Source organism: Pseudomonas sp. SWRI50, from assembly GCF_014269095.1.
Taxonomy (GTDB): domain Bacteria; phylum Pseudomonadota; class Gammaproteobacteria; order Pseudomonadales; family Pseudomonadaceae; genus Aquipseudomonas; species Aquipseudomonas kermanshahensis.
On the sequence record NZ_JABWRW010000028.1, the window covers coordinates 1 to 56566 of the forward strand.

Sequence of the window (56566 nt, forward strand, 5' to 3'; positions counted from 1 at the left end):
CGAAAAAGGCACGTACATCATCCCCATCGACCCGCGCGAGAGCGACTACGAAAACACCCTCAACTACGCCTACGACGACCACCACATGCGTGGCCTGCGCGTGCAGCGGTTGATCGGCGGCGAGTCGATTTCCACCAGCCCGCAGCCGCGCACCGTGCGCACGATTTCGCGCTTCCGGGTGCTGGGCGACGACGGCGTCAACGTCACCGTGCGCTGCGCGCAGAACGTGCGCGAGTTCCGCAAAGAGAGCCTCAAGCACTACAGCGCCGACCTGACCTACACCCTGGTACGGGCGCAAGGCAGCTTCAAGATCCACCGCAAGGTGATCAGCCTGATCAACAGTGACGATACCCTCGCCGGTATCGGCTACATCCTGTGAGGAACCGACCATGAACCAAGTCGCATTGGTAACCGGCGCCGGCCAGGGCTTGGGCCAGCGCTTCTGCGCGCAACTGCTTGCCGCAGGCTTTGACGTGGTGGTCTCGGACCGTGACCTGGCGCTCGCTCAGGCCAGCGCCGAACAACTGCAGCAAGCCCGGCAAGGGCAGGGCGGCCGTACCCTCGCGGTCAAGCTCGATGTCGCCAGCAAGGCCGATTTCGAGCAGGCGCTGGCCCAGGTGCTGGAGCACTTTGGCGCCCTGCACGTGGTGATCAACAACGCTGCGGTGACCAAGACCACGCCGCTGATGCAGATCAGCCCGGAAGAATTCGACGCCGTGGTTGGCCTGAACCTGCGCAGCGTGTTCCTCGGTTGCCAGGTGTTCGGCGCGTACCTGGCCGAGGCCGGTTACGGGCGGATCATCAACATGGCCTCGCTGGCCGGGCAGAACGGCGGCACCGCGACCGGCGCGCACTACGCGGCGAGCAAGGGCGCGATCGTCACCCTGACCAAGATCTTCGCCAAGGAGTTCGCTGCCCGTGGCGTCACGGTCAACGCCATCGCCCCCGGCCCGATCGATTCGCCGGCGGTGCATGCCGCGGTGCCTGCCGAGCGCCTGCCAGGGCTACTGGCGAACATCCCGGTGCAGCGCCTGGGGGACGCCGGTTTTCTGGGCGACCTGATCGTGCAACTGGCGCGGCCCGAAGCCTACTTCACCACCGGGGCGACCTGGGACGTGAACGGCGGCCTGTTCATGCGTTGATTTTTTTTGCGGGGCGCTGCGCGCCTCCTGTCGTTACACGGGACACCGGCCATGAATGAACAATTGTTGAACGTAGTCGTGCGCAAGCGCGAGATCCAAGGGGCCGACGTGGTCGTCCTCGACCTGGGGCGCGCTGATGGCGGGGCGTTGCCGGCCTTCGAGGCGGGCGCGCATGTCGATATCCACGTCGCGCCCGGCGTGGTGCGCCAGTATTCGCTGTGCAGTGACCCGGCCGATGCTTCGGTGTATCGCCTGGGCGTGCTGAAAGACCCAGCTTCACGCGGCGGCTCGCTGGGCGTGCACGAGACCTTGCTGGAAGGGCGCGAGCTGCAGATCAGTGCGCCGCGCAACCTGTTCCCGCTGGCGCCGCAGGCCAGCCGTTCGATCCTGCTGGGCGGTGGTATCGGCATCACGCCGATGATCGCCATGGCCCATGCCCTGCACCAGCAGGGCGCGGATTTTGAACTGCATTATTGCGGGCGCTCGCGCAGCCGCAGTGCGTTTCTCGAGGCGCTGGCGGCGGCGCCGTTCGCCGCGCGGGTGGTCACTCACTTCGATGATGAAGACCCGGCACAGCGCCTGAACCTAGAGGCGGTGCTGGGCGCTGCCAGCCAGGGCACCCACCTGTACACCTGCGGCCCGTCCGGCTTCATGGACTGGGTGATCGAAGGCGCGCGTCGGCAGGGTTATGCCGAAGACCACATCCACAAGGAGTACTTCCAGGTCGAGGTCGACGCCAGTGGCCAAGGTTTCGAAGTGGTGGCGGCGCGCAGCAACAAGACCGTGCAGGTGGCCGAGGGGCAGACCATCCTCGAAGCGCTTGCCCAGGTTGGCATCAAGATCGACATTTCTTGCGAGCAGGGCGTCTGCGGGACCTGCATGTGCGAAGTGCTCGAAGGCGAGCCGGACCACCGCGATGTGTACCTGACCGATGAAGAAAAAGCCGCGAACGACCAGATCCTGGTGTGCTGCTCGCGGGCCAAGTCCAACAAGCTGGTGCTGGATATCTGAGGAGCATGACCATGGTAGATGTAAGCCAGTTTCGCAATGCAATGGCGCTGCTCGGTGGCGCCGTATCGGTCATCACCACCGATGGCCCCGCAGGCCGTTTCGGTTTTACCGCGTCGGCGGTGTGCAGCGTGACCGACGCGCCGCCCACGTTGTTGGTGTGCATGAACCGCGCCTCGTATTCGAATGAGCAATTCAAGGCCAACGGTGCGCTGTGCGTGAACGTGCTGGCCGGTACCCATCAGGAGCTGTCGGGGGCGTTTGCCAACCGCAACCTGAGCACGGAAGAGCGCTTTGCGACCACGCACTGGACCGTGCTGGAGAGCGGCGCGCCGGTGATGCAGGAGGCGCTGGTCAACTTCGACTGCCGCATTGCCCAGGTGCATGAGGTGGGTTCGCACAGCATTTTCTACTGCGAGATCCAGGACATCCGCCATGGTGGGGCGGACGATGGGCTGGTGTATTTCAACCGCGCCTATCACCGGGTATGCGAGGCCTCGAAGGCGTGCTGAGCAGCTTGCGCTGACCCTGTGTAGGAGCAGCCTTGTGCTGCGAAGAGGCCGGTGAAAGCACCCGCGATGTGTGCTCCCGAAGGCGTGCCGAACAGCTTGCGCGGACCTGTGTAGGAGCAGCCTTGTGCTGCGAAGAGGCCAGTGAAAGTACCGGCGATGTGTGCCGTTTGCGCCGGCCTCTTCGCAGCACAAGGCTGCTCCTACAGGGGGGGGGATTGGGCGTTAAGTTAAAGTGTTTCGAGGTTATGGAACACCACTTCCAGCATCCGGTTCAGGCGCTGCACCTGTGCTTCGGTCAGCCCCTTGAAACTGCGCTGGAATAGTTCGCGCGTCACGTCCTGCATGCGCTCGATGTTCTGCAGGCCGACTTCGGTGATCCGCACCTGGGTCACGCGCCCATCCTCCGGGCTTGGTGCGGTATCGACCAGGCCGTCGTCCTTCATGCGGTAGACGATCTTGGTGATGGTCGACAGCTTGGCGATGGCGTGGGTGGAGATCTCGGAAATGCTCGATTCACCGTTCTCGTTGAGGATCCACAGCACGCGCCAGCGCGGCACGTCGAGGTCGATCTTCTTGAGCAGACGTTCCATGTTCTGGGTGTAGCGGCCATGCACGCGCGCCAGCCAGTAGAAGGGGAAATCTTCCTTGCGAAATTCATCGCTGGCTGGGTCGTGGTGGCTGTGGCCTGTGTTTTTCGAGTTGCTCATCGATTCACTACTTGTGCGGAAATAGTCGCGACATCATAGACGTTTCCGCGCATTTGGCTACCGTAAAGCGGGCGCATAATACTGGAATGTTCAGTTGACATTTCAAGTAATCGGCACGCATTTTATCGGCTGGGCCAAGGCCCGGCATCCATTCTTGAAGAGGGCTGCACAACAATGACAATCATAGTAGAAACCCTTGATCTGGGCGGCACCGGCCCCCGGGTCGTGGTCAAGGACACCATCGATGTCGCCGGTACTGCGACCCGCGCCAGCAGCCAGGCGTTAGAGGATGCGCCGTTGGCCGAGCGGCATGCCGACGTGGTCAGCCAGTTGTTGGCGGCCGGTGCCCGGCTGACCGGCAAGGTTAGCCTGCACGAACTGGCGTTCGGCACGACCGGCATCAACCGCTATACCGGCACGGCCGCCAACCCGCGCTTTCCGGGGCGCATACCCGGTGGCTCGTCCAGCGGCTCGGCAGCTGCGGTGGCCGCGGGCCTGGCGGATTTCAGCCTGGGCACCGACACCGGTGGCTCGGTGCGTGTCCCGGCCTGTTGCTGTGGCGTGTTCGGCCTCAAACCAACGTTTGGCCGGGTAAGCCGTAAAGGCGTGATGCCGGCCCGCACCAGCCTCGACTGCGTGGGCCCGTTCGCCGCGAGCCTGCCGATGCTGGTACGCGCCATGAGCATGATCGACCCCAGTTTCGTCCCCGCCCAGGTACCGGCCAGGGCGCGCATCGGCGTATTGCGGGTGACCGCCGAGGCCGCCATCCACAAGGTGGTGCACGGGGCCCTGAGCGCCAGTGGCTTGCCGTTGGGCAATGTCGAACTCAAACACTTTGGCGCCGCCTATGACGCCGGCATGGTCGTGATCAACCGCGAGACGTTCGAAGGCTGTGGTCACCTTCTGCAAACCGGCAAGGTCGGCAGCGATATCGCCGGGCGCCTGGCGGCAGCGGGGCAGACCACTGACACGGCGCTGGCCGAGGCAGAGGAGGTGCGTCGACGCTTTACTGAAGAAGTCGACCAGGCCCTGGCCAACTTCGATGTCCTGGCCCTGCCGACCATGCCGGACTTCCCACTGCGCCTGGAGGACGCCGCCGATACCCGCGCGGTGCTGGGCATGACCTCGCTGGTGCGGCCGTTCAACCTGTCGGGGCACCCGGCGTTGAGCATTCCGCTAGGCAGCGAGGCCGGTTTGCCGGTTGGCCTGCAACTGGTGGCGGCCAAAGGCGCCGACGAGAAATTGCTGGCAGTGGCCGAGCGCGTGCTGCTGAACCTTTACGCCGGCAACGATCATTGAGGCCACGATTGCGATGACCGATATCCTCGAACTCCAGGCCCGCCTGCGCAGCTTTGAACACCAGCAGGCCATCCGCGTCTGCATCAACCGCTACATGGCATTGTGCGACCAACTGGACGCGCAATCCCCGCTCGATGAATTGGCGCAGCTGTTTTGCCGTGACGCGGTGTGGGAGGGCAAGGGCGCCAAGTACGCCGAGAGCTTTGGCGGCTACCGCGGGCGCGAAGCGATCCGGGCGATGTTCGCCACCTACATGAAGACCCCGGCGCATTTCGCCTTGAATGTGCACTTTCTGACCAGTGAGGTTATCGAGGTGGCCGGTGAGGAAGGGCTGGGGCGCTGGGTGATGTTGCAGACCAGTACCTTTGCCGACGGCGCCTCACACCTCAATGCTGCCCGGCTGACCGTGCGCTTTGCGCTGGAAGAGGGCCAGTGGCGCATGGCGCATTTCCAGACCGAGAACCTGTTCAGCCGACCAGTGACGGCGTGGAACAGCGACGCGCCGTTGCCGGTGCCAGAGCGGTAGTCACGGATGCTGGGGCTGCAAAGCAGCCCCAGTGCCTGCAGCTCAGAAGGTACTGACGAACACCACCTGGCCATACAGGTTGTCGTGGTGGTTGCCCAACTGCGTCCCCCCTTGCTCCACGCTGCGATCCGGCTGATACAACCCCACCAGCGGCACGATCATCAGGTTATCATTGAGGGTCCACTCGGCATAGATATCCAGCTCGCGTCCGTCCACATTGCCCAGGCTGCGATCGATGGTGTCGAAATGGAACCCCATCACGCCAAGGTTCAACGTCGGCGTCGGGCTGACCGTCAGGCCGACCTTCTGCACCCGCGCATTGCTGTTGAATGGCCCGGCATAGTTACCGGCCACTTCACCCTGGAACCAGGTACCCAACCCGCGCCCGAGGCCATAGAACAGCGTGTCGTACTGCTCGGAAAAGCGGCTGTAGCGGTAGCTCAGGTTCGGTTGCCAGGGCAGGTCGGCGAAGGTCCAGCCGGCTTCCAGGTACCAGGCGTCCTCGGTGGCGGTATGGGGTTTGTCCTGTTTGGCGTATTCCCCGGACAAAAACAGGTTTTCTACCCCGGCATTGCCCTGGCCACGCAGGCTGTAAGTCTTCATGCCATCGCGTTCCAGTTGCAGCGGGGAGGCGTACTGCTCGTCGACATGGGTAGTGCCGATATAGGTCAGGCCGACGGTGCCAGCGTCCGCCACGTGCTCAAGGGTGGCCACGTGCAGTTCGGTGTTGGCCTGGGCGCGGTTGTCTGACTGCAGCCACATCAGGTCGCCGCGCCAACCACTGTTGCCGCCCAGGCGCAGCACGGCGGTCTTGTCGAAGCTCTTGCGCGCGGCAAGGTAGTACGCACCGCCCCGGTTGAACTGACCATCGGCAAGGCCATGGCCGACGTTCAGCGAGTCACCCTGAAGCAGAAACCCATCGCCCACGGCGACCATCTGTTTGCCGAACGACAGGTCGATACCGTCCTCGCCCAGGATCGGCACCAGGTTGCCGGACTTCCAGCCCACGTAGGCATCCTCGATCTTGCTGGTGCGTTCGCTGCCATCGCTGAAGCCGGCAGCATCACCGTCGCCCCAGGTCGCTGAGCTGAGCATGGCGAAGGCGCCGTACAGCGAACCGACGCTGCCCAGGGCCTGGTCGGCGCTCAAGCCATACTTGATATAGCCTTCCCGCCACGAGGTGGAGCCGGGTTGGCCGCGGGCGATGGCGTAGCTGCGTTCGCTGTGGAATGCCCCGAACACGGCTTCCACATTGGCGTTCAGATGGCGTTCGGCATCGCTGTACAGCTCGTGCGCGGACGCACTCAGCGAAGCCCCGGCCAGGAGTGCGGCCAAGGTTAGGCGGAACGGGCGGTGGTGCATGGTCTGGCTTCCTTTGTCATGGTTTTGGCAGAAGTTCCGAAGACGTGCCAATGATCATGAAGCAAGCCCAGCCCTGGGCTTTTGCCCTGGCTGCCAGTTGACTTTGGCGGTGTGCCAAGCTGATGGGGCGGGCGTTAAAAACGCAGAAGGCCCCATTGCGGGGCCTTCGTGGGCAAACGTGGTTACTTGAGGCCGGCGAGGAAACACGTCACCGACTGGCGTTCGCCCGCGTCCGGCAACCCTGCATAAGGCATGTAGGTGCCGGGTACTGCCGCCTGTGGCTGGGCAATGAAGGCGCCGATGCTTTGCGCCGTCCAGGCCGCCTGGCGGGTTTTCATGGCCTGAGAGTAATTGGCCCCTGGCACGGTACCGGGGGTACGGCCCACCACGTCGTGCAGGTTGGGGCCCATCATCACTGGGCCATCCTTTTGCGCCGAATGGCACGCCGCGCAGTCGCGCGCAAACACCTGTTCGCCCTGTTGGCGCTGCGGGGCTGCGCAGTCTTCGGCCAGGGCCAGCGGGCTGGCCAGCGCGGCGAGCAGGAAGGGCATTACGAACTTGCTGGATACGACGGTCGACATCACGCACGGTTCCTGGGTAGGGCAGCGCGGGGCTGCTTCTTGTTGGTGTTCTGCTTGATTGTGTGCGAGTACAGGCGGGCGGGTTTTGTTGTGCCTGCCAGGGTGTTTGCTGGGCTTGTCAGTTGGCGTGACGCTTGCGGTACTCGCCTGGGGTCATGCCAAACCGGCCTTTGAATGCGGTGCTGAAATAACTCGAATCGGAAAAACCCCAGGCATACCCCAGCGACGACACCTTCTGATCCATCGACGGATTGCGCAGGCTTTCGGCGCAGAAGTCGAGGCGACGGTTGCGGATGTACTGGGCTATGACCAGGTCGTGCTTGGCGAAGATGCGGTACAGGCTGCGCATGGAGATGCCCACTTCGCGGGCAATGAACTCAGGTGTCAGGCTTTCGCAGGTGATGCGCTGGTCAATCAGTGCCAGGGCCTTGCGGAACATGCGCTCGTGGCTGCCGGGCACCGAGTCCTGGGTGATGGCGGGGCGCAGCAAGGCGATCAGCGCCTCCAGTACCGCCTGGCTTTCGTTGTTGGCCATGTGCTGGGTGCGGCCGGCTTCGAGCATCATCTGGCGGGCCATGCTGGCCAACGGGGTTTGCGCTTCGATGCGTTTGGCGCAGGCCACGCTGACGCCGCGGGTGCCGCTTTCGACCTGAGTGCGCGGCAAAATCAGCGACAACTGGCGCGAGCGCTGGTGGAAGTGCATGTCCAGCGGGGCACTGGCGTCGATCAGTGTGAGGTCGCCGGGCCGCAGTTCGATGCGTGCATCCTGGTGCTCGATATGCGAGGTGCCGGCCATCTGCAAGACGGCATAGTAGTTGTCGGCACCGCTGGCGCGTATTTCCCGCGGGCCGCGGAACAGGTTGACGTGGGTCATGTCGACGATGCTCATGGAAATCTGGCCTACCTGGCACTTTTCGAGCTGGCCGACGAAGCCTGCGTCGAGCTTGCGGGCGTTGAAGTGGCCGCAGGCATCGTTGACTTGGCTGAGCCAGGCCTGGAAGTGATCGTCGGTAACACGGGTTGCTGGTGTCATGGGGGCCTCGCACGGTAGGACGTGGAACGGTTCGCTTGAGCGAACTCTTGGAGGGGTGCCTTAAAGCATTATAATTCACTTGAATTTTCAAGCAAAAATCGGGCCTGAGAGGGGGTGGTGTAGCAGGGGGTATTTGCTAGTGCATTGTTTTAATTGGGATGAATTTTTTTTGTGATGAGGGTGTTGGCAGTGGTAGTGGTGTGATTAGTGCGCTGGAATGCGCTGGGATGTAGCCAATTGATACAGGTTTGTTTCCAGATGTTGCACTTTGGCAGGGTGGGTGAGGGCGACGAGGTGCCTGCCTCAGGTTGTGAAGGTGGGGCGTAGATCGAGCGCCGCCCGCGCGGCGCTTCGCGGGGCAAGCCCGCTCCCACATCTGTTTCGGGCCAGTGCAGCCTGTGATATTTGCGCGCGACCGCCTTGTTGGTCCACCTCGATATTGAGGTGGGCGCTAAGGGGCCGCGCGCCCATGGAACAGGAATGACTGGCCCGAAACAGATGTGGGAGCGGGCTTGCCCCGCGAAGCGCCGCGCGGGCGGCGCTCGATCTCACAGGCGCCGAAAATCCTGCGACGAACACCCCCAACCCCCCCCAAAAAAACCACCCGACAACCAAAAAAAAGCCCGCTGACAGGGCGGGCTGAAGGCACAACGCTTGCGTGATTCAGTGGCCAAGCCCATCGCTGATGGGAATGCCCTTGGCCTGCATCGCTTCGATCAACCCGGCGCGCACATGCGGCAGGTTGAGCATGCTGTTCTGACGTACCCGATGCACTTCCTCGCCGCTGTACGGCGGCCATTGCTCGGGTGAGCTGTTGCCGGCCATCCCATCCCGCGCCAGCAGCCAATTAAGCAAATCGGCAATCTGCTGATCATTAAGCGCCGACTGGGAAATCCCCGGCACCCGCACCAGAAACTCGCGCCCGCCCGGTACCCGCAGGAAGTTGCCGACAAACCCCTGCATGCGCGGCGTGTCGTTGGCCGCCGAGCCTTCGCCGTTGTCGCGGTGGCAGCCGGCGCATTGCAACTGATAATTCACCGGCACCGAGTAACCGGCCTGGGCAATCGGCACCGGTGGCACCTCGTTGCCCGACGCCGGGCGCTGGTTGGGGTTGGGCAGGGTCCTGGCCTGGGCGACAGGCGCCAGCAGGCACAGGATCAACACCGCGGTCAGGGCCTTCACGGCGCTAGACCGCCACACCGCGGATGATGGTAACGGTGCAGTTGTAGATCTTCGACTCAGCCCCGAGGCACCAGTTGATGTCGTTGTTGTTGAACGGGCGATACAAGGGTTGTTCATCGTCGTTGCGCGAGCAGGCGCACTGGCCGCACGCGTGCTTACCGCAGCAGTCGTTGTACGAGATGATGTAGTTCTTGCCATCGGCCGGGTTGCGGCAGGTGCCGATCCAGGTCACCAGCGAGGCATCGGTGCCGGGCGGGCAGGAGGTAATCGAACCGCCGCAGCACGAGCACAGGAAGCCGTCGATCGAGCAGTTGCGCCAATAGTCACAGCTGGTCGGGTCACCTGGGTCGCCCATTTTCGGCTGCTCGGCGGCCAGCGCCTTGGCGGTGCGGTCGATCGGCAACAGCACCGGCAGGGCCGCGCCGGCGACGATCAGCGAGCCCAGGCGCGCCAGCACCTTGCGCCGTGAGGTGGTGTCGGCGACATGACGGCTGGAGCGTTCAAACAGTTTGTCGAGAAAACTCATGGTGTGCTCCGCGATCAGTGTTGCGCGCTGTGTGGGTGGGCATGGTCATGGTCGTGAGCATGGCCGTGCGCGTGGTTGCCGTGCAGGTACTGCTGCAGGCTCGCGCTGCCCAGGTGCACGGTCTCGAACAGGCTGTCGAGGTGCTCGCGGGAGTTGACCAGGCCCTTGGCGCGCAGGGTGCCGGCCTGGTCGATCAACACGGCGTACGGCAGCTTCCCAATCTGGTAGGTCATGCCGATCTCGGGGCCGACCACATAGGTGGCTTGCTGCAAGTCGTTGGCGTCGATCAGGGCCTGCTGTTCGGCAAAATCACCGTCGCTGACATAGATCACGTCCAGCTCGCCGCTGTTGTCCTTGGCAATCGACTTGACCGCCGGCAGCAGCGATTTGCACACCGGGCAGCCGGGCGCGAGGAAGAACAGAAGTTGCGAGCGTTCGCTGCGGTAGCCGATGTTTACCGGGCGGCCATGACGGTCGGCGGCGGTGACCTGTGGGGCGGGGTCGTTGACCGTCACGCCTTTGTCTACCATCAGCGCACCGGCAGGCGCGATGCGGCCATGCAGCACGCCGATCTGGCGCACCAGGGCCATGACCGTGAACGCCACCGCGATCAGCAGCAGCCAGAGCAAAATGTTCGATGCGATAAGCAGTTGCATGGGTTATCTCCCAGTCAATTTGGCAAGACGCGGCTGGTTGGCCAGCAGGCCATCCACCGCCACATGAATCAGCAGCGCCACGGCACTGGCCGCAATCACCACGAAAATATCCAGGGCACCGAGTGCACGCTCGGCCATGGGCAGCGCCGCCAGGCCGGCCAACAGGGCGATCACCAGGTTGCGCAGCAACAGCACTGGGCGCAGTGGCTGGGCAGCGCCGGGGCCTGAACAGCCGCAATCGATGTCGCGGCGGCCACGCCACAGGTTGATGCCGATGGCGCTGGCATACAGCGCCATCAACAGCACCACCGCCAACGCCGCGCTGGCTCGCCCACCGGGTAGCAGCAAGGCCAGCGCCAGAGCCAGTTCGGCCAGTGCAAGGCTTGCCGTGGCTACCGGTGCCAGGGGTGCTGGCAGCAGTTGGTAGTCGCGCACGATGGCGCTGAACGCGCGCAGGTCACGTAGCTTGTGGCTGGCGGCACTGGCCAGCAGCGTCGCCAAAGCGGTACTGCTGGCAATCACGAGAACAGGGTCGAGCATGGTCGGGTCTCCTGTTTACCAAGGGGCCAAGGTGAGCACGGGCGTGTCGGCGATCTGGTCCATGGCACCGCTGTGCTTGCCGGTGGCCAGGTCGAAGAACTGCACGCCGCCTTCCAGGTCAGTGGCCACCAGAATGGGCGCCTTGTCATGGCTGGCCTGCAGGCTCCAGACCGGCTTGGGCGAGTCGAGCGTGCCGAGCTTCTTGCCCGTCTTCAGGTCGAACGCCCAGATGGTGGTGCTCGGGTCTTCCCATTTGCCATCGGTGTGCTGGTCATGCATCAGCGCATACAGCCGGTTCAGGCCTGGCGCCAAGGCCAGGGCTTGCCAGCCACCCGGCGCCCAGCCTTGCTTGCGTTCCTCGTCGCTGACCAGCGACCAGGTGGGCTGCGGCTTGGCCTTGCCCCCTTCGAAACTCACCGGGTACACCTCGCCATGGGTGGTGGTGAAATAGTAGGTGTCGCCGTTGGCGATGGCGCGCTCGTTGAGGCGGACCTTGTTCGGGTCGAAGAACGGCGTCTGGGTGCGCGAGACTTCCTTGCCGTCATCATCCAGTGTCACCACCAGCAGTTGGCCGTCACCGCACAGTGACGCGAAGCTGCGCTTGCCGACTGGGTAGTTGAGTACGCAGCCGCTGATGGCGACTTCGCTGGCGACCGCGTGCGTCTGAGTATTGACCACGGTCACCGATGTCGACGGCGTCAGGTTGAAGACATATGCCAGCTTGCTGTCGGCGCTGACGCCCATCGCGTACTTCTCGGTGAGCGTGGAGGCGCGCTTGGCGGGCAGTACCACTTCCCATTGCGGGCGCAGGGTCTGGGTGTCCCACGCCACCAGTACGTCGGTGCGTTCGCCGTAGGTGCCACGCGAGTAGAACAGGTTGGCCGAGTACAGGGTGCGGTTGTCTGGGCTCAGCGCCGTTGGGGCGACGAAGGCGTTGGTGGTCATGCCGAGCATGCGCTTGGCCTTGGGGTCGACCACCACCACCTTGCCGGCGATGGGGTTCTTGAAGTCCACATCGAGGATGTAGACACGGTGAGGGTCCGGCGGGAACGGCAGTTTGGTCTGGCCGATCTCTTCGGCGGGCAGGTCGGCCCGCACCGCGCTTGTGCTCGCGGCCAGGGCCAAGGCCAGGGCTGCCGAGATGCTAAGCCTGTCTACGCGACGCATTGGCTATCTCCGATGTTGTTATGGGTTATGCAGATATCGCAGTGATCGCAGTGTGCCGCCTGGGCCGGCGTGGTGATTTGGCCAGCGTGACATTCTCTTGAGGCTCCCTGACAAAACGCCGGTCGGGGCTGGCAGGCGGGTAGGCGGGGGCCTGAAGATCGGCCCGCACACACTTTTGCGCTGCCTTCCAGGAGTCATGTCATGAGCGATATCCAACTGTTACCTGCCGTGGTCGAGTTCCTCGCCAGGCCCCATGGCCATTTCATCGAGGGCCAATACCAGGCGGGTGAGGCGGGGCCGTCAGTCGATATCCACGACCCCTCCAGCGGCACGGTCATCAGCCGGGTTGCCGAGGCCAGCGAGGTGGAAGTAGCACGTGCGGTGCACAGCGCCCGGCAGGCCTTCAAGGGCAGTTGGGCTGAGGTTTCCCCCTATCAGAAAGGCGTGGTGCTCAACCGCTTGGCTGACCTGATCGAGGCCAATGCCGAAGAGCTGGCACAGCTCGAGACCCTGTGTTCCGGCAAGTCGATCAACCTCTCGCGGGGGTTGGAGATCGCTCAAAGTGTAGTCTTCCTGCGTTATTTCGCGGGTTGGGCGACCAAGATCACTGGGCAGACCATGACCCCGTCGCTGCCTTCATTCGGTGGCGAGCGCTACACCGCCTTTACCCTGCGTGAGCCGGTGGGCGTGGTCGCGGGGATCGTGCCGTGGAATTTCTCGGTGATGATCGGTATCTGGAAGATCGCCTCTGCCTTGGTCACCGGTTGCACCATCGTGATCAAACCCAGCGAATTCACGCCGCTGACGCTGCTGCGCATCGCCGAACTGGCGGTCGAGGCAGGGGTGCCGGCGGGGGCGTTCAACGTGGTTAATGGGCGCGGGCAGGCGGGCCAGCTGTTGATCGAGCACCCGCTCGTGGCCAAGGTCGCGTTCACAGGCTCGGTGCCGACCGGTATCGCCGTCGGCAAGGCTGCGATGGCGGCCAACCTGACCCGCGCCACGCTGGAGCTGGGGGGCAAGAACCCGGCAGCCTTGCTGGCCGATGTGGACGTGGACGGCGCCGTGGCAGGCATCCTGCAGACGGCCTTCGTGCACCAGGGGCAAGTGTGCGCATCGCCGGAGCGGGTGTATGTGCACCGCAGCAAGGTTCAGGAATTTACCCGCAAGCTGGGTGAAGCGCTGGGGCAGTTGAAGATTGGTTCGGCGCTGGACCCCGACGCCCAGTTCGGCCCTTTGGCCAATGCTGCGCACCTGCAGAAGATTCTCGGCTTCTTCGAGCGTGCCCGGGCCAGCAACACGGTGGTCTGTGGGGCGAAGGCGCTTGATCGGCCGGGCTACTTCGTCGAGCCTACGGTGGTGCTGGCCAATGACCCCAGTGACCCGTTGCTGCACGAGGAAACTTTCGGCCCGATCGTCTGTGTGCTGCCGTTCGACGATGAAGAGCAGTTGCTGGCGTTGATGAACGATAGCCCCTATGGCCTGACCGCCAGCCTGTGGACCAACGACCTGTCCAAGGCGCTGCGGCTGATCCCGCAGATCGAAGCGGGCACGGTGTGGGTCAACATGCACACCTTCCTCGACCCGGCGGTGCCGTTTGGTGGGTCGAAGGCATCCGGGGTAGGGCGTGAGTTTGGCAGTGCGTTCATCGAGGATTACACCGAACTGAAATCGGTGATGATCAGGTACTGATGAAGGGTGAGGGGCCAGGCACGTCCCCGCCTTCAGCCCTTCGTACGGCAAAGGACAGTGCAGCAAAATTCTGTGAACCACTTCACAAAATACGAGTGACCGGCATAATGCCATCACTTCTGTACAAGACCCGGTTGCGCAGCGCCGGGGTTCCTTTTCGTGGCCGTCGAAGGTTCAGGTTAATTTCATGTCGCTAGTCGCAAGCCCCGACATCATGTATCGGCTGTTGATCCAGAGCGTGGTGGACTATGCCATCTACCTGCTCACCCCCGAAGGCATTGTTGCCAACTGGAACCCCGGCGCCCAGCGGGCCAAGGGGTACCTTGCCGACGAGATCGTCGGCCAGCATTACTCGTTGTTCTACAGCGAAGCCGAACGGGCTGCCGGGCTGCCCGCGCACAACCTTGAACAGGCGCGTTGCACGGGGCGCTTCGAAGAGGTGGGTGTGCGGCTGCGCAAGGATGGCTCGGCCTTCCATGCGCATGTGGTGATCGACGCGGTGCATGACGATGACGGCCGCCTGGTGGGGTTCGCCAAGGTCACCCGCGACATCTCCGAACGCCACCAGCAGGAGCTGGAGCTGCTCAAAGCCAAGGAACTGGCCGAACAGTACAGCCAAGAGATGGCCAAGCTGTCGCAGTTTCTCGACTCGGTCATTGCCAACATCCCGGCCAGTGTCATGGTTCAGGACCTGGAGAGCCAGCGCATCCTGCTGGCCAACCAGCAGGCCGAACGCCTTTTTGGTGTGCCGGGTTCAAGCATGATCGGGCAACTGCCTGCCCAAAGCCTGGCGCCGGCTGCAGCCGATTACCTGGAGCAACAGCTCGCTCGCGGGGCACGCAGCACCAAGGGCTATGCCGCCGAAACCCGGGTCGACACCCAGTGCGGGCCACGCACCCTGCGCAGCCGTACGCTGCTCAGCCAGCACCGCGAGGGCCAGGCCGACTATGTGCTGTTCGTGGCCGAAGATGCCACTGAAGAGTTGGCGGCCCACGCGCAGATCCACCATATGGCGCACCACGATGCCCTCACCGGGCTGCCCAACCGCACGCTGTTCCATGAGCGTTTGCGCCAAGCCTTGGTACGCGGTGATGAGAACGCCAAGCTGACCGCTGCCCTGTGCCTGGACCTGGACAACTTCAAGAACATCAACGATTCGTTAGGTCACGCGTTCGGCGACAAGCTGCTGCGTGAGCTGGGCAAGCGCTTGCGCCGCGAACTGCGCGAGCACGACACGTTGGCCCGCCTGGGCGGTGACGAGTTTGCCATCGTGCTCACGGGGCTGGATGGCCGTGATGCCGCGTGCAATACCGCGCAGCGCCTGATCAATGCCATTTGCCCGCCGTTTCAGATCGAGGGGCATCAGTTCACGGTGGGTGTGAGTATCGGCGTGGCGATCGCCCCCGACGACAATGACCAGGCCGAGCAACTGCTGGGCTATGCCGACATGGCGTTGTACGAAGCCAAGCGCAATGGACGCAACCGGTACGAGTGCTTCAATGTCGAGCTGGATGTCGCCGCCCGCCAACGCCGCCTGGTGGAAACCGACCTGCGTACGGCGCTGCACCTTGGTCAACTGCAGTTGCACTACCAGCCGGTGGTCGATCAGCAGACCAGCAGTGTGACGGGGTATGAGGCGTTGTTGCGCTGGGAGCACCCGACCCGCGGCATGGTCATGCCCATGGACTTCATCCCCATCGCCGAAGAGACCGGGCTGATTCACGAGCTCGGCATCCGCGCGCTGAACCTGGCGTGCCAGGAAGCGGCCAGCTGGGACAGCGAACAGACAGTGTCGGTCAACCTGTCCCCGGTGCAGTTCAAGAATGCCAACCTGGTCCATACCGTGGCTTTGGCCCTGTCTGATTCGGGCTTGCCGGCGCGGCGCCTGGAGCTGGAGATCACCGAGTCGGTGTTGCTGGGTAACAGTGAAGAGAACGTGCGCACCTTGCGGGCGCTGAAAGACCTGGGTGTGTCGATTTCGCTGGACGACTTCGGTACCGGGTATTCGTCGCTGGGGTACTTGCGTTCGTTCCCGTTCGACCGGATCAAGATCGACAAGTCGTTCGTGCATGACATGTGCGACAGCCGCGAAGCCATGTCGATCATCCGCGCCATTACCGACCTGTCCAACAGCCTGATGATCAAGACCACGGCCGAGGGTGTGGAGTCAGAAGAGCAGATGCGGCGCCTGGCGGCAGAGGGGTGCTCGCACTTCCAGGGCTACCTGTATGGGCGGCCTGTGCCGGCGAGTGAGCGGTTGAAGCAGGTGGCGTTGCTGTGGGGCTAGGTGCGCGGGGGCCGCTGCGCGCCCCATCGCCGGCAAGCCGGCTCCCACAGGTACAGCGTTGATCGCGAGGTGCGCGCAATTTGTGGGAGCCGGCTTGCCGGCGATGGGGCGCACAGCGGCCCCGGTCATGCTCAGCTATTCCAGTCAGGCGCAAAGTCGGGGCTGACCACGCGCTGATCCTTCGGCAAACCCGCAATCAACGCCCGGTCTTCATCATCCAGCCGCACGTCCAGCGCCGCCAAATTCGCCATCTGGTTCTCGCGGCTGCTGGCCTTGGGGATCACCGCGACGCCGTCCTGGTCAAGCAACCACTTCAGTGCCACCTGGCTCGGCAGGACGCCATGCTTGCGGGCGATCGCCTGGATCACCTCTTGTTGCGCCGCCTGCCCGCGTGCCAGCGGGGTGTAGGCCGTGAGCAGCAAGTCGTGGCGGCGCGCATAGTCGAGCAACGGCTGCTGGTCGAGCAGCACGTGGTACTCCACCTGAATGGCCGACAACGGCGCGCCCAGCGTCTCGACCACTTGGCGCAGCAGGCCAAGCGGGAAGTTGGCGACACCAATGCTGCGCGCCTTGCCTTCGTCACGCAGGGCTACCAGGGTCTCGATGCTGCGGGCCAAGTCCCAGTCCTTGCCCGGCCAGTGGATGTGGAACAGGTCGACCTGCTCGGTGCCCAGCACGCGCAGGCTGTCTTCCAGCGACTGACGCATGGCTTTGGGGTCCAGGCGGTCCCACCAGACCTTGGTGGTCAGGTGGATCTGCTCGCGTGGCACGTCGCTCTCGCGCAGGGCTTGGCCCACGGCCGCTTCATTGTTGTAGGCGGTGGCGGTGTCGATGTGTCGGTAACCCAGGTCCAGGGCCTGGCGCACGGCCTGGGTGCACTCGCTGCCGGTCATCGGCCAGGTGCCCAGGCCGATGCAGGGCAGGTCCAGGCCGTTAGGGGTGGTGAGCCTTCGCATGACAGTTCCTTGTAGTGGTTACAGAGTCCGTAGGGAATGGTCTTCGATCAGCCCGGCGCGGACCATGCGCGGCGGGGCGAAAGTGGTCGATCAGCGAACGGAAATTGCGTTTGGCCTGGACAAGCGCTAATTGAACTTCCTTATGCTCGTCTATCTCTTCTAGAATTCGAGCTGTTTCATCCGCCAGGCCAGCCCTGTGCGGCTTTCCCTGGGCGCAGCATCCGGCCGCGCCGCCGTCGAGAACGCCATGAGTTCCAGAACACCGCTGTCCGGAGTCAACCAACCGCTGCGTGGTATCGCCCTGGTGGTGGTGGCGACGTTCCTGTTCGCCAGCCACGATGCCCTGTCCAAGTTCCTCGGTGGCCTGTACCCGATCATCATGGTGGTGTGGGCGCGTTATGTGGTGCACACCCTGCTGATGGCCGGGATCTTCCTGCCCAAGTCTGGCCTCAATGTACTGCGCACCCGTCGCCCGTTGTTGCAGACCCTGCGTGCCCTGAGCCTGCTCAGCACCAGCCTGCTGTTCACCACCGGCCTGCAATACCTGCCGCTGGCGGAGGCCACGGCGGTCAACTTCCTCGCGCCCGTGCTGGTCACGGCCTTGTCGGCACCCCTGCTCAAGGAGCGGGTGACGGTGGGGCAGTGGGTGGCGGTGGTGATGGGCTTTATCGGGGTACTGGTGGTGGTGCACCCCGGGGGTGCGATGTTCACGCCGGCGATCCTGTACCCCTTCGGCTCGGCGCTGGGCTTCTGCTTCTATCAGTTGCTGACGCGGATTCTGGCTGCCCATGACAGCCCCACCACCAGCAACTTCTATGCAGGGCTGTGCAACACCCTGGCGATGAGTGCACTGGTGCCGTTTTTCTGGGAGGTGCCGCGCTGGGACCACGCGCTGTTGATGCTGGCGCTGGGTGGTTTCGGCATGACGGCCCACCTGCTGCTGACCCAGGCGTTTCGCCATGCCGCACCGGCGCTGCTGGCGCCGTTCAGCTACTGCCAGATCGTGTTTGCCGGGCTGCTTGGGCTGCTGTTTTACAGCCAGGTGCCAGACAGCCTGAGCCTGGTGGGGATCTCGATCATCTGCATCAGTGGCCTGGGCGCGGCGTGGATGCAGCGGAGCAAGTGACACGGCCTGGGTTCATGGCGAGGCCATGAACTGCAGGATCCGCTCGCGCAACCAGCGCTCGGCCGGGTCGTTGTCCTGGGCGCCACTCCAGACCATCGACAGTTCTGCCTCGGTGATTTCGAAGGGCGCTGGGTCGGCGCGCAAGCTGCCGTCATCGGCCAGGGCGCAGGCGGCGTAGTCCGGTACTGTGGCGATCAGTTCGGTGTTGCGCAGCAGCGCGCGCAGGCTGCCGAACTGCGGCACGGCCAGCACCACCTTGCGGCAACGGCCGATACGCGCCAGGTCCAGGTCGATGTTGCCGCTCATGTCGCCAGAAAACGACACCATCACATGCGGGCGGGCGCAGTACTCGTCAAGGGTCAGTGGCCCCGGTCGATCGTCGGCACGCAGCACGCGCACGCCAATGTCGCGCAACTTGCGGCGCTTGGCATTGGCCGGCAGGTCGGTGGTGTAGCTCACGCCCACCGAAATCTCGCCGCTGGAGAGCAGGCCTGGCATCAACAGGAAGTTGGCCCGCCGCACCACCACGCTGATTTCGGGTGCCTCTTCGCGCAAGGCTTGAAGCAGGGCAGGGAGCAGGCCGAACTCGGCGTCGTCCGAAAGCCCGAGGCGGAATACGTTGCAGCTGTTGGCGGGGTCGAACGCCCGCGCACGGCTGATGGCGGAAGAAATCACATCCATGGCCGGCCCCAGCTCGGTGAAAATCTGCATCGCCCGTGGCGTGGGCTCCATGGCCCGACCGTTGCGGATCAGCAGCGGGTCGTCGAACAGCTCGCGCAGGCGGGCGAGGGCGGCGCTGACGGTGGACTGGGTGATGAACAGTTTTTCGCCGACGCGGGTCAGGTTGCGTTCGATCATCAGGGCTTCGAACAGCACCAGCAGGTTCATGTCGACGCGGCGCAGGTCGTTGCGGTTCATGGGGCTTGGCTCACGGGGTTTAGGGAATTGACGGTGTATTGAAGCACGGCGCAGGCCCGCTTGCCTTGTATGGATGTGCCGGCCTCTTCGCGGGGCAAGCCCGCGAATCTACCTGTGGGAGCGGGCTTGCCCCGCGAAAAGGCCCGCACGGCAAAACGCTGACAGAGCCAGCCTATTACCCCGTAATACTCGCTCTATTAGAAGTCTGCCCAAGCTCGGCTAGTCTTTCCCCTGGCCCTGTGAATTCCGCGGCCGGGGCGTGCCTGAGCACTTGTGTTCAAGACTGTGCCGCCCGGTCGTGACAGCTTCGCTAGCCCCGTGTCGGCAAGACACCGACCAGACCTGATGAGGGGTAGGCACGAGCCCAAGCGCTCGGCTGATAGAACACCTGGCATAGACCGGAAATCTGGATAACCGACCCAAAGGTACCCACAGATGTCGAACGAATCGAAATGCCCGTTCCATCAAACCGCAGGTGGCGGCACCACCAACCGTGACTGGTGGCCTGACCAGCTCAACCTGAGAATCCTTCACCAACATACCGCCAAATCCGATCCGATGGACCCGGATTTCGACTACGCCAACGCCTTCAAGAGCCTCGATTTCCAGGCCCTGAAGCAAGACCTGACGGCCCTGATGACCGACTCCCAGGACTGGTGGCCCGCCGACTTCGGCCACTACGGCCCGCTGTTCATCCGTATGGCCTGGCACAGCGCCGGGACCTACCGCATTGGCGATGGCCGCGGTGGCGCCGGTTCCGGTCAGCAGCGGTTCGCCCCGCTCAACAGCTGGCCGGATAACGTCAGCCTGGACAAGGCCCGGCGCCTGCTGTGGCCGATCAAGCAGAAGTACGGCAACAAGATTTCCTGGGCTGACCTGATCGTCCTCACCGGTAACGTCGCGCTGGAGTCCATGGGCTTCAAGACCTTTGGTTTCTCTGGCGGGCGTGCCGATGTGTGGGAGCCGGATGAAGACGTGTACTGGGGCTCGGAAAAGGTCTGGCTGGGCGGCGATACCCGCTACGGCAAGGAGCAGGTCAAGGCACAGGAACCCGGCCAGGGTGACCTGGTGGCCGAACCCGCCAAGCACGGCGAAGAACAGAGCCGCAACCTGCAGGCCGAGCGCAACCTGGAAAACCCGCTGGCCGCCGTGCAGATGGGCCTGATCTACGTCAACCCGGAGGGCCCGGAAGGCAACCCCGACCCGGTCGCCTCGGGCAAAGACATCCGCGAAACCTTCGGCCGCATGGCCATGAATGATGAAGAGACCGTGGCGCTGATCGCCGGGGGCCATGCGTTCGGCAAGACCCATGGCGCAGGCCCCGCCGACAATGTGGGGGCCGAGCCCGAGGCTGCGGGCCTGGAGATGCAGGGCCTGGGTTGGGCCAACAAATTCGGCTCCGGTAAAGGCCCCGACACCATCACCAGCGGTCTGGAAGTGACCTGGACCTCAACCCCGACCAAATGGAGCAACGAGTACCTCAACAACCTGTTCAATTTCGAGTGGGAGCTGACCAAGAGCCCGGCCGGTGCGCACCAGTGGCGGCCGAAGGAAGGCAAAGGCGCAGGCACCGTGCCGGATGCCCATGACCCCAGCAAAACCCATGCGCCGTCCATGCTCACCTCCGACCTGGCGCTGCGCTTCGACCCGATCTACGAGCCGATCGCCCGCCGCTTCAAGGACAACCCCGACCAATTGGCGGACGCCTTTGCCCGTGCCTGGTACAAGCTGATCCACCGCGACATGGGCCCGCTGGCGCGCTATCTCGGGCCAGAAATGCCCAACGAGGAATTGCTGTGGCAAGACCCGCTGCCTAAAGCCGACCCGGTATCGTTGGGCGAGCAGGATGTCGCTGCGCTCAAGGCCAAGATTCTGGCTTCAGGCTTGAGCGTGGGCGAGTTGGTATCGACTGCTTGGGCCTCAGCCTCGACCTTCCGTGGGTCCGACAAGCGCGGTGGTGCCAACGGTGCACGCTTGCGTCTGGCACCGCAGAAAGACTGGGCTGCGAACCAGGGCGTAGGCAAGGTCTTGGCAGCGCTGGAGAAGATCCAGAGCGAGTTCAACAACGGTGGCAAGAAGGTCTCCCTGGCCGACCTGATCGTGCTGGCAGGTACCGCCGCCGTCGAGAAGGCTGCCAAGGATGCGGGTTACAGTGGCAGCGTCAGCTTCCGCCCCGGCCGCGTCGATGCCTCCCAGGAACAGACCGATGTCGAGTCGTTCGCCGTGCTGGAACCGCTGGCCGATGGCTTCCGCAACTTCACCAAGGACCGCTACAGCGTCAAGGCCGAGAAACTGCTGCTGGACAAGGCCCAACTGCTGACACTGACGGCGCCCGAGCTGACGGCGCTGATCGGCGGCCTGCGCGTGCTGGGTGCCAACCATGGCGGCAACAAGGACGGGGTGTTCACCGACAAGCCGGGTACGTTGAGCAACGACTTCTTCCGCAACCTGCTGGACATGGGCGTGGAGTGGACGCCGACGTCAGCCGACAACGAGCGCTTTGAAGGCCGGGACCGCAAGACCGGGCAGGTTAAATGGACGGGCAGCCGTGTTGACCTGGTGTTCGGTTCGCATGCCCAGTTGCGGGCGTTGAGCGAGGTGTATGGCAGCAGCGATGGCAAGGACAGGTTTGTGAAGGCCTTCGTTGCGGCTTGGGTAAAAGTCATGGAGCTGGACCGCTTTGATCTGAAATAAAGCGTGCCTGAAACCCCACAGCCTGTGTAGGAGCAGCCTTGTGCTGCGAAGAGGCCGGTACAGATAGCCGCAATTCGGGCTGCCTGTACCGGCCTCTTCGCAGCACAAGGCTGCTCCTACACGTCGGTGGCCATCCCGCCAATTCCAGGTCGGATAGATACAAAAGTGTCCTCGTTCGTTCTGTTGCAATGCTTCTCAGGCGGCCGGCCTGAAACAGCGTGCTCACAACGACAAGGAACCCGACCATGCACATGCCAAAAACCCTGAAGATCCGCAACGGCGACAAGGTCAAAGCGACCTTCTCCGCTCAGGAATACGCAGCCCGCCACGCCCGTCTGCGGGCCTACATGGCCGAGCAGGACATCGAAGCGGCGATCTTCACCTCGTACCACAACGTCAATTACTACAGTGATTTCCTCTACTGCTCGTTTGGCCGCCCCTATGCACTGGTGGTGACCCAGGACAAGGTCGTCTCGATCAGTGCCAACATCGATGGCGGCCAGCCTTGGCGGCGCACGGTCGGCACCGACAACATCGTCTACACCGACTGGCAACGCGACAACTTCTTCGTCGCCATTCAACAAGCGCTGCCGCTGGCCTCACGCATCGGCGTGGAATACGACCACCTCAACCTGCAAAACCACGCCAAGCTCGCCGCCTGCTACCCCAAGGCCGAGTTGCTGGACATCGGCGCCCCGTGCATGCGCATGCGCATGATCAAGTCCGCAGAAGAGCAGGCGTTGATCCGGCACGGCGCGCGGGTGGCCGATATCGGCGGCGCGGCAGTGGTCGAGGCCCTGCGTGAGCATGTGCCCGAGTACGAAGTGGCGCTGCACGCCACCCAGGCGATGGTTCGCGAGATCGCCACGTCTTTCCCCGACGGCGAGCTGATGGACACATGGACCTGGTTCCAGTCCGGGCTCAACACCGACGGCGCGCACAACCCGGTCACCAGCCGCACGGTGGGCAAGGGCGAGATCCTCAGCCTCAATTGCTTCCCGATGATCGCCGGCTATTACACCGCCCTTGAGCGCACCTTGTTCCTCGACCATTGCCCGGATGATCACCTGCGCCTGTGGCAGGCCAACGTCGAGGTGCATGAGGCTGGGCTGAAACTCGTGCGCCCGGGCATGCGCTGCAGTGACATTGCCCGTGAGCTGAACGAGATCTTCCTGCGTCACGACCTGCTGCAGTACCGCACGTTCGGCTATGGCCATTCGTTTGGGACGTTGAGCCACTACTACGGTCGCGAGGCGGGGCTTGAGCTGCGCGAAGACATCGACACCGTGCTGGAGCCGGGCATGGTGGTGTCGATCGAGCCAATGATCATGCTGCCCGAAGGGCGGCCGGGTGCAGGCGGCTACCGCGAGCACGATATCCTCATCGTCAACGACAGCGGCGCCGAAAACATTACCAAGTTCCCGTACGGGCCGGAGCACAACATCATCCGCAAATGAGGCTCGGTGCCGGCCCCTGTAGGAGCGGGTTTACCCGCGAAGAGGCCGGCACTAACAACAATAAAATCACTGTATGACCACCAGACCCTGCCTCCAATTAGAAGAACCAGAGGGTACCCGTCATGTCCAGCACCACCCTGAACGCCTCAACCCTCGGCAACGTCGCGCACAGCGCCGAACGCCAGGCCCTGCGCAAGGCCGCGCGCGCCAGTTTCATGGGCAACTTCGTCGAATGGTTCGACTACGCCGCCTATGGCTACCTCGCCACCATCATTGCCGCCACGTTTTTCCCGCAAACCGACAAAACTACCGGCCTGCTGGCGACCTTCGCGGTGTTCGCCCTGTCGTTTCTCGTTCGCCCGTTGGGCGGCGTGGTCTGGGGCCACTTTGGTGATCGCCATGGGCGACGCAATGCGCTGTCGTTGTCGATCCTGATCATGTCGATCTCGACCTTCTGCATCGGGCTGCTGCCTGGCTATGCGCAGATCGGCCTATGGGCACCGTGCCTGTTGCTGGTGATACGCCTGGTGCAGGGTTTTTCGGCGTCGGGCGAATACGCGGGGGCATCGGCCTTCCTGGCCGAATACGCGCCCCAGGGCCGGCGTGGCCTGTACACCAGTATCGTGCCGGCCAGCACGGCAGCGGGGTTGCTGTTCGGTGCGGCGTTTGTGGCGGTGCTGCATGAGCTACTCAGCACCGAGGACCTGCACAGCTGGGGCTGGCGCCTGCCGTTCCTGCTGGCTGCACCGTTCGGGCTGGTGGGCCGTTACATCCGCATGAGCCTGCAGGACACTCCCAAGTTTCTGGAGATGGAGCAGCGTCTCGAGAACAAGGCCTGCATGACCCCGGCACCGATTCGCGAGTTGCTGACCCAGCATCGCCGCAGCCTCGGCATCGGTATCGGCGTGACGTGCCTGAACGCGGTGGCGTTCTACCTGCTGCTCAGCTATATGCCGACGTACCTGTCTACTGAGCTGGGCATGACCGAGCGAGATGCCTTCATTGCCTCGACGGTTTCATTGGCCACTTACATCGGCCTGATTTTCCTGATGGGGCGGCTGTCGGATCAGTTTGGCCGCAAGACCATGCTGGTGATCGCCTCGCTGCTGTTTTTGGGGCTCACCGTGCCCTTGTTCACGTTGCTCGATGGGCAACCGCTGCTGGTGATTCTGGCCATCCAGATTCTGTTTGGCGCAATGCTGGCGATGAACGATGGGACCTTGCCGTGCCTGTTGGCGGAGATCTTCCCGACGCGGGTGCGCTTCAGTGGTTTCGCCCTGAGCTTCAACGTGGCCAATGCCTTGTTTGGCGGGACGGCGCCGTTCATTGCCACCTGGCTGATACAGGTGACCGGCAGCAAGCTGGCGCCGGCGGGGTACCTGTTGGCCGCAGCACTGGTGGCGCTGGTGGCGATGCTGATGTGCCGGGAGACGGCGCATGCGGCCTTGAAGGATTGATTCGATCTGTGCCGGCCTCTTCGCGGGCAAGCCCGCTCCCACCGCGCTCAAGGTGAGTGGAAATCCTGTGGGAGCGGGCTTGCCCGCGAAGAGCCCAGCACTGTCTGATGTCAGTGCAACGAAGCCTGCCGCCGCTCCCCCAGCGGCGACAGCCCAAAAAACCGGCTGTAGCTCTTGGAAAAATGCGCCGGCGAGCTGAACCCACACGCCAACGCCACCTCTCGCACCTGCACATCGCTACGCAACAACAGCTCCCGCGCCCGCGACAGCCGCAACTCCAGGTAATACTGGCTGGGCGTGCGCTGCAGGTATTTATGAAACAACCGCTCCAATTGGCGCACGGTCACTTCATTGAGGCTGGCCAGCTCCTCCAGCCCCAGTGGCTCCTCCAGGTTGGCTTCCATGATCGCCACCACCTGGCTCAACTTGGGCTGAGCGCTGCCGAGCAGGGTGCGCAGGGGCACCCGCTGGCGTTCGCGCTCGCCACGCACACGGTCGCACAGCAGCAGTTCGGCGGCCTTGGCGGCGATGTCCTGGCCGCCTTCCTCACGGGCCACCAGTTGCAGCATCATGTCCATGGCCGCCACACCGCCCGAGCAGGTGTAGCGGTCGCGGTCCAGTTCGAACAGCTGGCCAGAAATGACGATACCGGGGAACTGCTCCTGCAACGTCTGCATGTCTTCCCAGTGGATGGTGCAGCGGTAGCCCTTGAGCAACTCGGCCTTGGCCAGCAGGTAACTGCCCGTGCAGATGCCGCCCAACGGCAGGCGTTGGCGGGCCAGCTGGCGTAGCCAGTCGATCAAGGGCCGGTTGCCACGGCTGCGATCGATCGGGTTGGCCCCGACCACCAACAGGGTGTCCAGCGCCGGGGCGTTGTCGATGCTGTAGTCAGGCAACACGCGCATGCCGTTGCTTGCCGCCACCGGTTCATCGCTGGCGGCGATCAGCACGGTGCGGTACATCGGCCGGCGGGCCGCCAGGTTGGCCATGCGCAGGGTCTCCACCGCCGACGCCAGGCCGATGGTGGTGAAGTTGGGCAAGATCAGAAAACCGAAGGTCTTGGCGGGCGAAGGCGTTACGATTGCAGAAACGGGGTGGACCATTGCGATCTTCCTGTGCAAGCTGAGGCGTGATTCGTCGGGGGCAGTGAGAAAAACAGGCCTCGCATGATTCTTGTTGTTATAGGTCGTTACCCGGTCGATCTTACACCCCGGGCTGGTGGCCAGGAATGGACCTGAATGCAGACAGAAGGTGAACCTACGTGAACCCCGAATCCATGCTGGCAGCGCTGCCAGGTTTCGCCCTCGCGCCTGAGGCGATCCAGGTATTGCCCGATGCCGCGGCGTACCGTCGCTGCCTGCTCGAGCGCATCGCGGCGGCGACCCGGCGCATCGTCATCGTCGCCCTGTACCTGCAGGAAGACGAGGCCGGGGAGGAAGTGCTCGATGCCTTGTACCAGGCCAAGGCCGCGCGGCCAGGCCTGGAAATTACCGTCGTGGTCGACTGGTTCCGTGCCCGCCGTGGCCTGCTGGGGGGCGGGCGGCAGCCGGGTAATGCGGCCTGGTACCAGGCCCAGCGTCAATTGCGTGGGCTGGATGTGGTGATCCATGGCGTTCCGGTGCAAACCCGCGAGCTGTTTGGTGTGTTGCACTTGAAAGGCAGCATCATCGACGACTGTGTGATCTACACCGGTGCCAGCCTCAACAACGTGTACCTGCACCGTTTCGACCGCTATCGCCTGGATCGCTATCACCTGTTCCAGTCGCCTGCGCTGGCCGATGCCATGGTCGACCTGGTTAGACGTTTGCTGCACCACACCGCCACACCGCGGCTGGACTTGCCGGCACCGCCCGCGACCCGCAGCTTGCGCGGTGACATCCGGCGCTTGCGCGCGCGGCTGCGGCGCATGGTCTATGAGGTGCCCGCCGGCGAAGCGGGGCAGGGCTTGCGGGTCATCCCGCTGCTTGGCGTTGGGCGGGGCAACCCGCTCAACAAAGCACTTTGCGCACTGCTGGCCGCTGCACGCACTCAGATCATCATCAGCACGCCTTATTTCAATCCGCCTCGGGTATTGATGCGCGAAATCGACCACGCGCTGGACCGTGGCGTGCGCGTGGAGCTGATCGTCGGCGATCGCACGGCCAATGACTTTTATATCGCTCCGGGTGAGCCGTTCAGTGCTAGCGGTGCGTTGCCCTACTTGTACGAGGACAACCTGCGCGCCTTTGCCCGCCGTCGCCAGGCCGCGCTTGCCAATGGCCAGCTCGAAGTGCGGATTTGGAACGACCCCGGGCACACCTTCCATGCCAAGGGGTTGTGGATCGACCAGCGTTATTCGCTGCTGACCGGTAACAACCTCAACCCGCGTGGTTTCAACCTGGACCTTGAGAATGGCTTGCTTATCGATGACCCAGCAGGGCAGTGGTTGGTGCCTCGGGACGTGGAATTGACGGGGATACGCCAGCACGCACGGAAAATCGATTCAGCGGCCGAGCTCGGGGTCAAGGCCGAGCACCCCAAGGAGGTGCGCAAGCTCTTGCGGCGGTTGCGCTATAGCCGCCTTGAACCGTTGATCAAACGGGTCCTCTGAACCTCTATCGCAGCGTGGTGAATCTACGCTGTTAGACAACGTCGACACAGTAAAGTACTAAGGTACTAAGATCGCACGTTGGTAGCGATATGGTTATTAAACGATTGTGCCGTGATGTTGTCCAATATGGTCCGGACCTGGCAACCAACTCGTTTGCGCTGATGCATTTCGAAAGACGGTGTTGAAACTATCATTTGTTCAGCATTGTGATGCTCAAGGCTCCCTAAGTAAAAAGTGTCTAGCCAGGCGTTCATGATGAACCTGTATTCTGTTACATACTGTTGTGGAATTGGTAGAGATTTCGCAAAAAATTGGTTGATGAAGTTGCGGGCTGCGACATATTGATCGTGAGAAATTTGTATTCTCGGACCGGTGGCGGAAGGCGGCGCCTGGAACTGCCCGCTGTTCGAAGAGGTCGTAGGTAGCACATCGCCAAGGTAGGCCTGGATTGTCCCAGGTGATAGTGATCGGTTTCGGGTGGCGACCGAGACCTGAGGTGCAGTTGGAACGTTACGGGGAGCCCCCTCTGGCCTAATAAGAAGGTGATCAACGCCGGTCTTCATGTGCCCGGTCGGGTCGCTGTTGTTGATAGGGTCACCTTCACAATATACATAAGCATTTATACCTCCGGCTTCGAAGGGGCTTACGTTATCGGGCGACAAAAATCGCATAAGGATCGGACTGTAGGCGCGGTATCCATTGCCCAACCAATAGACTGCCATAAGCGAATCTTTTCTCTGACCATGGAAGCCACAGACGGTTTGAGAATACCTAGAGGTTGGAATAAAACCGTAGGCAGTGTAGTCACCGGAAAAATTAGGGTAAAGCTCATTTGCATTCATTTATGCAGCCATCGGAGGTGAGCGCTTCAGGCATTCTTAACGTTCAACGCTGAATGTGCTACTGGTAAAATTGCTAGGTTCATAGATGCGTAGTGAAAATGGGTACTGCTACGCAACCTGGAGCACAGTTAACAACTGGAGGGTGCTGCGCTGTGAGGGCGCTTTGAATTGATATGATCGTTTGCGTGTTCCCCCTCTGAAAACCAATGGCAAACGAATACAATGAAGCGTTTTCCTCGTTAACCAGATAGGCCAAACCGTCTATGGCGCTTGATCCACCCACGATGCTGACGATTACGATCGCCCTGGCAGCCGCTGCTGCTTTGTACCTGGCGATCGAATGGCGCAGCGTTCGCGAGGCTTCACTCCTGTTTTGGAGCGCGGGCTTCGCCACTATTACCGTCGGCTCCACCCTGGCCCTGTTGCGTGGCATTGGCTTGCTGTTGATCGGCATCTGGTTCGCCAACGGGTTGCTGGTGGTGGCGCATGCGTTTTTCCTGATGGGGGTGTTGCGCTTTACCCAGAACCGCCTGTCGCGCACCTGGTTGCTGATGGTGCCGATGTGGTTCGCCTTGCTGCTGCTGCCCGCGGGGCCGGAGTGGTCGAAGGTGATGCTGATGGTCAACTCGTTGCTGGTGGCGCTGTTGACCCTCAAGGCCAGCTTTTTGTTGAAGCCCCACGGCAGGTCGCTGAGCGTGGGCGCGGTGCAATTGCGCTATGTGTTGCTGATCCATGGGTTGTTCTATGTGGCGAAGGCGATCATTGCGATCACGCCGGGCACCTTGATTGACCTGGCGACCTTTGGCGGGCTGATCATTCAGATTTCCCTGGTCGAGGGGGCGATGGCGATCATGTTGATTGCGCTGTCGATGACGGGGACGGTGCGTTATCGCCGTGAAGAACGTATCGCCCGGCTGGCGGCGCGCGATCCGTTGACGGCGCTGTACAACCGGCGGGCGCTGGAAGTGCGGGCGCCGCACTTTTTCAAAGAGGTCAGCCCGGCGCGGCCGGGGGCCTTGCTGTTGATCGATATCGACAACTTCAAGCTGGTCAACGATTTGCACGGGCACATTGCGGGGGATCGGCTGTTGATCGCCTTGAGCGAGATGATTCGTGCGGTGTTGCCGGAGCGGTCGCTGGCGGCGCGGCTTGGGGGGGATGAGTTTGTGATTCTGCTCAGTGAGGCGACGCGGGAGCGGGTGGTGGAGCTGGGTAGCCAGTTGCGTGAGCGGTTTCAGCAGTTTGCTGGGCAGACGGTGCCTACGCCGCAGGCGGTTACGTTGAGTATTGGGGCTAATGTGTTTGATCAGCCGCCGGTGAGTTTGGCGGCGTTGATTGAGCAGGGGGATGTGGCGTTGTATGAGTCGAAGCGCGGGGGGCGTGACAGTATTCGGCTGGTTGAGCGGGAGGGTTTGGTTTCTTGATCGTTGGTGTGGGTGTTGGTGTTGGTGTTGGTTTTGAGGGGGTGGTTGATCCAGCATTGGGGCGACGCTTAGTCACCTTTCCGCCCTTACGGCGGGTCACTTTTTGGCAAACGCCCCAAAAAGTAACCAAAAAGGGCTGCGCTCCATCATACGGCCCCTACGCTGCGCTTCGGGGTCCCCTCGCTACGGCCTTGCTCCCGGGAGGACCGCGCTGCAGGGCCCATCCTGGGCCCCAGCGCTTGACGGGCATCCTTGCCCGTCACCTCCCTTCGCAAGGCCTGCGCTCGGCCTCCTGAGTCGCTGAAGGTCAAAAGCCAGATCAAGATCAAGAGCCGGCGCTAGATCACCGTTTTCAGGTCACTACCTGGTAGCACGGCACATAGGCGGCACCACCCGGCAACTTCATGCGGTGCTGGTCGACGAATGCTTGTAACAATCGCCCCAGTGGCTCCAATACTGCGCTGTCGCCGCGGATCTGGTAGGGGCCGTGTTCTTCGATCAGGCGGATGCCTTTGTCCTTGACGTTGCCGGCAACGATGCCGGAAAACGCTCGGCGCAGGTTGGCGGCCAGTTCATGGGGCGGTAGCTCGCGGCGCAGGGCGAGTTCGGCCATGTTGGCGTGGGTCGGGTCGAACGGGTGCTGGAAACCCTCGTCGATCTTCAGCAGCCAGTTGAAGTGGAAGGCGTCGTTGCGTTCACGGCGGAACTGTTTGACCTCCTTGAGGCCTTCGACCATGTGGCGCGCGACTTCGGCCGGGTCATCGATGATGATCTGGTAGTGGCTTTGCGCGGCTTCACCGAGGGTGGCGCCGACGAAGGCGTGCAGTTGCAGCAGGAACTGCTCGGCACTGCGGGGGCCAGTGAGCACGACCGGGAAGGGCAGGCCTTGGTTGTCCGGGTGCATGAGGATGCCGAGCAGGTAGAGGAACTCTTCGGCAGTACCGGCGCCGCCCGGGAAGATGATGATGCCGTGGCCGACACGGACGAAGGCCTCGAGGCGCTTCTCGATGTCCGGCAAGATCACCAGTTCGTTGACGATCGGGTTGGGCGCTTCGGCGGCGATGATGCCCGGCTCGGTCAGGCCCAGGTAACGGCTGCCGTGCATACGCTGCTTGGCGTGGGCGATGGTAGCGCCTTTCATCGGGCCTTTCATTACCCCAGGGCCGCAGCCGGTGCAGACGTCCAGCTTGCGCAGGCCCAGTTCGTGGCCGACCTTTTTGGTGTATTGGTATTCTTCGCTGCTGATCGAGTGGCCGCCCCAGCACACCACCATCTTCGGCTCCACGCCTGGGCGCAGGGTGCGGGCGTTGCGCAGCAGGTGGAACACGTAATCGGTGATGCCCTGGGAGCTTTCCAGGTCGATGCGCTGGCTGGCCAGCTCGCTTTCGGTATAGACGATGTCGCGCAGGGCGCTGAACAGCATTTCACGGGTGCTGGCGATCATTTCGCCATCGACGAAGGCATCGGCGGGGGCATTCAGCAGCTCAAGGCGTACGCCCCGATCTTGCTGGTGGATACGCACCTCGAAGTCCTTGTAGGCCTCGAGAATGGTCTTGGCATTGTCGACATGCGCGCCGGTGTTGAGGATGGCCAGCGCGCACTGGCGGAACAGAGTGTAGAGGCTACCGGTACCGACTTCGCTCAGTTGCTGGACTTCACGTTGCGACAGCGTCTCCAGGCTGCCTTTGGGGCTGACGGATGCATTTATGACATGGCGTTGGGGCATCTAAGTCTTTCCTGTGCAGGTAAAACATCCTTCTTAGACAACACCATAAGTCATGCGAAGAGCTTTTGCACACCCAGCGTAATCGCCAGCCCGCCCCCCACCAGCCAAAGGTTCAGTATCGCCCCGGTCAGCAGCGCCCGTGGCCCTGCCTGGCGGATCTGGCTGAAGCGTGTCTCCATCCCTAGCGCGGTCATGGCCATGGTCAGGGCAAAGGTGTCGAGGCTATTGAACGCCTGGGTCACACTGCCAGGCAGCACCTGCAGCGAGTTCACCAGCACCAGCGCCAGGAAGCCGAAAGCGAACCAGGGCATGGCGATGCGGCCGTTGCCTTGCGCCTGGCCCGGCTGGCGCGAGCGGCTGATCCACAGGCCTACCACCAGCAGCACCGGCACCAGCAGCATCACCCGGGTCATCTTGACGATGGTGGCGATGTGCGTCGCCTCGGGGCTGACGTTGCTGGCTGCACCTACCACCTGGGCCACTTCGTGGATCGTGCCGCCCAGGAACAGGCCCGCGCCCAGGGTATCCAGGTGCAGCCATCCGGCATTGATCGCCAAGGGGTAAAGGAACATCGACAGGGTGCCGAACAGCACCACGCTGCCAACGGCCATGGCACTCTTGTGCGGGGCGCTGCGCAGCGCCGACTCGAACGCAAGTACTGCAGCGGCGCCGCAAATGGCACTGCCGGCAGCGGTGAGCAGCGCGGTGTCGCGGTCCAGCTTGAGCAGCTTCATGCCACACCAGAGCCCGATCAGCAGGGTGCTGACCACCACCAGCAGCGAAACCGTCAGGCCCGACCAGCCGACTTCGGCGATTTCCTGCAGGCTGACCCGCAGGCCGAAAAAGGCCACGGCGATGCGCAGCAGCCCGCGGGCCGAGAAGTTGATGCCCGCCGCCCAGCTCGCCGGCACGCCATCGCGCAGCGCGTTGCCGTACAGGGCACCGGCAACGATACCGACGATCAGCGGGCTGATGCCCAGGTTGGCGATGGCGGGCAAGGCTGCCAGTTGGGTGACGGCAAGCGCGAACAGCGCCACGAACAAAATGCCATTGAGCCGCCCTCGGGTAGAGAGGGTAGGCGCGTAGGCGGGGTGGGATGGAACCGTGGCCATGTGAGTCCTCCGGGAAAGGTATTTCGACAAGGCCTACGTTAATCTGGTTATAAGCTTATAAAAAATCGTAATTTAGGATGTAAAGTATCCGTTTAGCTGATATTTTGAATTCATGACCCCAGAACAGCTGATAACATTCGCCACCGTCGCCGAGCATGGCAATATCAGCCACGCGGCCCAGGCGTTGCACCTGTCGCAGCCCGCTGTGTCCGGGCAGCTCAAGTTGCTGCAGGAGGCTTTCGGTGAGCCCCTTTACCAACGCGCAGGGCGCGGCGTTCGCCTCACGGCTGCAGGTGAGCAGTTGCTGGCCCATGCCGAGCGCCTGCGCGATACCTTCCGCCAGGCCCAGGCCCTGCGCGAGGCCATGCGCGGCCTGGAGCGCGGCACCTTGCGCATCGGCGCCAGTACCACGCCGGCCAGCTACCTGCTGCCGTACCTCATCGCCGACTTCCATGCACGCTACCCGGACGTGTCGGTGAGCACCTCCAATGGCAACACGGCTGAAATTGTCGCCGCGCTGGGCAGTGTCGATATCGCCTTGATCGAAGGGCCTCCCGGGCAGGAGTTGCCGTTGGGCACCGGGGTCACGCCGTGGCGTGAGGATGAGATCGTCGCGATCGTGCCCAGTTCTCATCCGTTGGCCGGTGACGAGGCGCAGACCTTGGAATCCTTGGGGGGCTACCCACTGGTGCTGCGCGAGAGTGGCTCAGGGGTGAGGCAAATTGTCGAGCGGGCGTTTGCCCGCAGTGGCATGGCAATGCGCGTCGCGATGGAAATCGCCGGTGTGGAAGGGGTAAAGGAAGCGGTGCGGGCAGGTATGGGGATTGGCTTTGTGTCGGCCATGTCGATTCGCCATGAGGATGGCGTGTTGCGGCGGCTGCGCATTATGCCGCAGCCACTGGTCAGGCGCTTTTCCATCTTGATGCCCCATGCCGCCACGCCGTCGCGGGCGGCGGCGCGGTTCATGGAGTTGTGTGTGGGGCAGCCGAAAGAGGGTTAGGCTCTGTACGAAAAGTTTTGTGGGAGCGGGCTTGCCCCGCGATGGAGTGCGAAGCGCTCCTGTACCCGATATCGACTAGCGTCAAAGCCGCCGCGAATTCAGGGTTTGCTGCCGCGTTGCGGCAGATCGCGGGGCAAGCCCGCTCCCACAATGATGGATGACCAGACTTACCGTACAGATCCTAGCAAAGCTGGCCTTTCGCGGCGGTATCACCCCACCTTGAACACATGCTTGAGATACGCCACGAAGTTCTCGTCCCGGCATTGGGTCTTGCCCGGGCTGTCGGAAATCTTCGCCACCGGCGCCCCATTGCACGCCGTCATCTTGATCACGATGTTCATCGGCTCCACCCCTGGGATATCGCAAGTGAGGTTGGTGCCGATGCCAAAGCTCACGTTAATCCGCTCATGCAGCGCGCGGTACAGGCCAAGCGCCTTGGCGAAATCCAGCCCATCCGAGAAGATCAGCGTTTTGCTTCGCGGGTCGATCCCCAGTTTTTCATAGTGGGCAATGGCCTTTTCTGCCCATGCCAGCGGGTCGCCCGAGTCGTGGCGCAGGCCATCGAACAGCTTGGCGAAGTACAAGTCGAAATCCCCCATGAACGCATCCATGGTGATGCAATCGGTCAAGGCGATGCCCAGTAGCCCGCGGTATTCCCGTACCCAGCATTCAAGCGCAGCGGCCTGGCTGTCGACCAGGCGCGGGCCCAGTTGTTGGTGGGCCATGAACCATTCGTGCGCCATGGTGCCGATGGGCTTGAGTTCCAATTCGCGGGCCAGGTGCACGTTGCTGGTGCCGACCAGGCGGCCAGGGAAGTCGCGCTTGAGAATGTGCACGACCTGCTCCTGGACCCGGTACGAGAAGCGCCGTCGGGTGCCGAAATCGGCCAGTTGAAAGCCTGCCAGCTCATCGGCACTCGCTTCGGCCTTGAGCCAGTCAAGCTTCTGGTACAGCCGCTCGCCCACGTGTTCCATCACCACTTCCCGATAGCGGTAGCGGTTGCGCACTTCGCTGATGATTGCCAGCAGCGGGATCTCGTAGAGGATCACGTGCAGCCACGGCCCGCGCACGCGGATTGCCAACTGCCCGGCGTCGTCCAGGCCGACCTGCACGTAGCGCAGGTTGAACCGGAACAGGCTCAGAAAGCGGATGAAGTCCGGTTTGATGAACGGGATTTTTTCGAGGTAGGCCAATTGGTCGTGGGTGACGGTGACATCGGCCAGTTGCTCGACCTGGTAGCGGATTTCTGCCAAGTAAGGGGAGAGGTCCTCACCGTTACGGCAGCGGAATTCCCATTCCACCTCGGCGTTGGGGTAGTTGTGCAGCACCGCCTGCATCATGGTGATCTTGTAGAAGTCGGTGTCCAGCAGGTTCTGGATGATGCGCGGGCCGAAAACGCTGTCACTCATGGGCGGTCTTCCTTGATCAGCGAGAGTTGGTAGTCGAGCGCGGCTTCGTCGCCGCAGAGGATGACACCCTCGGCGGCCAATGCGCCGCAGGCAGCGATGGCGCCGGCCTGGGTGAGGGCGCGGCAAGCCGGCAGGTACAGCAACACCTGGAACCCGGCCCGGCGCAGCTGGTGGGCGGTGGTCTTGACGCAGTAGTCCAGGGCCAGGCCGCCGACGATCACGGCGCCCACCTGCTGCACCTTGAGGTATTCGATCACCCCAGTGGAGCGGCGTTCGGCCAGGTCGTGGTAGCAGGCGCCATAGGGGTGCAGGTCGGGTTCGACGCCTTTCCACACGAAGTAGTCGTAATCGATGGGGGCGGGCAGGCCAGGCAGCAGTTCGAAGCCCGGTGTGCCTGGCACGCAGTGGCTGACCCAGGTCAGGTCGGCATTGGCCAGCGGCAGCGGTTGCAGCATCTGGGCCGGGTCGGCAACCACCCAGGCTGCATTGGCCGGGTGAGCGTCCTTGCTGCCCAGGCGCAGGTCTGCACGCAGGGCCATGGCGTTGAGGTCGGCGGCGATTTCATCGCCCTCGGGCACGGGTAGCTCCTGCGGGGCGTTGGCGGTGAAGCCGTTTTGCGCGTCGACATCGAAACTGGCGATCTTCATGGTGCTCTCCTCGCTGGCATGGCTATATATTCCACCTGGTGCATTAAGTGTGTCAAGCACTAGCCATTGAAATAAAGTCTCTTGTGCTACTTAACTGCTCTGGTGGATTATGAAGTTACTGAAGCGTGGAGCGTTCCCTTGAGTAGCACTGAAGTCTTGGCCAGCGTCGATATCGTCGCCTTGCGCATGGCCCCTGAAGCCCAACATCTGCAAGTGTTGTTGCACCGCCGTGAGCGCGAACCGCACGCCGGCCAGTGGGCCTTGCCGGGTGTGATCGTCAACGGCCGTATCCCCGACACCAGCCTGGAGGGCGCGGCCGACCGCGCTTTGCGGGAGAAGGCCCGGGTGGTGCCGTGCTACATGGAACAGGTGGGTACCGAAGGCAATGCGTTCCGTGACCCGCGTGGCTGGTCGCTGAGCACCTACTACCTGGCCTTGCTCGACCCAGGGCAGACCGTTGAAGGTGAGCAGCTGGCGTTTGTCGATATGGACAGCGTGCTGGGGCGCAAGGTGCTCTTGCCCTTCGACCACAACTTGCTGGTGGAGCGCGCCCGCGAACGGCTGGCGGCGAAGACTGTGTATAGCAGCTTGCCGCTGTACCTGCTGGCCGAGAAGTTCACCGTGCTCGATGCCTTGGGGGCGGTGCAGGCGTGCCTGGGGCAGGCGGTGAACAACACCTCGCTGCGCAAACGCCTGGAGCGCTTGCGCGAGCTGGGGTGGGTGAGGGATACCGGGGAGAAGAATCAGCCTAAGCTGGGTAGGCCGCAGCAGTTGTATCAGTACACGCCGCAGGGGGAGCGGCCGTTCATGTTTGACCGCAGTTTGTTGCAGTAGGGGCTAAGTCGAGCAATTCTAGAGGCATTGCCTCCCATTGCGGTAAGTATGACTATTTTTAGTCGTTTGCGGCGGAAGAACCCGCAGTGAACGTTCCGATGGACCTGGTAAAATTGCTAGGTTCGCGAAAGCCGTAATACATATAGAGTGGGCTTCAGTGATAAGGCTATCTTATGAGGGATCAATGAATAAGCCTGCGGCATTAATGTTTTTTTATGCCAACGCTCAAAGGGTTTGTCAAATGGGCCTGGGGAACGTGCGACTTATGGTTGCAGGGGGTCAGGGGGTCGCACAGTTGCAAGGGACAGTCAAACTGTTGCAGGTTGATGGGGGGGGCTCGATACTTGCGGCACGCAGTGCTCAGGAAGCCAGTGGGGCGAGTTACTGTCCATACGGTTTATCGACAGAAAAAGAAGTTGCGATAGTCGGGTTCAATGGGGAACCATTTGATTTACTAAGTGAATGTTCCCCATTGGGTATTGGCTATAGGTACTATAGCCCTGCCCTCAGACGTTTTCTCAGCGCTGATAAGGCTAGCCCCTTCGGTAAGGGAGGACTGAATGCATACGTTTATTGTGTCGGTGATCCTGTAAATCGAGCAGACCCTTCAGGTCGATCATCCATTTGGAATTTTCATCGAAAAGTGCCAACGGGTACCAGTCAAGTAATGGCGGATATAGGTCTGCCGGGGAGCATGAGGCGAATGCTCAAACATGTTCATGAACAAATCATGAAGAATAATTTTCCCAGGAGTGAACAATATGCTGCTGAGTTCTACAGTGTCAAAGATCGCAATACCTATTATGTGGGTTTTAGTGATGTAAATAATAATATTTATTATTCCGGTGTAAATCCTTTCGCGCCAGTGCTGGACGGAAAATATCGTGTCGATGCTGGAAGCGGGTGGATGGGGAAGTCTAAATATGGTTTGCCAGAAAGAAGCTCGCTGGGGAAGGTTTGGGATTGGCTGACGGGTGTATCAATTGGTGAGCCTGGTGACCCGGCAATATACGGAAGATATTACGAGAATATGCGCGTTCTTAATGCTCAATTTTCAAGTAATTCTCCTGTCATTGCGGATGATAATCAGAGTATTCGACGTCACTCAGATGCCCCCCCGCCATACAGTTCTCTATTTCCGGAAGAGTGAGCGGAGAGCTTGGAAGAGATCGAAGCGGCCTTCCATCGTATCTGTTGGCGAAGATTTCCGTCCTGAATTTCTTGAATGTGGCGCTGGGATGCTTGAGGAAGCCGGTGCAATCCACTGCGTCGGCTGCTTCGCGGGCAAATTCCACAGGTATTGTGCATGCGCCATTCGATGCATGCAGGCAACACGCTAGCATCAATGCGCGCAGCGGCTGGTATCACCGTGTTCCGCCGGCGCCTTGCGTGCCGCAGCCAGCAGCGTCGCCAACACGATCAACGCCGCCCCCGCCGCCATGCGCACACTCGGCTGCTCGCCAAACAACCACCACGCCCCAAGAATCGCATATACCGGCTCCAGCGCGATGATCATGCCGGCGGTACGCGCTTCAAGGCCTTCCAGGCTCTTGACGAACAGGAACTGCGACAGCCCGGTGCAGAACACGCCCAGCAGCGCCAAGTTGAGCCAGTCATGGCCGCCTAGGCTGGTGCTGCCCAAGTGAGTGAAGGCGAACGGTGCCACCAGCGCGGCCACGACCACGTTCTGCCAGAACGCCACTTGCATCGCGTTCATGCTCGATGCGCGGCGGCGGTTGGCGACCGTCAGCAAGGCGAAGGCAAGGCCAGACCCCAATCCCCACAGCAGGCCGACAGTGCCTTTGTCGAGCAGGTCGAAGGTGGGCACGACCAGCACCAGGCCTGCCGTCACCATCAGCAATAACAAACCTTGGGTGGCGCCAATGCGTTGGCCGAACACACCGCGCTCGATCATGGCGATAAAGGCGGGGAAGCTGGCAAAGCCGAGGGTCGCCACGGCCACCCCACCGACCTTGACGGCAAAGAAGAAGGTCACCCAGTGGGCAGCCAGCAGCGCGCCGGTCAGGCCGAGGATTGGCAGGTTGCGCAAGGTCAGGGCGTCGAGCAGCCGGGTGCCCTTGAGCCCGGCGACGAAGCCCAGGGCAATGAAGGCAAAGGTGGCGCGGCCGAAGGTGATGATGCTGGCGTCGGCTTCGATCAAGTGGCCCAGGATGCCGGTCAGTCCGAACAGGACGGCGGCGATGTGGGCAACGAGCAGCGCGTTGCGGTGGCCGGTGGAGGCACCGGCTACGGGGAGGGAGGTAGCGATCATGGCAGTCAAATGCTTCACAATGTGCGCGCGCAAGCACTCCCGGCCGACGCGTCGCGGGTTTTCAAAACTGGGAGTTTTATCGTTATGAGCCCGGACGAATTGCCCGGTGCAAAAAGGCGCCACAGCGTTGGAATTGTGAAGCGAGGCTGTTTACTCGCAATTACCGCGTCTGCCAGCCCACGGCGCGGGGCTGGCAGATGTGTGTATTATTTTTGTATACAGGGTTGCGGGGCCGGTCGCGGGCGACGTCTGGTTGTCTGATCGCGACATTGATCGTTGTCGCGCCGCGCCGCCTTACTCTTCGCCGTAGTTCATGATCGACAGCAGACGGATGGGCACCTGCACGAGCTGCTCCGGCCCGTGCGGGGTTTCGCCATCGAAGGTCAGACTGTCACCCGCGTGCATGTGATAGAGCTGGTTGCCGTGGCGGTACACCAGTTCACCCTCCAGCAAATGCAGGAACTCCGTGCCTGGGTGGGCGAAGGTCGGGAACTCTTCGCTGGCGTCATCCATGCTCACCATGTAGGCCTCGAAGTGCTTCTTCGGGCCCCTGGCGTGATTGAGCAAATGATAGGTGTGGCCCTTTTCTGTGCCCCGGCGCACCACCTCCAGCCCTTCACCGGCCTTCACCAGCAGTGCATTGCCGTCAGGTTGGTCGTACTGGCTGAACAGCTTGGCCATCGGCATACCCAGCACATCGCACAGGCGGCTGAGGGTATCGAGGCTGGTGGACACCTGGGCGTTCTCGATTTTGCTAAGCATCCCTTGGCTGATACCGGCGATGCGCGCCACATCGGCGAGTTTGAGGGACTGGGCCTGGCGCTGGCGCTTGATCTGCAAGCCCAGGTACTGCTCCAGGCGAAGGCGCGGTTGGGTTTCGGTCGGCATCTAATGTCCTGCACGGTTTCAGTTCAAGAATAAATATATCGCACTGAGAAAGTGCGAAATGCTGCTGCGGTGGCAGCCGTTTTCCTCAGGTGAAAACAAGTTTCCCATATCTACAACGGAATTTCCTGGGCAATGGCGGCTGGCCTCTTCACGCCGAACCGCCGCGAAAAGGCCGGTGGAGGTAAACCTGGCAAGCGCTTTGCATTCCTGTGATGAAAGTAAGTTTCCCATGCGGAATTACAAGCGACCCCTTACCCAGGAGTGTTCAACCCATGTTGCCAGCAGAAACCCAGCGCACCCTCGATCAGCACGGCATCAAGTATGTGCTGGCGCAGTTTGTCGACATCCATGGCTCGGCAAAGACCAAATCGGTGCCGGTCTCGGGCCTCAAGATGGTGGCCGAGGAGGGCGCCGGTTTTGCCGGGTTCGCCATCTGCGGCATGGGCATGGAGCCACACGGCCCTGACTTCATGGCCCGGGGCGACCTGGCCACGTTGATCCCGGTCCCCTGGCAGCCCGGCTATGGCCGGGTGGTGTGCGTCGGCCATGTCAACGGCCAGCCCTGGCCTTATGACAGCCGTTACGTGTTGCAGCAACAGGTGCAGCGCTTGGCCGACAAGGGCTGGACGCTGAACACCGGGCTGGAGCCCGAGTTCAGCCTGTTCCGCCGTGACGAAGGCGGCAAGCTGCAATTGGTGGATGCCTCGGACAACCTCGACAAGCCGTGCTACGACTACAAGGGCCTGTCGCGTTCGCGGTTGTTTCTGGAGCGCCTGACCGAAGCCTTGCAGCCCGTGGGCTTCGACATCTACCAGATCGACCACGAAGACGCCAACGGCCAGTTCGAGATCAACTACACCTACAGCGACGCCATGGAGTCGGCCGACCGCTTCACGTTCTTCCGCATGGCGGCCGGCGAAATCGCCAACGACCTGGGGATGATCTGCTCGTTCATGCCCAAGCCCGACCCCAAGCGCGCGGGTAATGGCATGCACTTTCACCTGTCGCTGGCCAGCAGCACCAACAAGAATCTGTTCCATGACGCCAGCGACAGCAGCGGCATGGGCCTGTCGAAGCTGGCGTACCACTTCGCCGCTGGCCTGATGGCCCACGGCCCGGCGCTGTGTGCCTTCGCGGCGCCAACCGTCAACTCCTACAAACGCTTGGTGGTTGGCCGCTCGTTGTCCGGCTCGACCTGGGCCCCAGCCTTCGTTGCCTGGGGCGCCAACAACCGCTCGGCAATGGTCCGCATCCCCTACGGGCGCCTTGAGTTCCGCTTGCCGGATGCGGGCTGCAACCCGTACCTGGTCACTGCCGCGATCATCGCGGCTGGCCTGGATGGTATCGACCGCCAGCTCGACCCAGGCGAGATGTGCAACGAGAACCTCTACACCCTGAGCCTCGAAGAAATCGCCGCACGCGGTATCAAGACCTTGCCGCAATCGCTCAAGGAAGCCGCCGACGCGCTCGAGGCCGACCCCCTGTTCCGCGAGGTGCTCGGCGCCGAGATCGTCGACGAGTTCATCAAGCTCAAGCGCATGGAGTGGGTGGAGTACTGCCGCCACGTTTCCGACTGGGAAATCCAGCGTTACACCGAGTTTTTCTGACCGCCCCCATCCCTTGGGCGGCCCTCAAAACAGCGGTCGCCCACTGCCTAGTAAGGAGCATCACCATGTGTGGAATCGTAGGTCTGTACCTGAAGAAGCCTGAGCTGGAAGCCCAGCTCGGCAAGCTCTTCGAACCCATGCTGCACGCCATGACCGACCGTGGCCCCGACAGCGCCGGCTTTGCCATTTACGGCGATGAAGTGGCCGACGGCTGGGTAAAACTGACGTTGCAGGCCCTTGATGGGGGCTATTCGTGGGCCAGCTTGATGGGGCAACTGGAAGGGCGCTTGGGCTGCTCGCTGGACTGGTTTCAGAACGCCAGCGCCGCCGTGCTCAAGGTGCACACCACAGAAGCTGCCGCCCGTGCTGCATTGGCCGAGCTGGCCCCTGAAGTGCGCATCATGAGCGCCGGGCAGAGCATCGAAATCCTTAAGGGCATGGGCCTGCCGGCTGAGATTTCCAGCCGCTTCGGCCTGGCCGGCATGAAGGGCAGCCACATCATCGGTCACACCCGTATGGCCACCGAAAGCGCGGTGACCCTGGAGGGCAGCCACCCGTTCTCCACGGGCGCCGACCTGTGCCTGGTGCACAACGGCTCGCTGTCCAACCACTTCCGCCTGCGCCAGGAACTCAAGCGTGAAGGCATCAGCTTCGAGACCGACAACGACACCGAAGTGGCTGCCGGCTACCTGACCTGGCGCCTGCAGCAGGGCGATACCTTGGCCCAGGCTTTGGATGGCGCTCTGCAAGACCTGGACGGGTTCTTCACCTTTGCCATTGGCACCCGCAACGGTTTTGCCGTGATTCGTGACCCGATCGCCTGCAAGCCAGCGGTGCTGGCCGAAACCGACGACTACGTGGCCATGGCCTCCGAATACCAGGCCCTGGCCAGCCTGCCCGGCATTGAAAACGCCAAGGTCTGGGAGCCAGCGCCGGCCACCCTGTACGTCTGGGAGCGCGAAAGCGCCTGACCTGCCACCGAACCTCTGGAGAATCTTATGAAGACGATCGACCTTTCCAGCACTTCGGTGCGTGTCCTTAACCAATCCCTGCACGGTGAGGTGCAAGACCGTGAGTGGCGCGTGACGCGCCCCGACGGCAAACACAACCTGGCTGTCGGCATCAACGAAGACGTTTCGGTAGAGATCGATGGCCATGCCGGCTACTACTGCGCCGGCATGAACCAGAAAGCCAACATTACGGTGCACGGCAATGTGGGCGTGGGGGTGGCGGAAAACATGATGTCCGGCTCGGTGCGGGTCAAGGGCAGTGCCTCTCAGGCCGCCGGTGCAACCGCCCACGGTGGGTTGCTGGTGATCGAGGGCGACGCCGGTGCCCGTTGCGGTATTTCCATGAAGGGCGTCGACATCGTGGTCGGCGGCAGCATTGGCCACATGAGCTGCTTCATGGGCCAGGCCGGGCGTTTGGTGGTGTGCGGCGACGCCGGCGATGCGCTGGGAGACTCGCTGTACGAGGTGCGCATCTACGTCAAGGGCACGGTCCAGTCGCTGGGTTCGGACTGTATCGAGAAAGAAATGCGCGCCGAGCACCTGCAAGAGCTTCAGGCGCTGCTGAACGACGCGGGCCTCGACCATAAAGCCGCCGATTTCAAACGGTATGGCTCGGCCCGTCAGCTGTACAACTTCAAAGTCGACAACGCCTCCGCGTACTGATCCAGGAGCAACCCCATGAGCGAGCAATTCCCCCCGGTACTGCGTGAGTCGGCCACCTTCGATCGCCTGACCATCCAGGAAATCCAGCGTGCCGCCGAAACCGGCATCTATGACATCCGCGGCGGTGGCACCAAGCGCCGCGTGCCGCACTTCGATGACCTGCTGCTGCTCGGCGCCAGCGTGTCGCGCTACCCGCTGGAAGGCTACCGCGAAAAATGCGGCACCGACGTGGTGCTGGGCACCCGCTTTGCCAAGAAACCGATCCACCTGAAGATCCCGGTGACCATCGCCGGCATGAGCTTCGGCGCGTTGTCGGCCAACGCCAAGGAAGCGCTGGGCCGTGGTGCGACCATCGCCGGCACCAGCACCACCACCGGTGACGGCGGCATGACCCCGGAAGAGCGGGGCCAGTCGCAGCACCTGGTGTACCAGTACCTGCCGTCGCGCTACGGCATGAACCCGGACGACCTGCGCAAGGCCGACGCCATCGAGATCGTCCTTGGCCAGGGCGCCAAGCCGGGCGGTGGCGGCATGCTGCTGGGCATGAAAGTGACCGAGCGCGTGGCCGGCATGCGCACCTTGCCGATCGGTGTCGACCAGCGCAGTGCCTGCCGCCACCCGGACTGGACCGGCCCGGATGACCTGGCGATCAAGATTGCCGAGCTGCGCGAGATCACCGATTGGGAAAAACCCATCTACGTGAAAATCGGTGCCAGCCGCCCGTACTACGACGTCAAGCTGGCGGTGAAGGCCGGCGCTGACGTGATCGTGCTCGATGGCATGCAGGGCGGTACTGCCGCGACCCAGGAAGTGTTCATCGAGCACGTCGGCATTCCGATCCTGCCGGCCATCCCGCAGGCGGTGCAGGCACTGCAAGAGATGGGCATGCACCGCAAGGTGCAGTTGATTGTCTCGGGTGGCATCCGCAACGGCGCCGATGTGGCCAAGGCCATGGCCCTGGGCGCTGACGCAGTGGCCATCGGCACCGCCGCGCTGATCGCCCTGGGCGACAACCACCCGCGCCTGGATGCGCAGTTGAAGGCACTTGGCTCGGCCGCCGGTTTCTACGATGACTGGCAGAACGGCCGCGACCCGGCCGGTATCACCACCCAGGATCCGGAACTGGCCAAGCGCCTGAACCCGGAAGAGGCCGGCAGGCGCCTGGCCAACTACCTGCGCGTGCTGGTGCTGGAGGCGCAGACCATGGCCCGTGCCTGCGGCAAGTCGCACCTGCACAACCTTGACCCTGAGGACCTGGTGGCGCTGACCGTGGAAGCAGCCGCCATGGCCCGGGTACCGCTGGCCGGTACTGCCTGGGTACCAGGCCAGGCTCAGTACTGATTCAACCTTCTGGGGCCGCTTTGCGGCCCTTTCGCGACACAAGGCCGCTCCTACAGATGATCGCGGTCCGTTGTAGGAGCGGCCTTGTGTCGCGAAAGGGCTGCGAAGCAGCCCCCGCTGCATCCCCATTCGCACAGGAGTGACTCCATGAAGCTTGCCCTTGCTGTTGTGCTGTTGGCATTGACGCCGTTGGCTCACGCCGCCGAGCCCACCCTGGACACCGGCAACACCGCCTGGATGATCTGCGCGGCGATGTTCGTGCTGATGATGTGCATCCCGGGCCTCGCGCTGTTCTACGGCGGCATGGTGCGGGCCAAGAACTTTCTTTCGGTGTTCACCCAGCTGTTCGCCGTGGCCGGGCTCATCGGCATCCTCTGGGTGCTGTTCGGCTACAGCCTGGTGGTGGATACCCGCGGTATGGTTGAAGGCCAACTGACCTTCAACAGTTTTATCGGCGGCCTGGACAAGGCGCTGATGCTGAACATCGGCCATGACAGCCTGGTAGGGACCATCCCGGAAGGTGTCTTCGCGGTATTTCAGCTGACCTTCGCGATCATCACGCCTGCGCTGATTGCCGGCGGCTTTGCCGAACGCATGAAATTCAGTGCCTCGTTGTTGTTCATGGGCGCCTGGTTCGTCCTGGTGTACGCACCGATTGCCCATATGGTCTGGGGCGGGCCAGGGGCATTGATGGTCAACTGGGGCGTGCTGGACTTTGCCGGCGGCACCGCAGTGCACATCAACTCCGGGGTGGCGGCGCTGGCTGCAGCGTTGATGCTAGGCAAGCGCAAGGGCTACCCACAGGTGGCCATGCCGCCGCACAACCTCGGCTTCACCCTGGTAGGTGCCGGTTTGCTGTGGGTGGGCTGGTTTGGGTTCAACGTGGGCTCGGGGCTTGCGGCCAACGAAGGGGCAGGGGTGGTGATGCTGGCGACCATGGTGGCTGCCTGCGCAGGGATTGTCGGTTGGCTGATTACCGAAAAGCTCATGCATGGGCGGCCCACTGCACTGGGGGCGGCCTCAGGTGCGTTGGCCGGGTTGGTTGGCATCACGCCGGCGTGCGCCTTTGTCGGGCCGTTGGGGGCGCTGGTGATCGGCTTGCTGACGGGGGCTATCTGCTTCTTCGCAGTGACCCGGCTGAAGCAGGCATTGGGGTATGACGACAGCCTCGACGTGTTCGGCCTGCATGGCGTGGGCGGGATGGTTGGCGCGCTATTGACCGGGGTGTTTGCCGCGCCGTCGTTGGGCGGTTATGTGGAAGGCATTACGCCCCTTGGGCAAGCACTGGTGCAACTGAAAGGCGTGGCCTTTACCTTTGGTTATTGCTTTGTGGTGAGCTGGGCGATTTTGGGCGCCATCAAGCTGACTGTCGGGCTGCGGGCCAGCCGGGAGGAGGAAGAGCAGGGGCTGGACCTGGCGGAGCACAATGAGCGGGCTTATAACCTCTGACTACAAGGTGTCTGTACCGGCCTCTTCGCGGGCAAGCCCGCGAAGAGGCCGGTACAGGCTGAATCAGTGCCCCATGGCCAACTTGGCACTCATCTGCCGACGACGGTAAGCGCTGTCACGCGAAGCCAACCACCAGTACAACGGCGAGGTAATCGCCAGCCCCACCAGCCACGACAGGTCTGCCCCGTTGATGTGCTCGGAAACTGGCCCGACATACAGCGGTGTGTTCATGAACGGGATCTGCACCACGATGCCCACGGCGTAGGCCACCAGCGCCTGCGGGTTGTAACGCCCGTAGATACCGCCATCAACCTTGAAGATCGACTGGATGTCGTAGTCACCCTTGTGAATGGCATAGAAGTCGATCAGGTTGATCGCCGTCCATGGCACCAGCACCACCAGCAGCACCAGCACCATGTCGACGAAGTGGCCGATGAAGTCCTTCGATGCGCACACGGCCACCACACTGCAAGCCGCCAGCACGATCAGCGACAGCACCGCACGGCTTTTGGCGGTGGGGATCCAGCGGTAGGCGAAGGTCTGGATCAGGGTAATGATCGACAGCACCGCGCCATACAGGTTGAGGGCGTTATGGCTGATCACGCTGAGCAGGAACAGCACCAGCATGATCGGGCCCAGGGTGCCGGTGGCGAGTTTCACCGCGTCCATGGTGTCCATGCCCGCCGGGATTGCCAGCACCGCGACCGCGCCGAAGATGAACGACAGGCTCGAGCCCAGCACAGAGCCCAGGTAAGTGGTCCAGAAGGTCGAACTGACCTTGACGTCGGCCGGCAGGTAGCGCGAATAGTCCGACACATACGGGGCAAAGGCGATCTGCCACAACGCTGCCAGCGACACCGTGGCCAGCCAGCCGGCCAGGTTGAAACCGCCGCGGGTGAGGAAGTCGTCACTTTGCACGTGGGTGAAGATATAGCCGAAGCCGACCACGATACCGATGCCCAGCACCCAGGTGCCGATGCGGTTGAGCACATGGATGAAGCGGTAACCGATGATGCCGATGATGCCTGACCCCAGTGCGCCAATGACGATACCCACCGGTACCGGCACGGCTTCGACCACGCCATGCAGCGACTTGCCCGCAAGGACGATGTTGGAGGCGAAAAACCCGATGTACATGACCCCGGCGATCACCACCACCAGCAGCGCGCCAAGTGTGCCGAACTGGGCGCGGCTCTGGATCATCTGCGGGATGCCCATCTGCGGGCCTTGGGCCGAGTGCAGCGCCATCAGCACCCCGCCGACCAAGTGGCCGACCAGGATGGCGACGATGCCCCACACCAGGTTCAGGTGAAACAGCTGCACGCCCAGCGCGCCGGTGACGATGGGCAGGGGCGCGATATTGCCCCCGAACCACAGTGTGAACAAATCCCTTACCTTTCCATGGCGGTCTTGCGGGGGCACGTAGCCGATCGTGTGTTTTTCTATGAGGGGTGCCGAGTTGGCTGCACTGGTCATGACTGACTCCAAGGCAAGGTAGGGCATGGGGTACTGCCCGGGTGCGTGCCGGCGAAGGGCGACGCGTTCTTGTTGGAGGGATGATGGGGGGTGCGGGGATAACGAGAAATTAGTAAATATGTGCCCATAAACCTTAAAAAACCTAAGGCTGACAAAAGGTTAAGGGACGAGTGGTAGCAAGGAGCGGGCCATACGGCTGGAAGGCCTGGGCCTGGGGGGTTGGCGCCCTCCGGGTGAATGGGCCGGGAACCGGGCTGGTGCGAGGTGCGCGTTTTCAGTGCAGATAAATAGTCCGCCTGTGCCGTAATGCTGTTCACTTAACGTATCCATCGCCTGCATTGGGGCCGCTTTGCGGCCCATCGCGGCACAAGGCCGCTCCCACAATGTTCGCGCATGCCCTGTAAATAGGGGCATAACGCGGTCGGTGTGGGAGCGGGCTTGCCCGCGAAGAGGCCAGAGCAGGCCTGCACAGCTACATGGGCAACAGCCGGTCCTGGATCACTTCCTTCATCACCAACGTCGAACTCAACCGCTTCACGTTGGGAATGCTGGTCAGGTGTTCGTCATACAGCTTCTGAAACGCTGGCAGGTCCTTCGCCACCACGTGCAGCAGGTAGTCCGGGTCGCCGAACAGCCGCTGCGCCTCGACGATCTGGGGGATTTCGGCCAACGCTGCCTCGAAGTCCGCCACCGGCTGGCGCGTCACCTCGCGCAGGGTGACGAACACCAGCGCGGCGAAGTTCAGCCCCAGTGCAGTCGGCGCCAGGCGCGCGTGGTAGCCCAGGATGGCGCCCGATTCCTCCAGCGCCTTCAGCCGGCGATGGCAGGGCGATAGGCTCAGGCCCACGCGATCCGCCAATTCGGTCACCGACAAGCGACCATCTTTTTGCAGCTCGGCAAGGATTTTTCGATCAGTTCTGTCCATGGAGAAGAATCTTCCAGCTTATGTGCGATGACGGGGAATATACGAAAGAAAATGCCCCGAAGGAATCCGTAATCTTTCTGCATACCAAGCCAAGACATAAGGAAGATTCAAGTGGCAATCAGTGTGCTGACGGCGTTCTGGGCCGTGTCGTTGCTGTTCGTGATTACCCCTGGTGCCGACTGGGCCTACGCCATCTCGGCGGGTATGCGTGGCCGCTGGGTGATGCCTGCGGTGGCGGGCATGTTGTCGGGCCACTTCCTTGCGACGTTGGTGGTGGCGGCCGGCGTGGGCAGCTTGTTGGCGGGGCACCCGTTGGCGTTGACGTTGCTGACCCTGGCAGGCTGCACCTATTTGTTGTGGCTGGGCGGCAACCTGTTGTTGAGCCCCGGCGTGCCGGAAGCGGGGCAGGACGGGGTGGGGGAGTCCGGCTCGCGCTGGGCCTTTAAAGGCTTTTGCGTCAGTGGGCTTAACCCGAAGGTATTCCTGCTGTTTCTGGCCTTGTTGCCGCAATTCACCGACCCGCAGTCAAGCTGGCCGGTGCCGGTGCAGATCCTGCTGCTGGGGCTGGTGCACCTGTGCAGCTCGCTGGTGATCTATTCGCTGGTGGGGTACGGCGCCAAGGCCATCTTGAGCACCCGGCCAGGGGCGGCGAAGATGGTCGGGCGGGTGTCGGGCGTGGCGATGATCGCCGTGGCCCTGGGGCTGATTGCCGGGCAGTTGGGCTGACGCTACCGGCGTTGACGCCGCTCGGATACACTCGCCGATACATTTTGCACAATCAGGACGTGCCCCATGCCCGATACCGCCCAACTGCTGACCTTCGCATTGATCTGCCTGGGCATGGTGCTGACGCCCGGCCCGAACATGATCTACCTGATTTCCCGGTCGATTTGCCAGGGCCGCAATGCGGGGTTGATTTCCCTCGGTGGTGTGGCCTTGGGCTTCGTCATCTACATGCTCTGCGCTGCGCTGGGCATCAGCGCGCTGGTCATGGCCGTGCCGTTTGCCTACGACGTGCTGCGCATCGGTGGCGCACTGTACCTGTTGTACCTGGCCTGGCAGGCGCTTCGGCCTGGCGGCAACTCGCCATTCCAGGTCCGCGACCTGCCAGCGGACAGCCCGCGGCGGCTGTTCACCATGGGCTTTGCCACCAGCCTGCTGAACCCGAAGATCGCCGTCATGTACCTGTCGTTGATGCCGCAGTTCATCGAGCCCGGTCACGGCAGCGTGTTGGTGCAGTCGCTGGTGCTCGGGTCTACGCAAATCGCCATCAGCGTTTCGGTCAATGCCTTGATCGCGGTGATGGCCGGCTCCATCGCCGTGTTCTTAGGCGGGCGGCCCCTGTGGCAGCGCGTTCAGCGCTGGTTGATGGGCACTGTGCTGGCCGGGTTGGCCTTGCGCATGCTGGCTGAAGGGCGCCGTTGAAAAACGTCTGAAAGCAAGGGAACGAACGGGTACTTGCAGGCCTCCTATCCATCAGATGGATGGCAATGTGCCCGGGACTTCCCTGACATGAGATCGCTTCAACAACCCCCCACCGACGCGGGTGACCCACCGTTGGGCTTTCTGCTCAACGGCGGTAGCGTCGGCAGCCTGCTCCAGTCGATGGACTGGCGCGGCTCGCCGGTGGGTCCCCCCCACACCTGGTCGCCGCACCTGCAGACGGTCATGGGCACGCTGCTGCCAGCGCAAGCGCAGTGCGTGCTGTTCTGGGGGCCGGCCTACGTGGCGCTGTACAACGATGCCTACGCACCGAGCATTGGCACCAAGCACCCGCAGGCATTGGGGCGGCCGGCCCAGGAAAACTGGAGTGAGCTGTGGGACGACCTGGAGCCGTTGCTGCGCGGTGTGCGCGAGAGCGGCCAGACCTTCTCGGCCAAGGATCGCCCTTTCTACATCGAGCGCCACGGCGTGGGTGAAACGGCCTATTTTGATGTGTCCTATTCCGCTGTGCGCGAGGCTGACGGCAGCGTCGGTGGTGTGCTGTGCCTTGTGACTGAGACTACCGAGCGCGTACGCTTCCAGCAGCGCCAGGCCTTTTTGCTGGAGCTGGGCCGTGCTTTACCCGCGCTGGGTGATGCAGAGCGGATCGAAGCGTTCGCGGTAAGTCGGCTGGCACGGCGACTCGGCGCGGCACGGGTCTATTTTGGTGAAGACCAAGGCGACGGCAGCAACTTCCAGGTAGCACATGACTGGTCCGAGGCCTTGCCCTCATTCGTCGGCCAGCATGCCTACGCGAGCTTCGGTGCTTCGTTGCGCGAGCAACTGGCAGCGGGGCAGGTGGTGCAGCAGCCTTACAGCCTGCATGTGCCGGTCCTGCGCGCTGGCCGGCTGGAGACCACCCTCAGTGTGCATTTCCATACCCCGCACCTGTGCCCTGAAGACGAATGCCAGCTGGTGGAAGAGAGCGCCAAGCAAGCCTGGGCGGCGATTACCCATGCCAGGGCCGAGCGGGCGCTGCACCTGCTCAACGAAAGCCTGGAGGAGCGCGTGGCGTCGGCCCTGGCTCAGCGCGAATCTGCGATGCTGCAGCTGCACGAAGCGCACAAGATGGAAATGATCGGGCAATTGACCGGTGGCATCGCCCATGACCTCAACAACATGCTCACGCCGATCATTGCCTCGTTCGAATTGATGCGCCGCAACCCACAGTCCGAGCGTGCCCCCAGGCTGATCGACGGCGGCCTGCAGGCTGCCGAGCGGGCGCGCAACCTGGTCGGTCGGCTGCTCAGTTTCGCCCGCCGGCAAACCCTCAAACCCCAAGCCGTGTCTCTGGCGGCGCTGGTGGAAGACATGCGTGAGCTGATCGCCCGTTCGCTGGGGCCGACCATTACCGTGCACGTGCAGGTCGACCCGGCGCTACCGGCCGTGGTGGCCGACCCTCATCAACTGGAGCTGGCCTTGCTCAACCTGGTGGTCAACGGCCGTGACGCCATGCCTGAAGGCGGTGAGCTGAGTATCGTCGCCGGTATCGATGTAAACGGCCCGCCGAGGCCGGAAGGTGTGGCCGCGGCGCGGCTGGCCTGGCTACAGGTACGTGACAGTGGCTGTGGGATGGACGCTGAACAACTGCGCCGCTGCTTCGAGCCCTTCTACTCGACCAAGGCGGTGGGCAAAGGCACCGGCCTAGGCCTGCCGATGGTGCAGGGCTTGGCCGTGCAGTCGGGCGGTGGCTTTACCCTTCGTTCGTGGCCAGGTGAGGGCACCGAGGCGACCTTGTGGCTGCCGACCAGCGATGTGGCGGCAAGCTGCCGCGACAGCGATACAGCCGAAGCGCCATTGGCCGGCCGGAAGAACCACGTGCTGTTGGTCGATGACGAAGCGATCGTTCGCCATGCCACAGCGCTGCAACTGCGCGACCTCGGCTACGAAGTGATCGAGGCCGACAGTGCGGCGGCGGCCTTGCAGCTGGTAGAGCGGGGGCTAGTGCCGGATGTGCTGGTGACCGACCATGTGATGGCCGAGATGACCGGCGTGCGCTTCGCCCAGCAGATGCGCCAGCGCCAGGCCAACCTGCCGGTGTTGATCATTACCGGCTACGCCAACCTGACACCGCGCGAACTCAAAGGCTTCGAAGTGCTGCGCAAGCCGTACCGGCGTGCCGAGCTGGCGCAGAGTGTGGCGCGGTTGTTGGCCGCGCAACGGTAGCCGCTATTCAGAAGCCTCAGGGCCGGCAGAGGGCGCTTGTTGCGGCAGGTACAGGGTAAACGTCGTGCCCTGGCCTTCGACGCTGATCACCTCTACATCGCCTTCGGACTGCTTGGCAAAGCCGAACACCTGGGAAAGGCCAAGCCCGGTGCCTTCACCGGGCGCTTTGGTGGTGAAGAACGGGTCGAAGATGCGATCGAGCAGCTCGCTGGCGATGCCGACACCGCTGTCCACTACCGAGATGGCGGCAAAGGGCCCGGCTTGCGCGGCCTGCCCACGCAGGCCGGGCAGGCGTTGGTTGGCCTGAAGGCGCAGGCGCAAGGTGCCTTCCCCGGCCATGGCGTCGCGGCCGTTGAGCATCAGGTTGATGATCGCGGTCTCGAGTTGGCTGAGGTCGGCGCGGATATGGCAAGGCGCCTCTGGCAGTTCGATTTCCACCTGAACCCGTGCACCGGTAGCGGTATCGAGCATATCGGCCATGGCCTGCAGCCGCGGCCCGGCCTCGAACACTTGTGGGCTCAAGGCCTGCCGACGGGCGAAAGCGAGCAGTTGGCCGGTCAACTTGGCGCCGCGTTCGACGGTGTCGGCAATGGTCTTGAGGTAGCGCTCGCGGCGTGCTTCATCCAAGTTGGGACGCTGCAAGAAGTGCAATGACGAGCGGATGATGGTCAGCAGGTTGTTGAAGTCGTGTGCCACACCGCCAGTTAACTGGCCGATGGCCTCGAGCTTCTGTGCCTGGCGCAGCACGGCTTCGGTGTGCAGCAGCTGGGCGGTGCGCTCTTCGACGCGGTGCTCCAGGGAGGCGTTGAGCGCCTCCAGCGCGGCCAAGGCTTCACGCACTTCGGCGTGGGCCTGGACCCGTTGGATATGCGACCAGCAGCGTTCGGTGACTTCGCGGATCAGGCGCAGTTCATAGCCCGTCCATACCCGGGGCGCCTTGTCATGAATAGCCATCAGGGCGGTCAGGCGACCGTCCTTGATCAGCGGCATGCAGATGGTCGCGGTGATGCCGATGGCCTGGAACGTCGCGGCTTCCTCGGCGGCCAGTTCGTTGAGGTTGTCATTGATCACCAGCGGTTCGCCTGCGCGCAGTCGGCTGACAGCCAGGCGACCGAAGTCGGCCAGGCGGTATTGGCCGATTAGGCGCGGCGAGCCGGGGGCGACGGTGTCGCCGCAGATGTTGAAGCCGTCCTGGTCGGGGTCCATCACCGCGTAGGCGCAGCTGGACAGATGCAGGTGTTCCACCAGCATGCGGGTGGTGATGGCCATGATCCGCTCGGGGTCGGTGGCATTGGCCACTTCGCGCCCCAGGCCGTCGAGAAAGCTCAGGCGCTGGCTGTTGACCACGCTGGTGGTGGTTTCGGTCACCGTGTCGAGCATGCCCAGCACAGTGCCGTCTTCGCCGCGGATCGGGCTGTAGCAGAAGGTGAAGTAGGCGCGTTCGGGGGCACCGTTGCGGTCGATGACCAAGGGAAAGTCTTCGATGTAGATCGCCTCACCGGCCATGGCGTGTTCGGCCATGGCGCTGATTTCGCCCCAGGCCTCCTGCCACACTTCACTGAACGGCCGGCCTAGGGCTAAAGGTTTGCTACCGAGGATAGGGATGAAGGCATCGTTGTACAAAGTGATCAGCTCGCGGCCCCACAACACGGCTTGCGGAAAGCGCGAGGCCAGGCACAAGGCCACCGAGGTCTTGAGCGCGCTCGGCCAGGCCTCGAGCGGGCCCAGTGGGCTGTGGGTCCAATCGTGCTGGCGGATGCGTTCGGCCATCAGCCCGCCGCCGTCTAGCCATTTCGCCATGTGTGCTGCCGATCCTTCATAGCTGGGAGGATAAGGGTGCACCGAGAATAGCGAATTGGCGAGGGCTTTATGTCGTCTGTGCGGGCCTCTTCGCGTGTAGGAGCAGCCTTGTGCTGCGAAGAGGCCAGCGAAAGCAGCGAAGATCTCCGCTGTTATCCCCGGCCCCTTCGCAGCACAAGGCTGCTCCTACCGAATCGTGCAGGCTCAGCGAATGAAATGCACCTTGCCGGTATCGTCATTGCCCATGTAGATGCCGTACACCCCGGCCTGGCGCTCCAGGATATACCGCTCGAGAATCTGCCGGATGGCCGGGTAGTAGATCTCTTCCCAGGGGATTTCGTCCGGCTCGAAGAACTTGTAGGCCAGTGTCTCCGGGCCGAACTGGCCGGTCTCCTGCGTGGCGATGGCGCGGAAGATGATGTACACCTCGCTGATCTTGGCCACGCTGAAAATCGAGTAGGGCGAGACGATTTCGGCGTGCACGCCGCTTTCTTCCCACACCTCGCGCAACGCCGCCTGCTCGGTGGTCTCGCCCGCTTCCATGAACCCGGCGGGCAAGGTCCAGGTGCCAGGGCGGGGTGGAATAGCCCGCTGGCACAGCAAGTACCTGCCATCGCGCTCGATGATGCAGCCGGCGATGATTTTCGGGTTGATGTAGTGGATGTAGCCGCAGCCGGTGCAATGCAGGCGTTCGTGGGTGTCGCCTGTGGGAACGCCCCGGGCCAGTTCCGTGGTGCAGTGCGGGCAGTAGCGCGGGGCGTTGGGCATGGTCAGCGGCCTATGCGGGGTTCTATACGTGGCTCTTTGAGGGCCAGGGGCTCGACCATGTCGCGCACCTTGGTGTTGTCATCCTGCTTCTGGCGCAGGTAGTCCAGGGCCACCTTGGCGGCGGCGCGGACGTGATCGACCGAGGCTTGGTGGGCGACCAGTGGGTCACCGCCCTTGATCGCCTCGACGATCTTTTCCATCTCCCGGTTGCTGGCACCGCGGCGGTTTTCCTGCGACACCGAGGTGGCGCGCAGGTAGCTGATGCGGGCCTGCAATTGGCGCAGCTGTTGAGCGGCAACCTGGTTGCCGGAGCCTTCCAGCAGCACATCGTAAAAGCCTTGCACCGAGTCGAGCACCTGTTGCAGTTCGCCTTCTTCCAGGGCTTCGCGGTTGACCTCCAGCGCGCGCTCCAGGGCGCGAATGTCCTTGGCCTTGGCATTGAGGGTGAACAGCTGGACGATCAAGCCTTCGAGCACGCAGCGCAGCTCGTAGATATCGCGGGCATCTTCCAGGGTAATGATGGCCACGCGCGGGCCTTTGGCGTCGGCGAACTCGACCAGGCCTTCGGATTCGAGGTGGCGCAGGGCTTCACGTACAGAGGTGCGGCTGACCCCGAGGCGGTCGCAAAGGTCGCGCTCCACCAGGCGGTCACCTGGCAGCAAGTGGAAGTTCATGATCGCGGCGCGCAGCTTGTCGAGCACGATTTCGCGCAGGGTAACGGGGTTGCGGTTGACCTTGAAGCTGTCGTCGAGTGGCTGGCGTTTCATCAGGTGCGCTCTTTATGAGGCTGTTGCGCCAACCCGCGGAGCACGCCGAACCGGGCGCTGCTCCTTACGGTGGTTCGAACAGCCCGTTGTTAACGGGTTGACTCCGCATCGGCTTCGGCGAACGCTTCGCGGGCCAGGCGGAAACTGTCCACCGCCGCGGGTACGCCGCAATAAATGCCGACTTGGAGCAGGATCTCGCGAATCTGTTCTCGGCTCAGGCCATTACGCAATGCGCCGCGGATGTGCAGCTTGAGTTCGTGGGGCCGGTTGAGCGCGGAAATCATGGCCAAGTTTATCATGCTGCGCTCTTTGAGCGACAAGCCTTCGCGGCCCCAGACATGGCCCCAGCAATACTCGGTGACCAGCTCTTGCAAGGGCTTTGTGAAGTCGTCGGCGTTCTGGATCGAGCGGTTGACGTAGTCTTCGCCCAGCACTTGGGTGCGGATCTGCAGGCCTTTCTCGTACTTTTCGTTGCTCATTGACCAGCTCCGAATCAAAACAGGGGCCGCAACCAAGGGTGAGAGGGTAGCGCGGCCCCTAAAAAATGGGTGGAACAGGGCCGCTTTGCGGCCCAATCGCCGGCAAGCCGGCTCCCACAGGTACAGCACAGGCAGACAGGACCGTGGCGATCCTGTGGGAGCCGGCTTGCCGGCGATTGGGCTGCAGGGCAGCCCCAAGGGTATCAGCCCAGCGGGGGCAGGGCGCCCAGCTTGCCTTTGTGGTAGACCATCGGGGTGACCGGATCTGCCGGCAACACCAGGTTTTTCACCGCGCCGACGATGATCGCGTGGTCACCGCCGTCATACTCGCGCCACAGTTCGCACTCGATGATCGCCGTGGCCTTGGCCAGCAACGGGTTGCCCAGCTCGCTCAGGTGCCAGTCGATGCCCTTGGCCTTTTCCTTGCCCTTGCCGGCAAAGGCATACGCCTCGGCGGTTTGCTCGGCAGACAGCAGGTGAATGGCGAACTGCTTGCTGTCACGCAGGATTGGGTACGTGTCGGAGGCGTAGTTGGGGCAGAACAGCACCAGCGCCGGATCGATCGACAGCGCGCTGAACGCGCTGGCGGTGATACCGACGATGCCGCCGTCGGCGTCCAGGGTGGTGACCACCGTAACGCCGGACGGGAAGGAGCCCATCACGTCTTTGTAGATGCCTGGTTCGATCATCTCGTGCTACCTCTTAACGCATCACAAACGGGTCGGGCATCGGCGCGGTGGACAGGTTAATCCACACGGTCTTCAGCTCGGTATAGGCCAGCACCGAATCGATGCCGCTCTCACGGCCGTAGCCGCTGTTCTTGAAGCCACCGATCGGTGCCATGGCCGACACCGCGCGGTAGGTGTTGACCCAGATGATGCCCGAGCGTACGTCACGGGCCAGGCGGTGGGCGCGGCCCAGGTCGCGGGTCCAGATGCCGGCCGCCAGGCCGAACTGCGAGTCGTTGGCAATGGCCAGGGCCTCTTCTTCGGTCTTGAAGCGAATGACCGCGGCAACGGGGCCGAACACCTCTTCCTGCATGATGGTCATCGAGTTGCTGTCGC

At 62.8% G+C, this 56566-nt stretch carries 52 protein-coding genes (1 of these 52 cut by a window edge); 25 read left to right on the forward strand and 27 right to left on the reverse strand.

Annotated features, from left to right (window positions below):
• From HU750_RS22880 to HU750_RS22895, 4 genes are all read left to right on the forward strand, one after another.
• The coding region (locus HU750_RS22880; RefSeq protein WP_186682542.1) for an aromatic-ring-hydroxylating dioxygenase subunit beta at window positions 1–379 on the forward strand (379 nt) is incomplete at its 5' end.
• 10 nt (window positions 380–389) lie between these two features.
• The gene (locus HU750_RS22885; protein WP_186682544.1) at window positions 390–1142 is read left to right on the forward strand and encodes an SDR family NAD(P)-dependent oxidoreductase; all 753 of its coding nucleotides are present in this window, start codon (window positions 390–392) and stop codon (window positions 1140–1142) included.
• A gap of 51 nt (window positions 1143–1193) precedes the next feature.
• Entirely contained in the window at window positions 1194–2153 is a 960-nt protein-coding gene (locus HU750_RS22890) for a PDR/VanB family oxidoreductase (protein ID WP_186682546.1), read from the forward strand.
• Window positions 2154–2164: 11 nt separating this feature from the next.
• Window positions 2165–2662: a flavin reductase gene (locus HU750_RS22895; protein WP_027595331.1), complete on the forward strand. Its 498-nt coding sequence runs from the start codon at window positions 2165–2167 to the stop codon at window positions 2660–2662.
• A gap of 227 nt (window positions 2663–2889) precedes the next feature.
• Here HU750_RS22895 and HU750_RS22900 read toward each other — a convergent pair whose 3' ends face one another.
• On the reverse strand, window positions 2890–3369 hold the full coding sequence (locus HU750_RS22900) for a MarR family winged helix-turn-helix transcriptional regulator (RefSeq protein ID WP_186682548.1): 480 nt from the start codon (window positions 3367–3369) through the stop codon (window positions 2890–2892).
• 174 nt (window positions 3370–3543) lie between these two features.
• On the opposite strand from HU750_RS22900, the gene HU750_RS22905 reads away from it, so the two are divergent.
• Both HU750_RS22905 and HU750_RS22910 read left to right on the forward strand, forming a co-directional pair.
• Window positions 3544–4668 (forward strand): amidase, encoded by a 1125-nt coding sequence (locus HU750_RS22905; RefSeq protein ID WP_186682550.1) that lies wholly within the window; start codon window positions 3544–3546, stop codon window positions 4666–4668.
• A gap of 13 nt (window positions 4669–4681) precedes the next feature.
• On the forward strand, window positions 4682–5194 hold the full coding sequence (locus tag HU750_RS22910; protein ID WP_186682552.1) for a nuclear transport factor 2 family protein: 513 nt from the start codon (window positions 4682–4684) through the stop codon (window positions 5192–5194).
• 42 nt (window positions 5195–5236) lie between these two features.
• Here the strand turns inward: HU750_RS22910 and HU750_RS22915 are convergent, their stop codons facing one another.
• From HU750_RS22915 to HU750_RS22950, 8 genes are all read right to left on the reverse strand, one after another.
• On the reverse strand, window positions 5237–6556 hold the full coding sequence (locus tag HU750_RS22915; protein WP_186682554.1) for an alginate export family protein: 1320 nt from the start codon (window positions 6554–6556) through the stop codon (window positions 5237–5239).
• A 182-nt stretch (window positions 6557–6738) separates the two neighbouring features.
• On the reverse strand, window positions 6739–7137 hold the full coding sequence (locus tag HU750_RS22920; protein WP_027595336.1) for a c-type cytochrome: 399 nt from the start codon (window positions 7135–7137) through the stop codon (window positions 6739–6741).
• 118 nt (window positions 7138–7255) lie between these two features.
• A complete protein-coding gene (gene feaR / locus HU750_RS22925; protein WP_099429006.1) occupies window positions 7256–8170 on the reverse strand; it encodes a transcriptional regulator FeaR in 915 nt (304 codons plus the stop codon).
• 663 nt (window positions 8171–8833) lie between these two features.
• The gene (locus tag HU750_RS22930) at window positions 8834–9352 is read right to left on the reverse strand and encodes a cytochrome C (protein WP_186682556.1); all 519 of its coding nucleotides are present in this window, start codon (window positions 9350–9352) and stop codon (window positions 8834–8836) included.
• A 4-nt stretch (window positions 9353–9356) separates the two neighbouring features.
• Window positions 9357–9878, reverse strand: coding sequence for a methylamine dehydrogenase light chain (locus tag HU750_RS22935; RefSeq protein WP_027595339.1), 522 nt, complete (start codon window positions 9876–9878; stop codon window positions 9357–9359).
• A 14-nt stretch (window positions 9879–9892) separates the two neighbouring features.
• Window positions 9893–10534 carry a methylamine dehydrogenase accessory protein MauD gene (mauD, locus tag HU750_RS22940; RefSeq protein ID WP_186682558.1) on the reverse strand — a complete coding sequence of 214 codons (642 nt, stop codon included), beginning with the start codon at window positions 10532–10534 and terminating at the stop codon, window positions 9893–9895.
• A 3-nt stretch (window positions 10535–10537) separates the two neighbouring features.
• Window positions 10538–11074 carry a MauE/DoxX family redox-associated membrane protein gene (locus tag HU750_RS22945; protein ID WP_186682560.1) on the reverse strand — a complete coding sequence of 179 codons (537 nt, stop codon included), beginning with the start codon at window positions 11072–11074 and terminating at the stop codon, window positions 10538–10540.
• 15 nt (window positions 11075–11089) lie between these two features.
• Window positions 11090–12241, reverse strand: coding sequence for an amine dehydrogenase large subunit (locus HU750_RS22950; RefSeq protein ID WP_186682562.1), 1152 nt, complete (start codon window positions 12239–12241; stop codon window positions 11090–11092).
• A 201-nt stretch (window positions 12242–12442) separates the two neighbouring features.
• Here HU750_RS22950 and HU750_RS22955 point away from each other — a divergent pair, with 201 nt between their 5' ends.
• Entirely contained in the window at window positions 12443–13930 is a 1488-nt protein-coding gene (locus HU750_RS22955) for an aldehyde dehydrogenase family protein (protein ID WP_186682564.1), read from the forward strand.
• Between the two features lie 187 nt (window positions 13931–14117).
• Entirely contained in the window at window positions 14118–16217 is a 2100-nt protein-coding gene (locus tag HU750_RS22960) for a putative bifunctional diguanylate cyclase/phosphodiesterase (protein WP_186682566.1), read from the forward strand.
• Between the two features lie 131 nt (window positions 16218–16348).
• Here HU750_RS22960 and HU750_RS22965 read toward each other — a convergent pair whose 3' ends face one another.
• The gene (locus HU750_RS22965; protein ID WP_186682568.1) at window positions 16349–17173 is read right to left on the reverse strand and encodes an aldo/keto reductase; all 825 of its coding nucleotides are present in this window, start codon (window positions 17171–17173) and stop codon (window positions 16349–16351) included.
• A 247-nt stretch (window positions 17174–17420) separates the two neighbouring features.
• On the opposite strand from HU750_RS22965, the gene HU750_RS22970 reads away from it, so the two are divergent.
• Window positions 17421–18299, forward strand: coding sequence for a DMT family transporter (locus HU750_RS22970; RefSeq protein ID WP_099453761.1), 879 nt, complete (start codon window positions 17421–17423; stop codon window positions 18297–18299).
• Window positions 18300–18311: 12 nt separating this feature from the next.
• Here HU750_RS22970 and HU750_RS22975 read toward each other — a convergent pair whose 3' ends face one another.
• Window positions 18312–19217, reverse strand: coding sequence for a LysR family transcriptional regulator (locus HU750_RS22975; protein WP_027595347.1), 906 nt, complete (start codon window positions 19215–19217; stop codon window positions 18312–18314).
• Window positions 19218–19652: 435 nt separating this feature from the next.
• On the opposite strand from HU750_RS22975, the gene katG reads away from it, so the two are divergent.
• The 3 genes from katG to HU750_RS22990 all read left to right on the forward strand — a co-directional run bounded on the left by katG (window position 19653) and on the right by HU750_RS22990 (window position 24825).
• Window positions 19653–21911 (forward strand): catalase/peroxidase HPI, encoded by a 2259-nt coding sequence (gene katG, locus HU750_RS22980; protein WP_186682570.1) that lies wholly within the window; start codon window positions 19653–19655, stop codon window positions 21909–21911.
• Between the two features lie 245 nt (window positions 21912–22156).
• Entirely contained in the window at window positions 22157–23368 is a 1212-nt protein-coding gene (creA, locus tag HU750_RS22985; protein ID WP_085274322.1) for a creatinase, read from the forward strand.
• A 122-nt stretch (window positions 23369–23490) separates the two neighbouring features.
• Complete coding sequence (locus HU750_RS22990) at window positions 23491–24825, forward strand: MFS transporter (RefSeq protein ID WP_186682572.1); 1335 nt, start codon at window positions 23491–23493, stop codon at window positions 24823–24825.
• 110 nt (window positions 24826–24935) lie between these two features.
• On the opposite strand, the gene cahR is transcribed toward HU750_RS22990, so the two are convergent.
• Window positions 24936–25928 carry a transcriptional regulator CahA gene (gene cahR / locus HU750_RS22995; protein ID WP_186682574.1) on the reverse strand — a complete coding sequence of 331 codons (993 nt, stop codon included), beginning with the start codon at window positions 25926–25928 and terminating at the stop codon, window positions 24936–24938.
• A 173-nt stretch (window positions 25929–26101) separates the two neighbouring features.
• On the opposite strand from cahR, the gene pssA reads away from it, so the two are divergent.
• Entirely contained in the window at window positions 26102–27415 is a 1314-nt protein-coding gene (gene pssA / locus HU750_RS23000) for a CDP-diacylglycerol--serine O-phosphatidyltransferase (RefSeq protein ID WP_186682626.1), read from the forward strand.
• 65 nt (window positions 27416–27480) lie between these two features.
• On the opposite strand, the gene HU750_RS23005 is transcribed toward pssA, so the two are convergent.
• On the reverse strand, window positions 27481–28257 hold the full coding sequence (locus HU750_RS23005; RefSeq protein ID WP_186682576.1) for an RHS repeat-associated core domain-containing protein: 777 nt from the start codon (window positions 28255–28257) through the stop codon (window positions 27481–27483).
• 263 nt (window positions 28258–28520) lie between these two features.
• Here HU750_RS23005 and HU750_RS23010 point away from each other — a divergent pair, with 263 nt between their 5' ends.
• Window positions 28521–29681, forward strand: coding sequence for a GGDEF domain-containing protein (locus tag HU750_RS23010; protein ID WP_186682578.1), 1161 nt, complete (start codon window positions 28521–28523; stop codon window positions 29679–29681).
• Window positions 29682–30033: 352 nt separating this feature from the next.
• Here HU750_RS23010 and ppnN read toward each other — a convergent pair whose 3' ends face one another.
• Together ppnN and HU750_RS23020 are read right to left on the reverse strand one after the other, a co-directional pair.
• Window positions 30034–31407, reverse strand: coding sequence for a nucleotide 5'-monophosphate nucleosidase PpnN (gene ppnN, locus HU750_RS23015; RefSeq protein WP_085274328.1), 1374 nt, complete (start codon window positions 31405–31407; stop codon window positions 30034–30036).
• Between the two features lie 50 nt (window positions 31408–31457).
• Window positions 31458–32519, reverse strand: coding sequence for a YeiH family protein (locus HU750_RS23020; RefSeq protein WP_186682580.1), 1062 nt, complete (start codon window positions 32517–32519; stop codon window positions 31458–31460).
• Window positions 32520–32631: 112 nt separating this feature from the next.
• Here HU750_RS23020 and HU750_RS23025 point away from each other — a divergent pair, with 112 nt between their 5' ends.
• A complete protein-coding gene (locus HU750_RS23025) occupies window positions 32632–33519 on the forward strand; it encodes a LysR family transcriptional regulator (protein WP_186682582.1) in 888 nt (295 codons plus the stop codon).
• Window positions 33520–33728: 209 nt separating this feature from the next.
• On the opposite strand, the gene pncB is transcribed toward HU750_RS23025, so the two are convergent.
• Window positions 33729–34928 carry a nicotinate phosphoribosyltransferase gene (pncB, locus tag HU750_RS23030; protein ID WP_099429045.1) on the reverse strand — a complete coding sequence of 400 codons (1200 nt, stop codon included), beginning with the start codon at window positions 34926–34928 and terminating at the stop codon, window positions 33729–33731.
• Window positions 34925–35575 (reverse strand): isochorismatase family protein, encoded by a 651-nt coding sequence (locus HU750_RS23035; protein WP_085274331.1) that lies wholly within the window; start codon window positions 35573–35575, stop codon window positions 34925–34927. The genes pncB and HU750_RS23035 overlap by 4 nt, the downstream gene beginning before the upstream one ends.
• A gap of 138 nt (window positions 35576–35713) precedes the next feature.
• Here HU750_RS23035 and HU750_RS23040 point away from each other — a divergent pair, with 138 nt between their 5' ends.
• Both HU750_RS23040 and HU750_RS23045 read left to right on the forward strand, forming a co-directional pair.
• The gene (locus tag HU750_RS23040; RefSeq protein WP_186682584.1) at window positions 35714–36409 is read left to right on the forward strand and encodes an NUDIX hydrolase; all 696 of its coding nucleotides are present in this window, start codon (window positions 35714–35716) and stop codon (window positions 36407–36409) included.
• Between the two features lie 184 nt (window positions 36410–36593).
• On the forward strand, window positions 36594–37559 hold the full coding sequence (locus tag HU750_RS23045) for an RHS repeat-associated core domain-containing protein (protein WP_186682586.1): 966 nt from the start codon (window positions 36594–36596) through the stop codon (window positions 37557–37559).
• 192 nt (window positions 37560–37751) lie between these two features.
• On the opposite strand, the gene HU750_RS23050 is transcribed toward HU750_RS23045, so the two are convergent.
• Together HU750_RS23050 and HU750_RS23055 are read right to left on the reverse strand one after the other, a co-directional pair.
• On the reverse strand, window positions 37752–38681 hold the full coding sequence (locus HU750_RS23050) for a DMT family transporter (RefSeq protein ID WP_186682588.1): 930 nt from the start codon (window positions 38679–38681) through the stop codon (window positions 37752–37754).
• Between the two features lie 294 nt (window positions 38682–38975).
• Window positions 38976–39569, reverse strand: a complete 594-nt coding sequence (locus HU750_RS23055; RefSeq protein ID WP_027595361.1) for a helix-turn-helix domain-containing protein — start codon at window positions 39567–39569, stop codon at window positions 38976–38978.
• Window positions 39570–39841: 272 nt separating this feature from the next.
• Between HU750_RS23055 and glnT the strand changes: the two genes are divergently transcribed.
• The 5 genes from glnT (at window position 39842) to HU750_RS23080 (ending at window position 45639) form a co-directional block, all read left to right on the forward strand.
• Window positions 39842–41176: a type III glutamate--ammonia ligase gene (gene glnT, locus HU750_RS23060; RefSeq protein WP_027595362.1), complete on the forward strand. Its 1335-nt coding sequence runs from the start codon at window positions 39842–39844 to the stop codon at window positions 41174–41176.
• Window positions 41177–41241: 65 nt separating this feature from the next.
• Window positions 41242–42147, forward strand: coding sequence for a class II glutamine amidotransferase (locus tag HU750_RS23065; protein ID WP_186682590.1), 906 nt, complete (start codon window positions 41242–41244; stop codon window positions 42145–42147).
• 27 nt (window positions 42148–42174) lie between these two features.
• Entirely contained in the window at window positions 42175–42849 is a 675-nt protein-coding gene (locus HU750_RS23070) for a GltB/FmdC/FwdC-like GXGXG domain-containing protein (RefSeq protein WP_027595364.1), read from the forward strand.
• A 15-nt stretch (window positions 42850–42864) separates the two neighbouring features.
• Window positions 42865–44190: an FMN-binding glutamate synthase family protein gene (locus tag HU750_RS23075; protein WP_027595365.1), complete on the forward strand. Its 1326-nt coding sequence runs from the start codon at window positions 42865–42867 to the stop codon at window positions 44188–44190.
• A gap of 147 nt (window positions 44191–44337) precedes the next feature.
• Window positions 44338–45639 (forward strand): ammonium transporter, encoded by a 1302-nt coding sequence (locus HU750_RS23080; protein WP_186682592.1) that lies wholly within the window; start codon window positions 44338–44340, stop codon window positions 45637–45639.
• A gap of 63 nt (window positions 45640–45702) precedes the next feature.
• Here the strand turns inward: HU750_RS23080 and HU750_RS23085 are convergent, their stop codons facing one another.
• Window positions 45703–47115, reverse strand: a complete 1413-nt coding sequence (locus HU750_RS23085) for a purine-cytosine permease family protein (RefSeq protein WP_186682594.1) — start codon at window positions 47113–47115, stop codon at window positions 45703–45705.
• Between the two features lie 472 nt (window positions 47116–47587).
• Window positions 47588–48040, reverse strand: a complete 453-nt coding sequence (locus tag HU750_RS23090) for an Lrp/AsnC family transcriptional regulator (RefSeq protein ID WP_099429055.1) — start codon at window positions 48038–48040, stop codon at window positions 47588–47590.
• Window positions 48041–48151: 111 nt separating this feature from the next.
• On the opposite strand from HU750_RS23090, the gene HU750_RS23095 reads away from it, so the two are divergent.
• The 3 genes from HU750_RS23095 (at window position 48152) to HU750_RS23105 (ending at window position 51688) form a co-directional block, all read left to right on the forward strand.
• Window positions 48152–48766, forward strand: a complete 615-nt coding sequence (locus tag HU750_RS23095; protein ID WP_186682596.1) for a LysE family transporter — start codon at window positions 48152–48154, stop codon at window positions 48764–48766.
• A 66-nt stretch (window positions 48767–48832) separates the two neighbouring features.
• Complete coding sequence (locus HU750_RS23100) at window positions 48833–49465, forward strand: LysE family translocator (RefSeq protein WP_027595370.1); 633 nt, start codon at window positions 48833–48835, stop codon at window positions 49463–49465.
• Between the two features lie 87 nt (window positions 49466–49552).
• Complete coding sequence (locus tag HU750_RS23105) at window positions 49553–51688, forward strand: ATP-binding protein (RefSeq protein WP_186682598.1); 2136 nt, start codon at window positions 49553–49555, stop codon at window positions 51686–51688.
• Window positions 51689–51691: 3 nt separating this feature from the next.
• On the opposite strand, the gene HU750_RS23110 is transcribed toward HU750_RS23105, so the two are convergent.
• The 6 genes from HU750_RS23110 to HU750_RS23135 all read right to left on the reverse strand — a co-directional run.
• The gene (locus tag HU750_RS23110) at window positions 51692–53488 is read right to left on the reverse strand and encodes a sensor histidine kinase (RefSeq protein ID WP_186682600.1); all 1797 of its coding nucleotides are present in this window, start codon (window positions 53486–53488) and stop codon (window positions 51692–51694) included.
• Between the two features lie 204 nt (window positions 53489–53692).
• Entirely contained in the window at window positions 53693–54256 is a 564-nt protein-coding gene (locus HU750_RS23115; protein ID WP_186682602.1) for an NUDIX hydrolase, read from the reverse strand.
• Between the two features lie 2 nt (window positions 54257–54258).
• Window positions 54259–55023 carry a GntR family transcriptional regulator gene (locus HU750_RS23120; RefSeq protein WP_033697319.1) on the reverse strand — a complete coding sequence of 255 codons (765 nt, stop codon included), beginning with the start codon at window positions 55021–55023 and terminating at the stop codon, window positions 54259–54261.
• Window positions 55024–55112: 89 nt separating this feature from the next.
• Window positions 55113–55502, reverse strand: coding sequence for a carboxymuconolactone decarboxylase family protein (locus HU750_RS23125; RefSeq protein ID WP_008100863.1), 390 nt, complete (start codon window positions 55500–55502; stop codon window positions 55113–55115).
• 203 nt (window positions 55503–55705) lie between these two features.
• Window positions 55706–56191: a flavin reductase family protein gene (locus HU750_RS23130; RefSeq protein ID WP_186682604.1), complete on the reverse strand. Its 486-nt coding sequence runs from the start codon at window positions 56189–56191 to the stop codon at window positions 55706–55708.
• A gap of 13 nt (window positions 56192–56204) precedes the next feature.
• Window positions 56205–56566, reverse strand: the 3' end of a protein-coding gene (locus tag HU750_RS23135) for an aldehyde dehydrogenase (protein WP_027595376.1). The gene runs 1120 nt beyond the window's last position; the window shows 362 of its 1482 coding nt (coding positions 1121–1482); its start codon lies off the right edge, out of view — the gene reads right to left on this strand; the stop codon is at window positions 56205–56207.

Excerpts from the sequence above, each read along its gene's own strand:
- HU750_RS22915 (WP_186682554.1), bottom strand. The coding sequence starts at position 6,556 with ATGCACCACCGCCCGTTCCGCCTAACCTTGGCCGCACTCCTGGCCGGG.
- HU750_RS23010 (WP_186682578.1), top strand. The coding sequence starts at position 28,521 with ATGGCGCTTGATCCACCCACGATGCTGACGATTACGATCGCCCTGGCA.
- HU750_RS23115 (WP_186682602.1), bottom strand. The coding sequence starts at position 54,256 with ATGCCCAACGCCCCGCGCTACTGCCCGCACTGCACCACGGAACTGGCC.
- HU750_RS23075 (WP_027595365.1), top strand. The coding sequence starts at position 42,865 with ATGAGCGAGCAATTCCCCCCGGTACTGCGTGAGTCGGCCACCTTCGAT.
- HU750_RS23055 (WP_027595361.1), bottom strand. The coding sequence starts at position 39,569 with ATGCCGACCGAAACCCAACCGCGCCTTCGCCTGGAGCAGTACCTGGGC.
- feaR (WP_099429006.1), bottom strand. The coding sequence starts at position 8,170 with ATGACACCAGCAACCCGTGTTACCGACGATCACTTCCAGGCCTGGCTC.
- HU750_RS23080 (WP_186682592.1), top strand. The coding sequence starts at position 44,338 with ATGAAGCTTGCCCTTGCTGTTGTGCTGTTGGCATTGACGCCGTTGGCT.
- HU750_RS22970 (WP_099453761.1), top strand. The coding sequence starts at position 17,421 with ATGAGTTCCAGAACACCGCTGTCCGGAGTCAACCAACCGCTGCGTGGT.
- HU750_RS23085 (WP_186682594.1), bottom strand. The coding sequence starts at position 47,115 with ATGACCAGTGCAGCCAACTCGGCACCCCTCATAGAAAAACACACGATC.
- HU750_RS23025 (WP_186682582.1), top strand. The coding sequence starts at position 32,632 with ATGACCCCAGAACAGCTGATAACATTCGCCACCGTCGCCGAGCATGGC.
- HU750_RS23005 (WP_186682576.1), bottom strand. The coding sequence starts at position 28,257 with ATGAATGCAAATGAGCTTTACCCTAATTTTTCCGGTGACTACACTGCC.
- HU750_RS22955 (WP_186682564.1), top strand. The coding sequence starts at position 12,443 with ATGAGCGATATCCAACTGTTACCTGCCGTGGTCGAGTTCCTCGCCAGG.
- pssA (WP_186682626.1), top strand. The coding sequence starts at position 26,102 with ATGCTGGCAGCGCTGCCAGGTTTCGCCCTCGCGCCTGAGGCGATCCAG.
- HU750_RS23110 (WP_186682600.1), bottom strand. The coding sequence starts at position 53,488 with ATGGCGAAATGGCTAGACGGCGGCGGGCTGATGGCCGAACGCATCCGC.
- HU750_RS22895 (WP_027595331.1), top strand. The coding sequence starts at position 2,165 with ATGGTAGATGTAAGCCAGTTTCGCAATGCAATGGCGCTGCTCGGTGGC.
- HU750_RS22950 (WP_186682562.1), bottom strand. The coding sequence starts at position 12,241 with ATGCGTCGCGTAGACAGGCTTAGCATCTCGGCAGCCCTGGCCTTGGCC.
- mauD (WP_186682558.1), bottom strand. The coding sequence starts at position 10,534 with ATGCAACTGCTTATCGCATCGAACATTTTGCTCTGGCTGCTGCTGATC.
- HU750_RS22935 (WP_027595339.1), bottom strand. The coding sequence starts at position 9,878 with ATGAGTTTTCTCGACAAACTGTTTGAACGCTCCAGCCGTCATGTCGCC.
- HU750_RS22885 (WP_186682544.1), top strand. The coding sequence starts at position 390 with ATGAACCAAGTCGCATTGGTAACCGGCGCCGGCCAGGGCTTGGGCCAG.
- HU750_RS22920 (WP_027595336.1), bottom strand. The coding sequence starts at position 7,137 with ATGTCGACCGTCGTATCCAGCAAGTTCGTAATGCCCTTCCTGCTCGCC.
- HU750_RS23125 (WP_008100863.1), bottom strand. The coding sequence starts at position 55,502 with ATGAGCAACGAAAAGTACGAGAAAGGCCTGCAGATCCGCACCCAAGTG.
- HU750_RS23105 (WP_186682598.1), top strand. The coding sequence starts at position 49,553 with ATGAGATCGCTTCAACAACCCCCCACCGACGCGGGTGACCCACCGTTG.
- HU750_RS23020 (WP_186682580.1), bottom strand. The coding sequence starts at position 32,519 with ATGGCCACGGTTCCATCCCACCCCGCCTACGCGCCTACCCTCTCTACC.
- creA (WP_085274322.1), top strand. The coding sequence starts at position 22,157 with ATGCACATGCCAAAAACCCTGAAGATCCGCAACGGCGACAAGGTCAAA.
- ppnN (WP_085274328.1), bottom strand. The coding sequence starts at position 31,407 with ATGCCCCAACGCCATGTCATAAATGCATCCGTCAGCCCCAAAGGCAGC.
- HU750_RS23035 (WP_085274331.1), bottom strand. The coding sequence starts at position 35,575 with ATGAAGATCGCCAGTTTCGATGTCGACGCGCAAAACGGCTTCACCGCC.
- katG (WP_186682570.1), top strand. The coding sequence starts at position 19,653 with ATGTCGAACGAATCGAAATGCCCGTTCCATCAAACCGCAGGTGGCGGC.
- HU750_RS22965 (WP_186682568.1), bottom strand. The coding sequence starts at position 17,173 with ATGCGAAGGCTCACCACCCCTAACGGCCTGGACCTGCCCTGCATCGGC.
- HU750_RS22990 (WP_186682572.1), top strand. The coding sequence starts at position 23,491 with ATGTCCAGCACCACCCTGAACGCCTCAACCCTCGGCAACGTCGCGCAC.
- HU750_RS22900 (WP_186682548.1), bottom strand. The coding sequence starts at position 3,369 with ATGAGCAACTCGAAAAACACAGGCCACAGCCACCACGACCCAGCCAGC.
- HU750_RS22905 (WP_186682550.1), top strand. The coding sequence starts at position 3,544 with ATGACAATCATAGTAGAAACCCTTGATCTGGGCGGCACCGGCCCCCGG.
- HU750_RS23045 (WP_186682586.1), top strand. The coding sequence starts at position 36,594 with ATGAATAAGCCTGCGGCATTAATGTTTTTTTATGCCAACGCTCAAAGG.
- HU750_RS23050 (WP_186682588.1), bottom strand. The coding sequence starts at position 38,681 with ATGATCGCTACCTCCCTCCCCGTAGCCGGTGCCTCCACCGGCCACCGC.
- HU750_RS23070 (WP_027595364.1), top strand. The coding sequence starts at position 42,175 with ATGAAGACGATCGACCTTTCCAGCACTTCGGTGCGTGTCCTTAACCAA.
- HU750_RS23065 (WP_186682590.1), top strand. The coding sequence starts at position 41,242 with ATGTGTGGAATCGTAGGTCTGTACCTGAAGAAGCCTGAGCTGGAAGCC.
- HU750_RS22975 (WP_027595347.1), bottom strand. The coding sequence starts at position 19,217 with ATGAACCGCAACGACCTGCGCCGCGTCGACATGAACCTGCTGGTGCTG.
- HU750_RS23130 (WP_186682604.1), bottom strand. The coding sequence starts at position 56,191 with ATGATCGAACCAGGCATCTACAAAGACGTGATGGGCTCCTTCCCGTCC.
- HU750_RS22960 (WP_186682566.1), top strand. The coding sequence starts at position 14,118 with ATGTCGCTAGTCGCAAGCCCCGACATCATGTATCGGCTGTTGATCCAG.
- HU750_RS22945 (WP_186682560.1), bottom strand. The coding sequence starts at position 11,074 with ATGCTCGACCCTGTTCTCGTGATTGCCAGCAGTACCGCTTTGGCGACG.
- HU750_RS23090 (WP_099429055.1), bottom strand. The coding sequence starts at position 48,040 with ATGGACAGAACTGATCGAAAAATCCTTGCCGAGCTGCAAAAAGATGGT.
- glnT (WP_027595362.1), top strand. The coding sequence starts at position 39,842 with ATGTTGCCAGCAGAAACCCAGCGCACCCTCGATCAGCACGGCATCAAG.
- HU750_RS23100 (WP_027595370.1), top strand. The coding sequence starts at position 48,833 with ATGCCCGATACCGCCCAACTGCTGACCTTCGCATTGATCTGCCTGGGC.
- pncB (WP_099429045.1), bottom strand. The coding sequence starts at position 34,928 with ATGAGTGACAGCGTTTTCGGCCCGCGCATCATCCAGAACCTGCTGGAC.
- cahR (WP_186682574.1), bottom strand. The coding sequence starts at position 25,928 with ATGGTCCACCCCGTTTCTGCAATCGTAACGCCTTCGCCCGCCAAGACC.
- HU750_RS23120 (WP_033697319.1), bottom strand. The coding sequence starts at position 55,023 with ATGAAACGCCAGCCACTCGACGACAGCTTCAAGGTCAACCGCAACCCC.
- HU750_RS22910 (WP_186682552.1), top strand. The coding sequence starts at position 4,682 with ATGACCGATATCCTCGAACTCCAGGCCCGCCTGCGCAGCTTTGAACAC.
- HU750_RS22890 (WP_186682546.1), top strand. The coding sequence starts at position 1,194 with ATGAATGAACAATTGTTGAACGTAGTCGTGCGCAAGCGCGAGATCCAA.